51 protein-coding genes and 1 pseudogene (1 of these 52 running past the window's edge) are annotated in these 53,821 nt (G+C 42.2%); 19 read left to right on the forward strand and 33 right to left on the reverse strand.

Annotated elements, in window-relative coordinates; translation table 11 throughout:
• The 3 genes from CF596_RS03055 to tkt all read right to left on the reverse strand — a co-directional run.
• Nucleotides 1-170, reverse strand: partial view of a GNAT family N-acetyltransferase gene (locus CF596_RS03055; RefSeq protein ID WP_096901195.1) — the beginning only. Its footprint begins 316 nt before the window's first position; 170 of the gene's 486 nt are visible here — the first part of the coding sequence; its start codon is at nucleotides 168-170; its stop codon lies beyond the left edge, outside the window.
• Nucleotides 171-349: 179 nt separating this feature from the next.
• Nucleotides 350-565 carry a hypothetical protein gene (locus tag CF596_RS03060; protein ID WP_004976879.1) on the reverse strand — a complete coding sequence of 72 codons (216 nt, stop codon included), beginning with the start codon at nucleotides 563-565 and terminating at the stop codon, nucleotides 350-352.
• Between the two features lie 152 nt (nucleotides 566-717).
• A complete protein-coding gene (tkt, locus tag CF596_RS03065; RefSeq protein WP_004976881.1) occupies nucleotides 718-2,706 on the reverse strand; it encodes a transketolase in 1,989 nt (662 codons plus the stop codon).
• A gap of 749 nt (nucleotides 2,707-3,455) precedes the next feature.
• On the opposite strand from tkt, the gene metK reads away from it, so the two are divergent.
• Together metK and CF596_RS03075 are read left to right on the forward strand one after the other, a co-directional pair.
• A complete protein-coding gene (gene metK / locus CF596_RS03070; RefSeq protein ID WP_004976883.1) occupies nucleotides 3,456-4,622 on the forward strand; it encodes a methionine adenosyltransferase in 1,167 nt (388 codons plus the stop codon).
• Nucleotides 4,623-4,780: 158 nt separating this feature from the next.
• Nucleotides 4,781-5,092: a monooxygenase gene (locus CF596_RS03075; RefSeq protein WP_096901196.1), complete on the forward strand. Its 312-nt coding sequence runs from the start codon at nucleotides 4,781-4,783 to the stop codon at nucleotides 5,090-5,092.
• A 152-nt stretch (nucleotides 5,093-5,244) separates the two neighbouring features.
• On the opposite strand, the gene CF596_RS03080 is transcribed toward CF596_RS03075, so the two are convergent.
• Nucleotides 5,245-5,478 carry a hypothetical protein gene (locus tag CF596_RS03080; RefSeq protein WP_004976885.1) on the reverse strand — a complete coding sequence of 78 codons (234 nt, stop codon included), beginning with the start codon at nucleotides 5,476-5,478 and terminating at the stop codon, nucleotides 5,245-5,247.
• Nucleotides 5,479-5,789: 311 nt separating this feature from the next.
• Between CF596_RS03080 and CF596_RS03085 the strand changes: the two genes are divergently transcribed.
• Nucleotides 5,790-5,999 carry a hypothetical protein gene (locus CF596_RS03085; RefSeq protein ID WP_004976887.1) on the forward strand — a complete coding sequence of 70 codons (210 nt, stop codon included), beginning with the start codon at nucleotides 5,790-5,792 and terminating at the stop codon, nucleotides 5,997-5,999.
• A 20-nt stretch (nucleotides 6,000-6,019) separates the two neighbouring features.
• Here the strand turns inward: CF596_RS03085 and CF596_RS03090 are convergent, their stop codons facing one another.
• From CF596_RS03090 to CF596_RS03100, 3 genes are all read right to left on the reverse strand, one after another.
• Nucleotides 6,020-6,655 (reverse strand): LysE family transporter, encoded by a 636-nt coding sequence (locus CF596_RS03090; protein ID WP_096901197.1) that lies wholly within the window; start codon nucleotides 6,653-6,655, stop codon nucleotides 6,020-6,022.
• 159 nt (nucleotides 6,656-6,814) lie between these two features.
• Nucleotides 6,815-7,390, reverse strand: coding sequence for an FxsA family protein (locus CF596_RS03095; RefSeq protein WP_004976892.1), 576 nt, complete (start codon nucleotides 7,388-7,390; stop codon nucleotides 6,815-6,817).
• 168 nt (nucleotides 7,391-7,558) lie between these two features.
• Entirely contained in the window at nucleotides 7,559-7,942 is a 384-nt protein-coding gene (locus tag CF596_RS03100; protein ID WP_096901198.1) for a YkvA family protein, read from the reverse strand.
• A gap of 200 nt (nucleotides 7,943-8,142) precedes the next feature.
• Between CF596_RS03100 and ruvC the strand changes: the two genes are divergently transcribed.
• Nucleotides 8,143-8,688 carry a crossover junction endodeoxyribonuclease RuvC gene (gene ruvC, locus CF596_RS03105; RefSeq protein ID WP_004976895.1) on the forward strand — a complete coding sequence of 182 codons (546 nt, stop codon included), beginning with the start codon at nucleotides 8,143-8,145 and terminating at the stop codon, nucleotides 8,686-8,688.
• A 24-nt stretch (nucleotides 8,689-8,712) separates the two neighbouring features.
• Here ruvC and CF596_RS03110 read toward each other — a convergent pair whose 3' ends face one another.
• Complete coding sequence (locus CF596_RS03110) at nucleotides 8,713-10,233, reverse strand: NAD(P)H-hydrate dehydratase (RefSeq protein ID WP_096901199.1); 1,521 nt, start codon at nucleotides 10,231-10,233, stop codon at nucleotides 8,713-8,715.
• Between the two features lie 21 nt (nucleotides 10,234-10,254).
• On the opposite strand from CF596_RS03110, the gene queG reads away from it, so the two are divergent.
• Nucleotides 10,255-11,355, forward strand: coding sequence for a tRNA epoxyqueuosine(34) reductase QueG (queG, locus tag CF596_RS03115; protein WP_096901200.1), 1,101 nt, complete (start codon nucleotides 10,255-10,257; stop codon nucleotides 11,353-11,355).
• Between the two features lie 288 nt (nucleotides 11,356-11,643).
• Entirely contained in the window at nucleotides 11,644-12,636 is a 993-nt protein-coding gene (gene bioB / locus CF596_RS03120) for a biotin synthase BioB (RefSeq protein WP_096901201.1), read from the forward strand.
• Between the two features lie 85 nt (nucleotides 12,637-12,721).
• Here the strand turns inward: bioB and CF596_RS03125 are convergent, their stop codons facing one another.
• The 6 genes from CF596_RS03125 to CF596_RS03150 form a co-directional block, all read right to left on the reverse strand.
• Nucleotides 12,722-12,931, reverse strand: coding sequence for a hypothetical protein (locus CF596_RS03125; RefSeq protein ID WP_004976903.1), 210 nt, complete (start codon nucleotides 12,929-12,931; stop codon nucleotides 12,722-12,724).
• Nucleotides 12,932-13,596: 665 nt separating this feature from the next.
• Nucleotides 13,597-14,340: an adenosylcobinamide-GDP ribazoletransferase gene (locus CF596_RS03130; protein ID WP_004976907.1), complete on the reverse strand. Its 744-nt coding sequence runs from the start codon at nucleotides 14,338-14,340 to the stop codon at nucleotides 13,597-13,599.
• Nucleotides 14,337-14,942 carry a histidine phosphatase family protein gene (locus CF596_RS03135; protein WP_096901202.1) on the reverse strand — a complete coding sequence of 202 codons (606 nt, stop codon included), beginning with the start codon at nucleotides 14,940-14,942 and terminating at the stop codon, nucleotides 14,337-14,339. The genes CF596_RS03130 and CF596_RS03135 overlap by 4 nt, the downstream gene beginning before the upstream one ends.
• Nucleotides 14,939-15,997, reverse strand: coding sequence for a nicotinate-nucleotide--dimethylbenzimidazole phosphoribosyltransferase (cobT, locus tag CF596_RS03140; RefSeq protein ID WP_004976913.1), 1,059 nt, complete (start codon nucleotides 15,995-15,997; stop codon nucleotides 14,939-14,941). Before cobT ends, CF596_RS03135 begins: the two co-directional genes overlap by 4 nt.
• Nucleotides 15,994-16,515 (reverse strand): bifunctional adenosylcobinamide kinase/adenosylcobinamide-phosphate guanylyltransferase, encoded by a 522-nt coding sequence (cobU, locus tag CF596_RS03145; protein WP_096901203.1) that lies wholly within the window; start codon nucleotides 16,513-16,515, stop codon nucleotides 15,994-15,996. Before cobU ends, cobT begins: the two co-directional genes overlap by 4 nt.
• Nucleotides 16,512-17,138: a 2'-5' RNA ligase family protein gene (locus CF596_RS03150; protein ID WP_096901204.1), complete on the reverse strand. Its 627-nt coding sequence runs from the start codon at nucleotides 17,136-17,138 to the stop codon at nucleotides 16,512-16,514. The genes cobU and CF596_RS03150 overlap by 4 nt, the downstream gene beginning before the upstream one ends.
• Nucleotides 17,139-17,417: 279 nt before the next feature.
• Here CF596_RS03150 and tehB point away from each other — a divergent pair, with 279 nt between their 5' ends.
• Both tehB and CF596_RS03160 read left to right on the forward strand, forming a co-directional pair.
• Nucleotides 17,418-18,284, forward strand: coding sequence for an SAM-dependent methyltransferase TehB (gene tehB, locus CF596_RS03155; RefSeq protein WP_096901205.1), 867 nt, complete (start codon nucleotides 17,418-17,420; stop codon nucleotides 18,282-18,284).
• Nucleotides 18,285-18,419: 135 nt separating this feature from the next.
• Nucleotides 18,420-18,851 (forward strand): PPC domain-containing protein, encoded by a 432-nt coding sequence (locus CF596_RS03160; protein ID WP_004976922.1) that lies wholly within the window; start codon nucleotides 18,420-18,422, stop codon nucleotides 18,849-18,851.
• A gap of 238 nt (nucleotides 18,852-19,089) precedes the next feature.
• Here CF596_RS03160 and CF596_RS03165 read toward each other — a convergent pair whose 3' ends face one another.
• Together CF596_RS03165 and CF596_RS03170 are read right to left on the reverse strand one after the other, a co-directional pair.
• Nucleotides 19,090-19,704 carry a MarC family protein gene (locus tag CF596_RS03165; RefSeq protein WP_004976930.1) on the reverse strand — a complete coding sequence of 205 codons (615 nt, stop codon included), beginning with the start codon at nucleotides 19,702-19,704 and terminating at the stop codon, nucleotides 19,090-19,092.
• Nucleotides 19,705-19,716: 12 nt separating this feature from the next.
• The gene (locus CF596_RS03170) at nucleotides 19,717-21,777 is read right to left on the reverse strand and encodes a choline transporter (protein ID WP_004976932.1); all 2,061 of its coding nucleotides are present in this window, start codon (nucleotides 21,775-21,777) and stop codon (nucleotides 19,717-19,719) included.
• A gap of 554 nt (nucleotides 21,778-22,331) precedes the next feature.
• Here CF596_RS03170 and betI point away from each other — a divergent pair.
• From betI to betA, 3 genes are all read left to right on the forward strand, one after another.
• Nucleotides 22,332-22,958: a transcriptional regulator BetI gene (betI, locus tag CF596_RS03175; protein WP_004976938.1), complete on the forward strand. Its 627-nt coding sequence runs from the start codon at nucleotides 22,332-22,334 to the stop codon at nucleotides 22,956-22,958.
• Nucleotides 22,951-24,423: a betaine-aldehyde dehydrogenase gene (betB, locus tag CF596_RS03180; protein WP_096901206.1), complete on the forward strand. Its 1,473-nt coding sequence runs from the start codon at nucleotides 22,951-22,953 to the stop codon at nucleotides 24,421-24,423. The genes betI and betB overlap by 8 nt, the downstream gene beginning before the upstream one ends.
• 107 nt (nucleotides 24,424-24,530) lie before the next feature.
• Nucleotides 24,531-26,198: a choline dehydrogenase gene (betA, locus tag CF596_RS03185; RefSeq protein ID WP_096901207.1), complete on the forward strand. Its 1,668-nt coding sequence runs from the start codon at nucleotides 24,531-24,533 to the stop codon at nucleotides 26,196-26,198.
• Nucleotides 26,199-26,260: 62 nt separating this feature from the next.
• On the opposite strand, the gene CF596_RS03190 is transcribed toward betA, so the two are convergent.
• The 5 genes from CF596_RS03190 to CF596_RS03210 form a co-directional block, all read right to left on the reverse strand.
• Complete coding sequence (locus CF596_RS03190; RefSeq protein WP_096901208.1) at nucleotides 26,261-29,407, reverse strand: CusA/CzcA family heavy metal efflux RND transporter; 3,147 nt, start codon at nucleotides 29,405-29,407, stop codon at nucleotides 26,261-26,263.
• The gene (locus CF596_RS03195) at nucleotides 29,397-30,632 is read right to left on the reverse strand and encodes an efflux RND transporter periplasmic adaptor subunit (RefSeq protein ID WP_096901209.1); all 1,236 of its coding nucleotides are present in this window, start codon (nucleotides 30,630-30,632) and stop codon (nucleotides 29,397-29,399) included. The genes CF596_RS03190 and CF596_RS03195 overlap by 11 nt, the downstream gene beginning before the upstream one ends.
• Nucleotide 30,633: 1 nt before the next feature.
• Nucleotides 30,634-31,956 (reverse strand): TolC family protein, encoded by a 1,323-nt coding sequence (locus CF596_RS03200; protein ID WP_096901210.1) that lies wholly within the window; start codon nucleotides 31,954-31,956, stop codon nucleotides 30,634-30,636.
• 47 nt (nucleotides 31,957-32,003) lie between these two features.
• Nucleotides 32,004-32,423 (reverse strand): cation efflux protein, CzcI-like, encoded by a 420-nt coding sequence (locus CF596_RS03205; protein ID WP_096901211.1) that lies wholly within the window; start codon nucleotides 32,421-32,423, stop codon nucleotides 32,004-32,006.
• Between the two features lie 64 nt (nucleotides 32,424-32,487).
• Nucleotides 32,488-33,396: a cation diffusion facilitator family transporter gene (locus CF596_RS03210; RefSeq protein ID WP_096901212.1), complete on the reverse strand. Its 909-nt coding sequence runs from the start codon at nucleotides 33,394-33,396 to the stop codon at nucleotides 32,488-32,490.
• Between the two features lie 536 nt (nucleotides 33,397-33,932).
• Between CF596_RS03210 and ribA the strand changes: the two are divergent.
• Nucleotides 33,933-34,534, forward strand: a pseudogene (gene ribA, locus CF596_RS03215) (GTP cyclohydrolase II).
• Nucleotides 34,535-34,670: 136 nt separating this feature from the next.
• On the opposite strand, the gene trpA reads toward ribA, so the two are convergent.
• Together trpA and trpB are read right to left on the reverse strand one after the other, a co-directional pair.
• The gene (gene trpA / locus CF596_RS03220; RefSeq protein WP_096901213.1) at nucleotides 34,671-35,456 is read right to left on the reverse strand and encodes a tryptophan synthase subunit alpha; all 786 of its coding nucleotides are present in this window, start codon (nucleotides 35,454-35,456) and stop codon (nucleotides 34,671-34,673) included.
• Entirely contained in the window at nucleotides 35,453-36,664 is a 1,212-nt protein-coding gene (gene trpB, locus CF596_RS03225; protein ID WP_096901214.1) for a tryptophan synthase subunit beta, read from the reverse strand. The genes trpA and trpB overlap by 4 nt, the downstream gene beginning before the upstream one ends.
• Before the next feature lie 102 nt (nucleotides 36,665-36,766).
• Between trpB and CF596_RS03230 the strand changes: the two genes are divergently transcribed.
• The 4 genes from CF596_RS03230 (at nucleotide 36,767) to CF596_RS03245 (ending at nucleotide 39,519) form a co-directional block, all read left to right on the forward strand.
• Nucleotides 36,767-37,648: a LysR family transcriptional regulator gene (locus CF596_RS03230; protein ID WP_096901215.1), complete on the forward strand. Its 882-nt coding sequence runs from the start codon at nucleotides 36,767-36,769 to the stop codon at nucleotides 37,646-37,648.
• A gap of 118 nt (nucleotides 37,649-37,766) precedes the next feature.
• A complete protein-coding gene (locus tag CF596_RS03235; protein ID WP_171065058.1) occupies nucleotides 37,767-38,339 on the forward strand; it encodes a nuclear transport factor 2 family protein in 573 nt (190 codons plus the stop codon).
• Nucleotides 38,315-38,815, forward strand: coding sequence for a chalcone isomerase family protein (locus tag CF596_RS03240; protein WP_005177287.1), 501 nt, complete (start codon nucleotides 38,315-38,317; stop codon nucleotides 38,813-38,815). Before CF596_RS03235 ends, CF596_RS03240 begins: the two co-directional genes overlap by 25 nt.
• 11 nt (nucleotides 38,816-38,826) lie before the next feature.
• Nucleotides 38,827-39,519, forward strand: coding sequence for a response regulator transcription factor (locus CF596_RS03245; protein ID WP_005177281.1), 693 nt, complete (start codon nucleotides 38,827-38,829; stop codon nucleotides 39,517-39,519).
• Here CF596_RS03245 and CF596_RS03250 read toward each other — a convergent pair.
• The 9 genes from CF596_RS03250 to nudC form a co-directional block, all read right to left on the reverse strand.
• The gene (locus tag CF596_RS03250; protein ID WP_096901226.1) at nucleotides 39,516-40,838 is read right to left on the reverse strand and encodes a HAMP domain-containing sensor histidine kinase; all 1,323 of its coding nucleotides are present in this window, start codon (nucleotides 40,836-40,838) and stop codon (nucleotides 39,516-39,518) included. The genes CF596_RS03245 and CF596_RS03250 overlap by 4 nt on opposite strands.
• A 35-nt stretch (nucleotides 40,839-40,873) precedes the next feature.
• Nucleotides 40,874-41,923: a cyclopropane-fatty-acyl-phospholipid synthase family protein gene (locus CF596_RS03255; RefSeq protein ID WP_096901216.1), complete on the reverse strand. Its 1,050-nt coding sequence runs from the start codon at nucleotides 41,921-41,923 to the stop codon at nucleotides 40,874-40,876.
• Between the two features lie 8 nt (nucleotides 41,924-41,931).
• The gene (locus tag CF596_RS03260; RefSeq protein WP_096901217.1) at nucleotides 41,932-42,711 is read right to left on the reverse strand and encodes a DUF1295 domain-containing protein; all 780 of its coding nucleotides are present in this window, start codon (nucleotides 42,709-42,711) and stop codon (nucleotides 41,932-41,934) included.
• A gap of 24 nt (nucleotides 42,712-42,735) precedes the next feature.
• On the reverse strand, nucleotides 42,736-43,941 hold the full coding sequence (locus CF596_RS03265; protein WP_096901218.1) for a cyclopropane-fatty-acyl-phospholipid synthase family protein: 1,206 nt from the start codon (nucleotides 43,939-43,941) through the stop codon (nucleotides 42,736-42,738).
• Nucleotides 43,938-44,726, reverse strand: coding sequence for a DUF1365 domain-containing protein (locus CF596_RS03270; protein ID WP_096901219.1), 789 nt, complete (start codon nucleotides 44,724-44,726; stop codon nucleotides 43,938-43,940). Before CF596_RS03270 ends, CF596_RS03265 begins: the two co-directional genes overlap by 4 nt.
• A gap of 9 nt (nucleotides 44,727-44,735) precedes the next feature.
• Entirely contained in the window at nucleotides 44,736-46,019 is a 1,284-nt protein-coding gene (locus CF596_RS03275; RefSeq protein WP_096901220.1) for an FAD-dependent oxidoreductase, read from the reverse strand.
• Nucleotides 46,016-47,002 carry an acyl-CoA desaturase gene (locus CF596_RS03280; protein ID WP_096901221.1) on the reverse strand — a complete coding sequence of 329 codons (987 nt, stop codon included), beginning with the start codon at nucleotides 47,000-47,002 and terminating at the stop codon, nucleotides 46,016-46,018. Before CF596_RS03280 ends, CF596_RS03275 begins: the two co-directional genes overlap by 4 nt.
• Before the next feature lie 138 nt (nucleotides 47,003-47,140).
• Nucleotides 47,141-47,689: a lipocalin family protein gene (locus CF596_RS03285; protein ID WP_096901222.1), complete on the reverse strand. Its 549-nt coding sequence runs from the start codon at nucleotides 47,687-47,689 to the stop codon at nucleotides 47,141-47,143.
• Nucleotides 47,690-47,916: 227 nt separating this feature from the next.
• Entirely contained in the window at nucleotides 47,917-48,690 is a 774-nt protein-coding gene (nudC, locus tag CF596_RS03290; RefSeq protein WP_171324809.1) for an NAD(+) diphosphatase, read from the reverse strand.
• Between the two features lie 383 nt (nucleotides 48,691-49,073).
• Between nudC and CF596_RS03295 the strand changes: the two genes are divergently transcribed.
• Together CF596_RS03295 and CF596_RS03300 are read left to right on the forward strand one after the other, a co-directional pair.
• Nucleotides 49,074-50,597, forward strand: coding sequence for a cryptochrome/photolyase family protein (locus tag CF596_RS03295; RefSeq protein WP_096901223.1), 1,524 nt, complete (start codon nucleotides 49,074-49,076; stop codon nucleotides 50,595-50,597).
• A 3-nt stretch (nucleotides 50,598-50,600) separates the two neighbouring features.
• Nucleotides 50,601-50,753, forward strand: coding sequence for a DUF2256 domain-containing protein (locus CF596_RS03300; RefSeq protein WP_076755130.1), 153 nt, complete (start codon nucleotides 50,601-50,603; stop codon nucleotides 50,751-50,753).
• Here the strand turns inward: CF596_RS03300 and CF596_RS03305 are convergent.
• Nucleotides 50,750-51,004 (reverse strand): TIGR03643 family protein, encoded by a 255-nt coding sequence (locus tag CF596_RS03305; protein ID WP_096901224.1) that lies wholly within the window; start codon nucleotides 51,002-51,004, stop codon nucleotides 50,750-50,752. The genes CF596_RS03300 and CF596_RS03305 overlap by 4 nt on opposite strands.
• Nucleotides 51,005-51,539: 535 nt before the next feature.
• Here CF596_RS03305 and CF596_RS03310 point away from each other — a divergent pair.
• Nucleotides 51,540-53,507: a BCCT family transporter gene (locus CF596_RS03310; protein ID WP_096901225.1), complete on the forward strand. Its 1,968-nt coding sequence runs from the start codon at nucleotides 51,540-51,542 to the stop codon at nucleotides 53,505-53,507.
• Nucleotides 53,508-53,821: the final 314 nt, after the last annotated feature.

The following is a 53,821-nucleotide window of genomic DNA, read 5'->3' on the forward strand; positions in this document are numbered from 1 at the left end:
TGTGGATTAATTAGTTTTGACCACGTATTTTGCGTAACCTCATCACTTAATTGCACCTGATAAAATTGCTGATAACCCTGCCAAAGTGGTTGCCATTGCTCAAATTGGATTTCACTTAACGCGACAATGTCGATGTGCTTAAATTGATGATCTAATATAGTTGTCTGCATGCTTTGATATTGCCTGATTATTTTTGCATCGAATCATTTTATTGATTATGCATCATTCATATTATGCTTAGGCTATTTTATAAACTATTTTTCAGCAATAAAAAAAGCTTTACCCTACGCATAGAATAAAGCTATTTTTGACGATACACCATTTAATGCACCGCATTCATCGCAATAGATTAAAGCTTCTCAATCAAAATACGATCAACTTGCTTTAAGCCTGATTGCTTTTCATGGTTCTTACGGCGAATTTTGATTTGCTGATCTTCAGCCAAATCCTGTAACAACAACTCTACCGCCACCATAGCTTCAAGTGGTAAATCTTGTCCAATCCACTTTTGCTCACCCGCATCCATTAAAGTGACTTCATCATTAATTTGCTCGTACAAACTCATTTCTCATCTCACTCAATTACACAGAGGTTTATTCACAAACCTGACTTACACTGACAAAATTTGTTGGATCATCACATCGAATACCAAACAAATATGCAAAAATAAAAGACGTCCCTTTGCAGGAACGCCTTTAAAAACACTGGATTAAAAAATTAAGCTGTTAATTCTTTTACTGCAGCAACAACCGCTTCAGTGGTAATGCCAAAGTACTGATACAAGTCTTTTGCAGGTGCAGATTCACCATAAGTTGTCATACCAATAACTTTACCGTCTAAGCCGACAAACTTCCACCAGTAGTCTACATGCGCTGCTTCAACCGCAACACGTGCACGAATATGTGATGGCAATACCGCTTCACGATATGCTGCATCTTGCTTCACAAATTCTTCTGCACACGGCATAGACACAACACGTACACCTTCAAGCTGCGCGTATGCTTCCATTGCCAAGCCCACTTCTGAACCTGTTGCAATAATAATGGCTTTCAATTCACCTTTTTCTTCAGCCAAGACATAACCACCTTTTGCCACGTTCTCAATTTGCGCTTGAGTACGAGTTTGGAATGGCAAGTTTTGACGTGAGAAAATTAAAGCAGTTGGACCTTCGCTGCGTACTAATGCAGATTTCCAAGAAATAGCCGCTTCAACGGTATCTGCAGGACGCCATGTATTTAAGTTTGGCGTACCACGTAAAGATGCAATTTGTTCAATCGGTTGGTGTGTTGGACCATCTTCACCCAAACCAATCGAGTCGTGGGTATACACATGAATCACACGTTGCTTCATTAATGCAGACATACGCACGGCATTACGCGCATATTCCATAAACATTAAGAATGTTGCAACGTAAGGAATGAAACCACCGTGAAGTGCTACACCATTTGCAATAGCAGTCATACCAAACTCACGTACGCCATAATGCACGTAGTTCCCTGCTGCATTGTCCTGAACGCCTTGGCAACCCTTCCAAAGGGTTAAGTTTGAACCTGCCAAGTCTGCAGAACCACCCAATAATTCAGGCAATAATGGGCCAAATGCTTGCAAAGTATTTTGGCTGGCTTTACGCGTTGCAATAGTTTCAGCTTTAGCATTGGTTTCAGCAATAAACGCATCTGCCTGCGCGATGAATTCTGCAGGTAGTTCACCGCTTAAACGGCGTTTAAGTTCTGCAGCTTCCGTTGGATATTTTGCTGCATAGGCATCAAAAGTTGTATTCCATGCTGCTTCTGCTTCTGCACCTTTCGCTTTAGCATCCCAAGCGGCATATACATCTTCAGGAATAACAAATGCTTCATCTGTCCAGCCTAATGCTTGACGCGTCAAAGCGATTTCATCATGGCCTAATGGCGCACCGTGACAGTCTTCTTTACCTTGTTTGTTTGGCGAACCTAAACCAATAACAGTTTTACAAATAATAATAGTCGGTTTTTGCGTTTCAGCTTTTGCTTCAACCGTTGCAGCACGAATTGCATCGGCATCGTGACCATCAACTTTTAAGACTTGCCAGCCGTAAGATAAGAAACGTTGTTCGGTATCGTCAGAGAACCAGCCTTCTACTTCACCATCAATAGAAATGCCGTTGTCATCATAATAAACAACCAGCTTGCCTAAACCTAAAGTACCTGCCAATGAACATGCTTCGTGTGAAACACCTTCCATTAAGCAACCATCACCCAAGAAACAGTAAGTGAAATGGTCTACAACCTGAATATCTTCTTTATTAAATTGTGCAGCCAGTGTTTTTTCTGCTAAAGCAAAACCAACAGCATTTGCAATCCCCTGACCGAGTGGACCAGTGGTGGTTTCAATCCCTGGTGCATAACCCAATTCTGGGTGGCCAGGTGTTTTAGAGTGTAACTGACGGAACGCTTTTAAATCTTCGATTGAAAGATCATAACCTGTTAAATGCAACAACGCATATTGCAACATTGAACCATGACCATTAGACAATACAAAACGGTCGCGGTTTGCCCATTGTGGATTGGTTGGGTTGTGATTCAAAAATTCACGCCACACCACATCGGCAATATCTGCCATCCCCATCGGTGCACCTGGATGTCCTGAATTTGCTTTTTGCACAGCATCCATTGCCAATACACGAATTGCGTTTGCAATACGACGTTCGTTAAGCGGGGTCGTCATAGGTCAGAGTCCACAAAAAATCGTTAAATAGAAGAAGATGAATAGAATTCAAAACAGGCGCTATTCTCTCAAAAAAACGCCTGAGGGGTAAAGCCTATGCAACAATATTTCCGCATTAATTCCCATTCAGGGTATTTTTCGTGCAAATTCAAAGACGTTTTCACGTTTATAACAACAAGAAAATAGCTAATTGCCGTGTTAAGCTCTATTCTTGGCAAAATTCTAAAGCATAGATATTTCAATTTATAGACGCAGGATGGAATTGTGATGTCGCTCTTGCAGCAACTCCAATCAAATGCCTAGCAACAAGTTAAAACACAACAGTATTCTGTAGAAATAATAGACAGATTTTAACACATCTTGAATTTTATTCACTTTTCACACAATAAATTGAATCACAGCCATCGTCCAAAATTTTAAAACAGCTTTTGAAAATGCAGCTTGATGCAGATAAAGTCAATTCAAAGTCTTTAAATTACCCATCTACAATATTGTTTTTAAAAATGATTCACCACTTAAAAACAAGGTGCTCCTTAGTTTAAAATTATGACAGCATACTTTAGCCAACATGAATATTTTTGAGTCACAATATAGTCATACCGATACTTTATCTATTTTTTAGCTAAAGATATGCGATAAAAAGTCATTGAATTGAAATAAATTCAGCCAATTTAGTCGTAATGCGCTAGTCCTAAAGTCTAACTCGATGTAACATATTGCGTCTTTTGAATTTAACTGTGATAGGACTTATGCGCGAGTACGCTGTATTTACCTCGGAATCTGTAAGCGAAGGCCATCCAGATAAAATGGCTGACCAAATCAGTGATGCCATTTTGGATGCAATCTTAAAAGAAGACCCTTATGCGCGGGTTGCTTGTGAAACGCTTGTAAAAACGGGTGCGGTTGTACTGGCAGGTGAAATCACAACAACTGCAAATGTCGATTTTGAAGCCGTTGTTCGTCAAACCGTAAATGGCATTGGTTACCATCATTCTGACTTAGGTTTTGATGGTTCAACCTGTGCGGTCATTAACATGATTGGTAAACAATCACCTGAAATTGCACAAGGTGTAGACCGTCAAAAGCCTGAAGATCAAGGCGCAGGTGACCAAGGTTTGATGTTTGGTTACGCCAGCCGTGAAACTGATGTATTAATGCCTGCCCCAATTTCTTACGCACACCGCTTAATGGAAAAGCAAGCTGAATTACGTCGCAGTGGTGCTTTGCCGTGGTTACGCCCAGATGCAAAAAGTCAGGTGACTTTTGCTTATGAAAATGGTGTGCCTGTACGTTTGGACGCGGTGGTGTTATCTACTCAGCACGATCCTGAAATTTCGCAAATTCAGCTTAAAGAAGCGGTAATTGAAGAAATTGTGAAAAAAGTGATTCCTGCAGAAATGTTCCATGCAGACACCAAATTCCACATCAACCCAACAGGTATGTTTGTGATTGGCGGCCCTGTCGGTGACTGCGGTTTAACTGGTCGCAAAATCATTGTAGATACTTACGGCGGCATGGCGCGTCATGGTGGTGGTGCATTCTCTGGTAAAGACCCATCTAAAGTTGACCGTTCTGCTGCTTATGCAGGCCGTTATGTTGCCAAAAATATTGTGGCAGCTGGCTTGGCAGACAAATGTGAAATTCAGGTGTCTTATGCTATTGGTGTTGCAGAGCCAACATCAATTTCAATCAACACCTTCAACACTGCAAAAGTGGCAGATGAGTTGATTATTGCTTTAGTACGTGAACACTTCGATTTACGTCCATACGGCATTACCAACATGTTGAACCTGTTACAACCGATGTATAAGCAAACTGCAGCCTATGGTCACTTTGGTCGTCAAGGTTCTGACACTGCATTTACATGGGAAAAAACCGACAAAGTTGAGGCGTTAAAAGCTTCTGCAGGTCTGTAATGTAAAACTTTTCAGTTTTATCAAGCTCACTTCGGTGGGCTTTTTTATGCCTAAAATTTAGCTGTCAAACCACAATATACAAAATACGAATATGTTATAGTGAATCATTCCTGAGATTTTTTAAATACTCATCTAAGATAATGATGTAGGAGTTTATTATGGCGGTTATTCTTCAAGTCGATTTCCCTTCTGAAGGCCCATTTGGCGAAAGCATGAGCCAAGCGTACCGTGAACTTGCAGAAAGCATTAACCTAGAAACTGGCATGCTTTGGAAAATTTGGACTGAGAACGGTCAAACACAGGAAGCAGGTGGAATCTATCTGTTTGATCATGCGGCCAATGCTGAACGCTATTTAAAAATGCACACTGCACGTTTAGAAAGTTTTGGCGTGAAGGATATTCGTGGCAAGATTTTTGAGGTGAATGCTGCACTGTCTGCAATCAACCAAGCTGACTTCTTAAGTCGCTAATCTTTTTAAATTGCTCATCCATATTGAAGAATAAAATGGTGAGTCTCTTCAATATTGAAAAAACAGTTGAATAAAATCCTGAGCCATTTAATGATTCAGGATTTTTTGAAATCTTGTATAGACGAAATAAGCGTTAAGCTTGGATGCAGCACTTATTGCGTACGAATCACCTCAAGCACCGATTGTTGCACGGGCACTTCTTGATGATCTTGCAAATAAACATGCACGACTTTAAACACAACGGCTGCTGCCAAGCATGCCAAAATACAGAATAACCAGAAACCATAAGGACTACGAATATTGTGTGAACCACAAGTACCACATTCTTTTTCTGATGATTCCACCACCCGATTGCAACATGCGCAACGATACTGATGATACAGCATAGGTATTCTCCTACTTCACTGTAATTCTTGTTTTTATTGTTACACCATCTACCCTGATGCAGTGTAATTTTGTTTAAGCAACTGTGACACTTTGTAGCTTACACCCTTTGGATGATTGAGCAGACACAATCGCTTGTAAATTAGAATGTCAAAGTTCGGCTATTCGCGCAAATCGTATTTTTGAATAAACAGTCACTTTATCCATCTAAAATAGGTATGTCGTGGTAAAATTCTACATGTTCGATCATCTAAAACTTAGGTTCAAACTTAGCTTTCAGTACATATTTTTTTATTACACGGAGTAAGTTAAAGTGGTACAACTCATTAAAAAAGGCGGCTTGCGTGAACGTGCCAACCGTAGCCGTAAATATCAAGGTTCGGAAAATACCGAAGCAACTTTGCGATCAAACCGTACTTATCAACCCAATCATTTAGATAAAACTGAAAACACGACTAAAACCGAAATTCCGAATAAAAAATCGTCAAACTTGGCTTTTGACGACATCAAAGCGTCTGATTAATTGACATTAAAACTTATGTTTTAAAACATACGTAGTGCATCTAACCACAACCACACAGCAAACAATAAAAATAATCCGCCCGAGACCATATCAATATAACTGCCTGAACGCTGATATAACTTTTTCATTTTTGGTGTCGAAAGTAGCAACATAAATAATGTAAATGTCACAAAAGTTTGGATTGGAATAATCACTGCCAATTGGGCTTTTAAAGATGCACTTGCCGATGAACTCAACGCCAAAGCAAATACACTACTAAAATAAATTAAGGTTTTCGGATTAGATAAATTGGTGAATAGACCCAATAAAAAGTAGTTTTTTGCGGCTGGAATTTGCACTTGAGTATCATCAAACTGTTTACGCTGCTGCCAACTATGCCAACCACCCGACAACATGCCCCATCCCATTTTGGCAAGAAATAAACCGCCAATCAGCATTAAGACTTGCTGAATCCAAGGAAACTGCTGCACCAAAACCGTAAAACCCAATAGGGTCAGCACTACCCACACCACAATCCCCGATGAAATGCCCGCAATAATCTGCAAGGTATTACGACGGGTATTGCTGGCTGCACTTTTGGCAATTAATAAAACATCTGGGCCTGGGCTAAGCTGTGCCACAAAATGCAGCGCACAAATGGTGAATAACAAAGACATAAATACATTAGGAGAATTGAAAGTCCGATTATACCTTGTGCAGCAAGAGAATAAATAAGGCTTTAAAATAGGCCTCTCAATATTTGAATATTTACCCAAAAACACACATAAAAAAAACCGAATCAGCACGATTCGGTTTGATCTCAAGCATCACCTATATTATTTAGGTGGATTGACATCTTTCATTTCAATTTTTTTCGCATCGGGGGTAATTTCACGTGCTTCACCGTCAATAATACTGGAATCACGACCACCGCCCTGCTGATTTTGCATGTCTTGCATTTGGCGCATTAAATCTGCAAACGGGTTTTGACCTGCTCCGCCCATGCCATTCATATCGCCCATCATGCCACCCATCATTTGATCCATCATGGCTTGCTGACGTTTCATCATGGCTTTCATCATTGCCGCTTTAAAGGCATTTTGTACGGCAGGAATCATCACCAGCAATGCCAAAACATCGCTAATTAATCCTGGAATCATCAATAAAAAACCCGCAAAAATTTTAGGTAAATTATTGCTCAGCGCAGGATCGGCACTCATCTGCCCCATTTGCATTTGCTGCATTTGTGGCATCACGCCTGCAGAATATTTACGAATCAGGTTCAAACCAATGAAGAAAGCAGCGACAAACCAAAAGAACACGTACCACATGCTCCCCACTAGGTCGCCCACACCAATCCAGACGAAGACTTCAAGAACTAAGCCAATTAGAACAATAAGAAATAATTTCATGAAAATTAATCTAATCTCAACAAAATAAATAAAATGCAGTAACCAAGTGCTTCATCGGGATCAAGCTTTTTTGATTCGCTGTTGTTTCAATATGGGCATTATTGTATTTTTAAAGGTTAAGTCTGTCATTAATATTTTCATCATCACCCAATAACAGACTTAATACGTCTATATATTTAAACGATAAAGATAAAAATATGCGGCATAAGCCAATAATAACCACAACGCAATAAAAACTGATGCTGCAATATAACTGCTCGGTTTTTGACTGATCGCATCGGCTTGTAAACGACAGCGCTGCATTACCTCTGCAGGTACTAAACGCAATACCAACATGATGCCCAATGGCACTAAAATCAAATCATCCAAATAACCCAAAACAGGTATAAAGTCTGGAATTAAATCAATGGGAGAAATAGCATAAGCAGCGACCAACAATGCCAAAAGCTTTGCCATAAACGGTGTTTCAGGATCACGTGCTGCAAACCACACCGCATAAACATCTCGTTTAATTTGCTTCGCCCACTGTTTTAGCCTATTAATCCACTTCATTGCCGCTCTCATTTGCTACCGTATATAAAATATACGCCTCAAAACTTAAAATAAAATGAAGTCCAAAATTGAAAATATGGCAAAGGATACATGCCAATTGTTTAAACGGCAGCTTACTGACCGAATGTTTTGAAATTACTCCACACAAAAGAGATTTAAACTCCTATAATTCAACTTGATGTAATTTTTTAAGGCTTGGCATGTCACTTATTATTGGAATCGACCCTGGTTCTCGTCTAACGGGCTACGGCATTATTGAACGTGATGGCGCTAAATTACGTTTTGTAGATGCAGGAACCATTCGCACCGAAACCAGTGAAATGCCCGAACGCTTAAAACGGATTTTTGCAGGGATTGAACGGATTGTGAAATTTCACGGCCCGACTGAAGCAGCAGTTGAACAAGTGTTTATGGCGCAAAACCCAGACTCTGCCTTAAAATTGGGACAGGCTCGCGGGGCAGCGATTGCCGCTTTGGTAAATTTAGATTTACAAGTGGCGGAATATACCGCTCGTCAAATTAAACAATCTGTCGTGGGTTATGGCGCTGCCGATAAAGAACAAGTACAAATGATGGTCATGAAATTATTAAATCTATCCATCAAACCACAACAAGATGCTGCCGATGCTTTGGCTGCTGCAATTTGCCATGCTCATGCATCGGGCAGTATGACCAAATTGGCTGTGCTCAATGCCTTGGGTGGTATGGCACGCGGACGTAGTCGTTCAAGCTCCAGACGTCGCTAAATCAGCATCGCCATCGCTTATATTTTACCGATTCACAACCTGATAAATCGCTTGGCTCATGTGCTGTGCCTGTAAACCGCGCATGCCCTGCTGTGCCAATACATCCCCCGCCAAGGCATGTAACATGACAATTTCATGCAATTGAATTTTATGATGAAACTGGGCTTTTAAACTGGCAATCATGCCTGCCAACACATCGCCCATACCACCTGTACCCATACCAGGATTGCCTGCGGTACAAATCCACAATGAACTTGCTTGCGGTTCTATAGATGCAGCTTGCAAAGTCAAACTACCTGAACCTTTTAACACCCAATCGCCTGCATAGCGTTGCTGCAATTGCTGAATCGCGGCAATACGGTCTGCTTCAATGGCTGCAACCGTAGTATTGAGCAAGGTCGCAGCCTCACCTGAATGTGGTGTGGCATAACTGTTCGGTTTTAGTTGGGCTGGATGATGCGATGAATGCGCTTGTTTCGCCAAAAACCACAAGGCATCGGCATCGTAAACTACTTCTACCTCGGACTGATTTAGTGCGGCAAACCAGTCTGCATAATGCTGTTCTGCCCAAGCATCTCGTCCTAGTCCCATCCCTAAACTCACGGCATCGACCTGTGAAATTAAGTGCTGAATTTCTGCGCCTGTCAGTGCGTCTATATCCCGCAACATTAAATTCGGCGCACGGCTTAATATCGCCACATGATGTTTGGCATGACAGACCACAGTCACTTTCCCTGCACCTGCGCTTGATGCGGCTTCTGCAGCCATCATCACCGCACCACCCATTTGCGCATGTCCGCCCACAATCAACACATGCCCATAACTGCCTTTGTGTCCAAAAGCCTGCCGTGCGGGTAATTGAATCAAATGTGGTGTGAGTTGGGCCAACGCTTTGAGTTCTGCATCGGCTGGAATCAAATCCAGCACATCGACCAGTCCAGTATATTCCTGTGCCTGCCCTGTAAATAACCCTGCTTTCAAACCCAAAGCTGTAAAGGTGTAATCGGCTTTAATTGCACATGGCAATGGCTGCCCCGTGTTGGCATTTAAACCGCTTGGAATATCAACCGCAATTTTTAAACCCGCTTGTTGATTCATTGCGTGAATAAGCGACTGCCACTCATCATTTAAAGGACGATCTAAACCAATACCAAATAATGCATCAATATAGCAGTCATAACTTTGTTGAAATGCAAAACCTTGAATTATATTGACTTGTTCTGTCTGAGCTTCTAAAAAAGCCTGATGTAAATCTGCCGATGAACCGCGTGTTGCGGCATAAATATCGACTTGAAAACCTGCTTGTTTTAAATATTTTGCAGTTAAATAGCCATCGCCTGCGTTATTGCCTTGTCCACAACACACAGCAATTTTTTGTATTGTAGATGGCTGTTTTGCAAAAATTTTGCGAATTTGTAAATGCAGTGTCCACGCCACTTGCTGCATTAAACCGTAAGAACTATTTTGACGGGCAAACCAGCGCTGCTCCCACGCTTGAATACTTTGACTATGATAAACAGGGCTATGGTACACTTGCTGCGGCATTTTCTTCCCTTCTATTTTGTTATGGCAACATCCACCACTTCAGCACATATTTCTCTGCATCAAGACGATCCAGCCGCCTTGAAAGCGTGGATTAAAGCTCAAGCTTTGGCGCTTGGTTTTGCTGATTGTGTCATTGCCAAACCAGATGCTCAAGCAGAATTAGCACGTTTTCAGGAATATTTAAAACGTGGCTATCATGGCGATATGAAGTTTCTAGAAGAAAATTTAGACAAGCGCGCTAATCCCACACTGTTAGTCCCGAATACAAAAAGTATTATTTGTGTGCGGATGAATTATTTGGTGGAAACACCACGTCCACGACACATTCCCGATGCACCTAACTCTGCAATTATTGCCCGTTATGCACGTGGGCGCGATTATCACAAAGTCATGCGCGGACGCCTAAAAACTCTTGCCACCCGTATTCGTGAAAAAGTGGGGAATTTTGAATCACGCCCCTTTGCGGACTCAGCCCCGATTTTTGAAAAGTCACTGGCAGAAAGTGCTGGTATGGGTTGGACAGGTAAACATACCTTACTGATTCATAAAAAATCTGGATCTTTTTTTGTATTGGGCGAGTTGTTTACTTCACTAGATTTGCCTTTTGATCCGCCTGCAACCTCGCATTGCGGTTCTTGCACAGCCTGCATCGACATTTGTCCAACGCAGGCCATTGTTGAACCTTATATGTTGGATGCGCGTAAATGTATTGCTTATTTGACCATTGAATATCAGGGTATCATTCCTGAAGAATTACGTCGTGGTATTGGTAATCGGGTGTTTGGTTGTGATGATTGCCAACTGATTTGTCCGTGGAATAGCTTTGCACAAGTCACTACGGTGGAGGATTTTCACCCTCGACATGCCTTAGATCAGGTCAGCTTGCTAGATTTATGGCAATGGGATGAAAGCACGTTTTTAGCCAAAACTGAAGGTAGTCCATTGCGTCGTACAGGCTATCAAAGTTTTATGCGTAATATTGCAATCGGGCTTGGAAATGCCCCATTTTCAGCACAGATTTTGCAAACTTTGCAGCAAACGCGAGCACAGCATGATGAGATTGTGCAAATCCATATTGATTGGGCCATTCAGGAACAATTGCTTAAACAGCCTAAAATTTAAACAAAAACTACCACCCAAATGGTACGATATTTTGGCTGCAGGTTACTTGCCAATTTATGCAGTTAACTGAATTTTAGTGACCAATTCATTGCAAAATAAAAATGCTTAAAAATAAATTTTGCAGCGAAATAGTATTAAAATTGCTTAAGTTTGCAACCAAATCGACTGCATATTTTTGTTTCCATACTGTCGAATATTAGCCATGAAATTGGGAGATTATGCCTTTCTGATTCCAACTATTTGTGTATGATACAGACTATGAATAATAGGGATGATGGACTTTTACTTATGTCAGTACGCAATGATTGGACTCGGGAAGAAATTCAGCAGTTATATGAACAGCCTTTTCTGGATTTAGTCTTTGAAGCACAACGTGTGCATCGCCAACATTTTGCTGCCAATACTGTACAAGTCAGTACCTTATTGTCGATTAAAACAGGTAAATGCCCTGAGGACTGCAAATATTGCTCGCAGTCTGCGCATTATGATTCACAGCTTGAAGCTGAAAAACGTATTGCAGTTGATAAAGTCATTCAGGAAGCCAAAGAAGCATTAGCCTCAGGCTCTTCACGTTTTTGTATGGGCGCTGCTTGGCGTAATCCGCATGAACGTGATATGCCGTATGTTTTAGAAATGGTGCGTGAAGTCAAAGCTCTAGGCTTAGAAACTTGCATGACTTTAGGGATGTTGAATCAATCTCAGGCAGAACGCTTAAAAGATGCAGGTTTGGATTATTACAACCACAACCTAGACACATCGCGTGAATATTATCCGAATGTCATTAGTACTCGTAGCTTTGATAACCGCTTAAATACTTTGGATATTGTGCGTCAAACAGGTATGAAAGTGTGTAGTGGCGGTATTGTCGGTTTAGGTGAAGACACCCAAGACCGTATTGGTTTATTGCATGAATTGGCGACTTTACCGTTACACCCTGAATCTGTGCCAATCAATATGTTAGTTCCGATTGAAGGTACACCATTGGCTGAAGTAGAAAAACTGGATGTGATTGAGTGGATTCGTACCATTGCAGTTGCACGTATTATCATGCCAAACAGCTATATTCGTTTATCTGCAGGGCGTGAATCGTTATCCGATTCAGATCAGGCGTTGGCATTTATGGCAGGTGCGAACTCGTTATTCTCAGGTGAAAAGCTTTTAACCACACCAAACGCAGGCGAAGGCAAAGACAAACAATTGTTCCAAAAATTAGGCTTAGTGCCTGAACGTGCCAAGCCAACCGTTTCGGAATTGTCGGTAGATGCGATGGCAATGGCTTAAAGTTTTAGCATCCATCCAAATGTACAAAGTCCCGCAAAGGGACTTTGTTTTTTATGCAGCAAAATAAGTTTATGCGGCAATGCTTTTAAGAGGTGATTAAAATTCCGTAACTGGCATTTAAATACTGCCCTGTTTTAATAATATCTACCCCGTTGGCATGTTCTACCGTCAGTTGTTGCTGAATCGCATCATAATAAAACCGATCATAACAGTCCTGATGATGCAGCAACCACGTCAAAGTATCTGCTAGATTGTCATCTACAATATACGTTTTTTCTTGAAAGTTTTTAGCCATAAATACGGTCAGTTCAATATTTCTAGGTACTGGATTTTAAGCGGAATACCTTGTGGGATAAAGTGTGCGGAGGATAGAAAATTTAATTGTGCACTTGTATAAATCAAACTTCGTACAGCATGAGAAGTCTCCCCACCAAAAGAGGTGGGAATGATATATGTAGTTTTGAAGATGGATAAGTGCAGTCTAATCTATACATGCAGGCAAGACTAAGCAAAATATTCAGGCTATTAGCCTAAAATAAAAAAGTGAGTCATAAAGACTCACTTGGCTTTAATACAGATTCAATACTTAAAATTATTGTGTCTTAGAATCCCCACACTTACGACACTCTAAATGCGCCCCGATTTCTTCCATTGCGTCATATTCATAAATATGGATACAGAAAATTTGCTTTAACAGTTTGATCATAAATGACATTCCTTTTGATTTTTATACATCACGTTTGTGATCTCATCCTGAGATACAAATGCCATCAAGGCTGATTGACATAAACTACTATTATCATATTTAAAAAAAATAGCAAATCTAATTTAGGAACTTTCCGACAAATGACAAATTCATCTGCATACTTGCTGAAATTGAGTGCATAAATAGCTGTAAATTCATTCGCTTATATTATTTCAATTTTCAGCGCACTTGAAACAAGAAAAACTGCTCAAAAGCTAATTTATTAAAAACCAAAGAATCGCAATAGCCAATAACATCATGCTTTCTGTTATTTCAATACTCGCACCAACGGTATCGCCCGTAATTCCACCTAAACGCTGCATAAATTTATATCGCAAATACAAGGTGCTAAGGATAAAAGTCAGAACGGTCACCAAACCCACCCATCCCCAAAGCACTCCTGCAAGCAAGGTCAATGCGATCACAATTTTTGTGCCTGTTTTAGGCAAATGTGCCTGAATAGCAGTGCCTAAACCATTGGCACGTAAATAAGGCGTGCTTAAAAATAAAACCAAAGCGCTTAATCGTCCCAATACGGGTACAAACAGCAAAAATGCCAAATACTGTTGTTCGAGCAATACATACAACGCAGACCATTTTAATAAACAGCAGATCAGTAAGCTCAATACTCCAATCGGGCCGCTGCTTGGGTCTTTCATGATGTTTAAGCTACGTTCAGGATCACCAAAACCGCCGACCCATGCATCGGCAGTATCAGCCAGTCCATCTAAATGTAAACCACCTGTCAGCCAAATCCAGAGCACTAAAATTAAGCTGCTACTCAGAACCAAAGGCAAGAATTGCAATAAATGCGCCATCCCCCACAGCGCAGCTCCAATTAGTAAGCCAACGAGCGGATAAAACAGCAGTGATTGTGCATTTTGCGCTGCAGTTGGCATCTGTTTTAAAGAAACAGGAAAAGTGCTCAGGAATTGCAAGGCAATCCAAAAAGGTGTCATGTTTGCCCCTGCATGTGAATCTTGCCATTAGGATGTAACTGGAATGAACTCAATTGCCCCAACGCTGCAGACATTTTTAAAATATCGTCTAAAGATTTTTTCTGCGCCAATACTTTGAGCAATTTAATTACCCCGCCATGCGTGACCAATAACACACGTTTAGGTTGTTGCTCGAGTTGTTGTAAATATTGGTTGAGATCGGACAGACCTTGCAAAACGCGCTGCTGAAAATTTAGCAAAGATTCTGCTTGTGGCGGACTAAATTGGGTCGGTGTCATCCAAAATTTAGCTAAATCTTCAGGGTATTGTTCATATAAGGTTTGAGTGGAAATAGCTTCCCATGCACCAAAATGCATTTCCTGAAATTGTGCATCAATATACAGTGGCAATTGCTGTGCTTGCGCAAAGGTCTGAGCAACCTGCAGACAACGCTGTAAAGGTGAACTTGCCACAACATCCCATCGCTGTCCTGTAGCTATTGCCGTGTTTAAAGTCTGCTGCATGTCTTGCCAACCTTTTAAAGTCAAAGCATCATCGGTTGATCCACGCAAAGTATGACCCAATTCTGTTTCGCCATGTCTTAATAGGTCTAGCATGATCATAAAGATACTTTCTCACCAATAACCGCAGCTTCGGCAAAAGTCGCCATTTGATTATGCAAGGCACAGGCCAGTTGGATAATGCCCAATGCCGCGCCCGCACCGCTGCCCTCACCTAAGCGTAAATTTAGATGCAGCAAGGCTTGTGCACCTAATGCTTCTAATAAGCGACGATGTCCATATTCAGCCGATTGATGCCCAAACAACATCCATTCTCGGACTTGAGGATTTAAACGCACTGCAACTAATGCAGCAGCACTGCTGATAAAACCATCCACCACCATCGGCAAGCCCAACTGCGCACAGCGAATATACGCGCCCACCATTGCAGCGACCTCCAATCCACCAACTGCACATAAGGCTTTAAAAGCATCATCTTGCACATAGTTCTGATGTAGAGCTAAAGCAGCATCAATCACCTGTTTTTTATGTTGCAATTGTGCAGTGTCAATTCCTGTGCCTATGCCAGTCAAGGCTTCAGCAGGTTCTTGTAATAAAAAGCAAGACAAGGCTGATGCCGAACAGGTATTTCCAATACCCATTTCACCTGCGACATAAATCGAGGCCTGCTGTGCGATGGCATCTTCCACACTTTGACGTCCAAGTGCCATCGCATCTGCACACGCTTGTTCAGTCATGGCGCGGGTTTTAGCAAAATTCGCTGTGCCTGCACGAATACAATGCCGCTCTACTCCTGCATATTCATACGCTTCCCCGACCGAGCCGCAATCCACCACTTGTAAATGCGCCTGATATTGTCGGGCGATGACGCTGATACATGCCCCACCTGTGGCAAAATTTTGTAGCATTTGCCGAGTCACGGCTTGGGGATAGGCGGAAATATTTTCTTCCATCACGCCATGATCGCCTGCGAAAATACATATCCACGGACGTTCAATATTCGGCTGCGTTGTTCCTTGCAAAGCCGCCAGTTGAATCGCAATATTTTCCAATGCTGCCAATGAACCTGTTGGTTTGGTCAATTGAAGTTGTCGTGCAATTGCCTGTTGTTTCATCTGTTCATTTGGCTTTTGACACGCTGCAAACCACCAAGTCATTTCTTCTCTCCTTTTAAAAGCATTGGAAAACCTGCGACACAGAACTGCACTTTGTCTGCAATTTGTCCCAATTGCTGATGTAATCGCCCTGTTTCATCGACAAATTTTCGGGTTATTTCGCCCATCGGTACAACGCCCAAACCTGTTTCATTGCTCACTAAAATAATATCGGCTTGCAACTGAGGCAAAACTTCGAGCAATGCTGAAATTTGTTGTTCGGCAAAGCTTTCTGCAGATTGCATCAACAAATTACTCATCCACAAGGTCAGACAATCTACTAAAATCACAGCATTCGGATGATCCAGCATCTTTAACTGCTCCGCCAAATACAAAGGCTCTTCGCACAATTGCCAAGTCTGCGGACGCTGTTGTTGATGATGCTGAATCCGCGCCTGCATTTCTGCATCGCCCGCTTGTGCAGTTGCTACATAAATGACGGATTTGCCAAGTTGCTGCGCGGTTTGCTCAGCCATACGGCTTTTACCCGAACGCGCACCGCCCAAAATAAGTTGAATCACATGTGCTCCAAAGGAAATTGATGCGTGCTAAATAGCTGACCTTGTAAAGTGTGTGCCTGATAATAACCAAAATTTAAATGATGGATATCTAAATCGAAATATTGCACGGGGAGATTTTGAATACGCTGCAAAATCAAATTGGTTGAACACGCTGTTTGATATAAACCCAAAGTAATATGTGGATGATACTGTAAAGCTGCGATTTCAGCCCCGCCTACGCTAAGTGCCTGACGTATACGCGCCAGTTGCTGTGATTGATCTTGCACTTCTACAAATAAAGCACTATCAAAACTATTGATGCCGCCCACTTTCAGTTGAAAAGGCTCTAGTTGCAACTGCTGTAAGGCTTGAACTTGTTGTTGAAATTGTGACTCGAGAAAGTCATCTTCCCAATGCTTTTTTGCTGCATAAAACCCACAAATATATAAGGTGATATGAAACTGGCGAGTGTTTGGGCGAAATAATACATCTGAAAATTGCTGTTTTAATTGTTGTAAATAACATTCTAAAGCTGGATGTTGAACAGCTAAATACCAAAGCACATAACGCTCACGCCCACGATGCCATTCAGGATAATCATGCTGCTGTGTTGGAATAACGTACTGATTGGCTTGAATAAACACGGGATAATTCAATGAATTAAAACAGCTTATGGTAAAACATTCACAACTGAATAGACATGAAAATCATGCAATTTGAGGTGAATATTTTTCAGTTTGGTATTTTAACCATCTACATCATTTAAATAATTTTGATTTTAATGAGATGGATAAAATTCAGAAGATGGCTGAAACAGGTCTGCAATGTTATGCTGAAATGAAGATGATATTTTCTAATCTACACAAGACACTACATTACTGTGAAGCTTTACCCCATCAGAATCGGTATAACTGGAGTTTATGATGCAACAAGAATTGATCTGTTATAAACAACTTCCTATTTGGAATCATGACTCAATTCCACAAGGGTTTAAAAAACAACACAATACCCAAGTTGGCACATGGGCGAAGTTGACTATTTTAAAAGGCGAATTGCATTTTTCGATGCTGCATGAATCTGGTGAAGTACAATCTGAGCATATTTTTTCCGTGGAAAATCAACCACCATTTATTGAACCGCAAGCGTGGCATAAAATTGTATCTGCCAGTGATGATATTGAGTGCCAGCTTAGTTTTTATTGTTTGCCTCAAGATTATTTTGTTAAAAAATATAAATTAAGCCCAACACATTCTGAAATTTTAATGGCACTTCCACAGTTAACCGTGGGTAAAGCTTTGGATGTTGGCTGTGGTACAGGCCGAAATGCGCTGTATTTGAGCCAAAACGGTTTTCAGGTGGATGCTTGGGATGTGAATCCGAGTAGTATCCAAAAATTAAATGAAATTATTGCTACAGAACAGATTTCATCTATTCAAACTACTGTGCGGGATTTCAATCAGGATGCCACTATTACTGGTGAATATGACTTCATCAACTGTATCGTAGTAATGATGTTTTTGGCGCCTGAAACTATCCCTCCTCTTATTCAGCATATGCAGCAAGCGACCAAACCTCAAGGCTTTAACTTAATTGTTTGCGCGATGAATACTGAAGATTACCCTGTGCAACAGGACTTCCCTTTTAGTTTTAAAGCGGGTGAGTTAAGTGCTTATTATGCTGATTGGGATATTGTGAAATACAATGAAAATGTCGGTGAATTGCACCGTAAAGATGCAGATGGTAATCGAATTAAACAGCGTTTTGCGACATTGTTGGCGAGGAAAAAGTAGAATCACAAAAGAAATTTGAAACAGATGATCTTTTTTAGCTGCTCGCAAACGAGGAGTTGTTTGTCCTAGATACTGCCTAGGATCAAGGGTTCATATGTTATTCTGTAGTGAGGTATACAATTATTAAGGTAACTTATGAAAATAGCGAATACGAAATTACTAGCTGGTGCTTGTATGGCCCTAACTTTAACTATGCTTAGCCCTGCCGTACTTGCAAATGATAACAATGATATACGAAAGATTGTAGTAGTTAACTTTGCAAAAAAAGCTTACTCTGCAAATTATTACGGAAGGATAGATGGATACAAGTATGATTCCTACAAATTTTATGCTAAAAAAGGGCAAAAGTTAAAAGTGAAGTTGACTGGAGGAAATGTTGAAACTTACTTATGGGGTAATCAATTAAAAGACTCCATCAGTCTTGGAGAATATTCTCCAGAGCTTGATGATAATGGTATTTATATTTTACCTGCGTCAGGTGAGTATGAAATTAGAGTATTTCAACCTAGATCACAAGCAAGAAAAGATAAAAAACCTCAATACTGGATGAGTATTAACATCAAATAAAGAATTGCTAGATTCGTTTAAGTTTTAATACAAGGGTTCAAAACTAAGGGTTCAAAACTATTGCCAGTTAAACTGGGGCGTGATTTTTACGTGTATGGAGACTGTAAATAAAACTGTATTTACACAGAATTATTTACACCCTCATCAAATTCTTAAGAAATTTGCATCCTAATCAGAATCATATTTCTGACAATAAAAAAACTGTATGAATTGCATTCGGTTTTTTTCTGTGATGAACTTACATCTCTGCAATCACACCTAAAATCCCCGTAATAATCATTTCAATCGCAATAGTACCAATCAGTAACGCAGATAATCGACCTACAATATCCACATAACGGTCTATATATTTGGCATGCTTATACCTGAGATGATCATGCGCAAACTTCATCAAAATCATTAAACTACAGGTTAGCGCCAAGGTGAGGAAAATTACCAGCGCAGCCCCACTAATGGGCAAAGTCATGCCTGTTACCACGGCGGCACTAATCGTCCCCGGTCCAATCATAAAAGGCATAGCAATGGTACCTGCCAAATGTTCAGGTGCTCCCCGCATCTCACCGATGGTGTCTGCACCTTGAAACACATAGCGATAACCAATCACCAAGAAAATAAGCCCACCAAAGATTTGAAATGCCTCAAACCGCACATTCAAATATTTGCTGAAAATAGCTTCACCACCCCATGCAAACAGCATAAATACCGCATAAGCAATTAAACAGCCTTGAATCAGGGCTTTATTAAACACTTTTGCTTCTGAATTACGAATCATGCCAATCATGTAAATGCTCATCAAAAATGGATTAAGCAATGAAAAGAACAACGCAAAAGCATGTAAATATGAGATATACATGGTGTCCCCTGATTAACTTTGTGGGTCTGGAAATAACGGACGATTTCCAGGACTGATTCGGTTTATATGTAAGAAGGTCATATGTCGTTCGTATCTGTCTAGAATGTCATTAATAACTTGCTCTTTGGTGTAACCAACCAAATCATTACCTTGTGAACCTTCATAAAGATAGGTTTCCAAACGAAAATAAAACCGTTTACCCAACTTACCACGTTCACTAAATGTGGGTGCGATATAACGTACTGGCCAGATTTGATAAACAAAGTTCTGTTCTTCTTCCAGATGAATAATCAAATCTAAATGATATAAAGTTGGATCTTGCTCTAATGCACTTTCCTGCACGTCAATATTCACGCCTCTTTTTTGCATTTCTTCTGCGACGGCCAGCACGGCGGGGCGGCATATTTCATCCAGCATGCGTTTGGTATCGCTGGTTCCAGGATGATGCATAACCCGTGACAAGCGTTTTTTCCAGTTCAGAATATCTACATTACCCACCACAGGTGCTGCATTCAAACTGCTACTGGCTTGTCGATAATCTTCAAGTCTTAAAGATTTATATAAACCTGCCATCACCAAGAACATAACAAAACTAAAAGGCAACCCCATGATAATAGTTGCATTTTGCAAAGCAGTAATCCCATTGGTCATCAACATGGCCAAGGTCAGCAAGCCAATGGCAATAGCCCAAAATACACTGAGCCAGCGTGGTGCATCATGGTCGACATTGGTAAATTGTGTGGTGAAATTCCCTAAGACCAATGCACCTGAGTCGGCTGAAGTCACATAAAATAACAACCCTGTAATGGTTGCGATGCCTGCAATAAAAGGAAAATACGGATATTGAGCCAACAAGTCGTAGAAACCGTGTGCTGGATTGGCAATGACGGTTTGAGCCAATGCCAGATTTCCATCAAAAATCACATTGTATAATGCACTATTTCCGAAAATTGACAGCCACGTTAGGGTAAAAATTAACGGAATGATTAAGGTACCACTGACAAACTCACGAATGGTACGCCCACGAGAAATACGTGCAAGAAAGAGTCCCACAAAAGGTGACCAAGCCACCCACCAAGCCCAGAAGAATAGCGTCCAACTGTTCATCCATTCTTTGGGTTGCTGAAAGGCAAAACTTTCCAAGGTCATACTTGGGAAACGGCTAATGTAATCGCCAATATTTTGCACAAAAGTATTGAGTAAAAATTCTGTATTGCCGAGGAATAAAATAAACAGCATCAAACCCACGGATACATAAATATTCACTTCCGAGAGTATGCGCAGACCTTTATTTACACCTGAAGTCACCGAAATAATGGTCATCACTACAGCAACACCAATTAGGGATGCCTGCATCCACAGATTTTCAGGTAAATCGAACAGTACATGTAAACCGTAATTCAGTTGCACGACACCAATACCGCAGGTGGTCGCAATACCGAAAATCGTCCCGATCACCGCGGCAGTATCCACACTATGTCCAATCGGACCATGAATTTTTTGACCAAAAATCGGATAAAGCGCGGAACGGATGGTGAGTGGCAAATTGTAGCGATAGCTGAAATATCCCAATGCCATGCCTATCAAGGCGTACATGCACCATCCTGTCAGGCCATAATGGAATAAAGTCCAGACCATACTCTGGCGTGCAGCTTCAAAGGTCTGTCCTTCACCTACTGGTGGATGCATATAATGGGATAAAGGTTCAGCGACCGAGAAGAACATCAAATCGATACCAATCCCTGCTGAAAACAGCATGGCAGACCAACTGAGTAAACTAAATTCGGGTTTAGAATGTTTGGGGCCAAGCTTAATATCACCATAGCGTGAACAGGCAATAAAAATCACAAACACCATATACAGTGTGGCAGCCAGTAAATAGTACCAACTGAAGGTGGAACTGACCCATGCCAAAACTGCATTCAGCGTTTGATTGGCGAAGTCATTGAACAAAATGGTGGTAATTGAAAAAATTAAAATAATGAGAGCTGAAATATAAAAGACCACACCATTTAAACGGTCTTTTGGTGCTAATGTTTGATCATCAACTGCTCTTGGATTATCTGTTGCCATACAATCCTCAAGGAAGTAAATATAAGTTGAAAATCAATTTTTAAACTTCTCGCTGTCGAGAGCTTAAAAATCGATAAGTGCTATACGACAGTACTTTTGTCTCCGACAAAAATGCTATCTTCGTGTAACCGAATGTTTAGCCAGAATATAAAGATATGTGGCAGTGTAACAAATTCCCTAAATTTGCCCTGCTTACACAACCAATTCCAACATGAGAACGACATAAATAAACTGTTCTTCTCCTTAAACTCAATTTTTGTAGAAGCTTTTAGGTGTTGTATCCGATGTTTCAAGCAAGAACATAAAAAAATGCGCGTACTCTGCCACAGGTTCACCAAAACCAACTACAAATCTATCCATATGATAAATAAGCATTAATACTTAAAAAATTGAGAACAAACTTTGCAAAGCTGCATTCAATTTAAACAACATGATACTTTTAATTGATTGAACGTTCAATCAATTAAAAGTATTATAAAAAAATGCTATGATGTTTTCCATGTCAATAATTGAATCTAACACCTTTAAATCTAAGGTAAATTTTCTGGATTATCATGAATAAACGTAGAGTTAAACCTGAGCATGAACGTCGTGAAGAAATCATTCGCGCAGCCTATGAGGTCATTTACGAGGTGGGTTTATCCAATACCACTATTGCTCAGATTGCAAAAAAAGCCCAACTTTCTACAGGCATTGTGAGTCATTATTTTGGTGATAAGCAGGGTTTGATTGAAAGCTGTATGCGACAAATGCTCTTTGTCTTACGTGAAACTGCGGCAACCTATAAAGCCAAAGTTAGTCAGCCCACACCAGAAAATTTACTTAAGGCAATTATTGATGCCAACTTTGACATCAGTCAGGTGAATCAAACAGCGATGCGTGTCTGGTTAGATTTTTGGTCCGCCAGCATGCACATGCCCGATTTAGGTCGCTTGCAGCGAATAAATGACCAACGTCTTTATTCAAATTTAAAATTTCATTTACTGCAGATGATGCCTAAAGACAAAGCCAGCCATATCGCCAAAGGGCTTGCTGCTTTGATTGATGGTCTTTGGTTACGCGGCAGTTTAAGTGGTCATCAAGCATTTGATCGTGACTTGGCACGTTCTATTGCATACGACTATGTCGATATGCAACTTCGCTTAATACAACAGATACGGCAGGAACAGCAAAATGAATGATGCACAATTACATCAATTGTATATCCATGGACAGTATGTCAATGCCACTAGTGGTAAAACCTTCGATACGATTAACCCTGCTACAGGTCAAATCCTTGCGAGCGTGCAGCAAGCAAGTCAAGCCGATGTAGATGCGGCGGTTAAAAGTGCCCAACAAGGGCAACAAGTTTGGGCCGCCATGACGGCTGTTGAACGGGCACGTATTCTGCTGCGTGCCGTGGATATTTTACGTAAACGTAATGATGAGCTTGCCCGTCTAGAAACGCTCGATACGGGTAAAGCATACAGCGAAACCTCTAGTGTCGATATTGTAACTGGCGCGGATGTTCTCGAATATTATGCAGGTCTTGCAACTGCGATTCAGGGCGAACAAGTACCCCTGCGTGAAAGTAGTTTTTTCTATACCCGTCGCGAACCCTTAGGCGTTGTCGCGGGTATAGGCGCATGGAACTACCCCATTCAAATTGCGCTGTGGAAATCTGCACCTGCCTTAGCTGCGGGGAATGCCATGATTTTCAAACCCAGTGAAATTACGCCACTGACGGCCTTTAAGTTGGCTGAAATTTATACCGAAGCGGGTTTGCCTGCTGGGGTCTTTAACGTGGTTCAAGGGCTTGGACAAGAAGTCGGTCAATGGCTGACTGAACATCCAGAAATTGCCAAAATTTCCTTTACAGGTGGCGTGGAAACAGGCAAAAAAGTCATGTCCAGTGCAGCTGCATCCAGTTTAAAAGAAATTACCATGGAACTCGGCGGCAAGTCTCCGTTGATCATTTGCTCTGATGCCCCTCTTGACCGCGCTGCGGACATTGCAGTGATGGCAAATTTCTTTAGTTCGGGTCAGGTGTGCACCAACGGTACGCGTGTCTTTATTCCGCGCCACCTAAAAGTCGAGTTTGAACAGGCTGTACTCGAACGTGTTAAACGTATTCGTGTAGGTGACCCAATGTTGGCAGAAACCAATTTTGGTCCGCTCACCAGTTTCCCGCATATGGAAAAAGTCTTGTCTTATATTGAATTGGGCAAACAGCAAGGTGCGACACTTTTAATTGGGGGTGAACGAGCGACCTCTGCGGAACTGGCTCAGGGCGCTTATGTCATGCCAACTGTTTTTTCAGACTGTCATGACGACATGCGAATTGTACAAGATGAAATATTTGGACCTGTGATGAGTATTTTGACTTATGACAGCATCGAAGAAGTCATTCAACGTGCTAACCAGACCCCTTATGGTCTAGCAGCGGGGGTTGTAACACAAGATATCTCGCAGGCACATCGCATTATTCACCAACTTGAAGCGGGCATTTGCTGGGTTAACACTTGGGGCGAATCCCCTGCAGAAATGCCTGTCGGGGGCTATAAGCAATCGGGTGTGGGACGTGAAAATGGTTTATCTACTTTGCAACATTATACCCGCATTAAATCCATTCAAGTCGAATTGGGCGATTATCACAGTATTTTCTAAACGCTAAATACTGACCTTTATTCTTTATTTTTCTGTTTTTACATCCTCAACTCAACATGTTGCCACGCTCTAATCGGGCGTGGTACTGCCATAGAAAAAGGATCATTATGCATTCTACACACTACGATTATATTATTATTGGTGCAGGCTCTGCGGGTAATGTTCTTGCCGCTCGTTTAACCGAAGATGCCGATGTCTCTGTTTTATTACTAGAAGCAGGCGGACCTGACTACCGACTCGATTTTCGTACCCAAATGCCTGCTGCACTGGCTTATCCACTGCAAGGGCGACGTTATAACTGGGCTTATTTAACTGACCCCGAACCGCATATGAATAACCGCCGCATGGAATGTGGACGCGGCAAAGGTTTGGGTGGATCTTCACTGATTAATGGCATGTGCTATATCCGTGGCAATGCGATGGACTTAGAACAGTGGTCAACTTTAAAAGGTTTGGAAAACTGGAGCTATGCCGATTGTTTGCCGTACTACCGCAAAGCAGAAAGTCGTGATATTGGCGCCAACGACTATCATGGTGATGATGGACCTGTAAGTGTTGCGACACCGAAAGCCAATAATAATGAGCTGTTTCATGCCATGGTAGAAGCTGGCGTACAAGCAGGTTATCCACGTACAGATGATTTAAATGGCTATCAACAAGAAGGTTTTGGCCCTATGGATCGAACCGTCACGCCCAATGGTCGACGCGCCAGTACAGCCCGCGGATATCTGGATATGGCAAAGCAGCGCCCCAACTTGACCATCATGACGCATGCCACCACCCATAAAATTCTGTTTAGTGGCAAACAAGCAATTGGGGTGGAATACCTGCAAGGTGCAAATCGGCAACAGTTACATCAGGTCTATGCGAATAAAGAAGTTTTGCTCTGTGCAGGCGCAATTGCATCTCCGCAAATTTTACAACGTTCAGGTGTAGGCTCTAGCGAGTTACTGCGTGATCTAGATATTGAACTTGTCCATGATTTACCTGGTGTCGGAGAAAATTTACAAGACCATCTGGAAATGTATCTGCAATATAAATGCATAAAACCTGTTTCGCTCTACCCCGCCTTGAAATGGTATAACCAGCCTGCCATTGGTGCCGAATGGTTATTCAATGGAACTGGGATTGGCGCCAGCAACCAATTTGAAGCAGGGGGGTTTATTCGCTCTTCCGATGAATTTTCTTGGCCCAATATTCAGTTTCATTTCCTGCCTGTTGCGATTAACTACAATGGTAGCAACGCAGTCAAAGAACATGGCTTTCAAGCCCACGTCGGTTCTATGCGTTCACCCTCGCGTGGACGCATCAAATTAAAATCTAAAGATCCATTTGAACATCCAAGCATTCTGTTTAACTATATGTCTACAGAGCAAGATTGGCGCGAATTCCGCGATGCTATTCGGATTACACGTGAAATCATGCAACAACCCGCATTAGATCCTTATCGCGGTGAAGAAATTAGTCCGGGTAAACATTTAAGCAGTGATGCAGAATTGGATGACTTCGTACGCAATCATGCTGAAACGGCCTACCACCCTTCTTGTAGTTGCAAAATGGGCGAAGATGAAATGGCCGTGGTCGATGGTCAAGGGCGTGTACATGGTCTGCACAATTTACGTGTGGTTGATGCCTCAATTATGCCGTTAATTATCACAGGGAATTTGAATGCTACGACCATTATGATGGCTGAGAAAATTGCCGATCAAATTCGTGGACTACCAGCATTAGCTCGTTCTGATGCAGGTTTTTATCAAGCCCGTTCATCTGCATAATTTTCTCACACTCAAGCATGAGGAGAGTATTTTACCTCCTCATACTTCATCTGATTAAGGAATTAAACTTCCGTTTCTTTTTTTGCATTCATCCAACGATACAACACTGGTAATAGCACCAAGGTCAATAACGTCGAAGAAATAATTCCACCAATCACCACGGTCGCCAGTGGACGTTGAACCTCTGCCCCTGTGCCTGTGGCAAGCGCCATGGGAACAAAACCTAAGGACGCCACACAAGCGGTCATTAAAACAGGCCTTAATCGCAAAATCGCTCCCTGCCAAACGGCTTCATGCAGGCGATATTGCCCTCTTAGCTCTTTAATAAAGGTCAGCATGACCAAACCATTTAAGACGGCAACGCCAGACAAGGCAATGAAACCAATACCCGCCGACATTGACAAGGGAATGTCTCTTAACCACAAGAAAAGCACTCCGCCAGTTAGAGCAAATGGAACACCCGTGAACACCAACAAGCTTTCTTTGATGTTATGGAAAACGGCCATCAGCAAAATAAAGATTGTCAGTAACGCCAGTGGAATCACAATCTGCATTCGAGCCTGCGCCGAGGCCAGATTTTCAAACTGACCACCATATTCAATCCAGTAACCACTTGGTAGAGGATACTGCTTAAGCTGACTTTGTACTTCTGTGACAAAAGAGCCCAAATCACGCCCTTCCACATTCGCCGTGACAATCACACGCCGTTTGCCGTTTTCACGGCTGACTTGGTTGATGCCATCCATCATTTTTACAGTGGCAATATCGGTAAGTAAAATACTGCCACCATTTGGAAGCTGTATTGGCAGTTGCGCAATCCCACTGAGACTACGATCTTGCTCACTGAGCCGAATCACAAAGTCAAAACGGCGGTCACCCTGTAAAATTTCACCGACATTTTGTCCGCCAATGCTTGCTGACACATAGTCTTGTATAGTTTTGACACTTAAGCCATATTGAGCTGCTAAACTTTTATCAATTTCCACATTGAGCAAAGGTAAACCCGACGTTTGTTCAACTTTAACGGCGGTACTGCCTGAAACCTGTTGAATCAATTTACTGATTTTTTCAGCTTCCGCATTTAATACTTGCATGTCATCGCCAAAGATTTTGACACCGACATCACTACGTACACCCGATATTAACTCATTGAAACGCAGTTCAATTGGCTGAGAAAACTCACTGTTGTTACCGGGCAATGTCGCTAAATACGCCTGCATACGGCTACGCAGTTCATCCAATGTTTCTTTCGGGTTTGGCCATGCATCACGGGGTTTTAACATGATATAACCATCTGAAATATTTGGAGGCATTACATCGGTCGCCACTTCAGCCGTGCCTGTTCGCGCAAAAATAGCGTGTATTTCAGGGAATTTTTTCAGAAGTAGCTTTTCCGTATTTTCCTGAATACGAAGTGATTCTTCTAAGCCTGTGCTTGGAGAGCGCAGTTGCTGTACAGCAAAGTCACCTTCACTCAGTTGCGGTGCAAACTCACTGCCGATACGTGTTGCAAGTAATCCTGTCAACATCAACAAGCACAGTGCAAAGGTTAAAACCACTGCTTTATACTGATAGGCATAGTCCAATACCTGCTGATAACGATTTTTTAGCCACAGCATCCAACGGCTTTCAGTTTCTTTGATGTCACCTTTAACAAAAAGTGCGACAGCCGCAGGTACAAAGCTGATCGACAAAATAATGGCTGCAACAAGCGCAAGTACAACCGTCAAAGCCATTGGGTGGAACATTTTTGCTTCTACACCAGTCAGTGCAAAAATTGGGAAGTACACCACTAAAATAATCAGTTGACCAAAAATGAGCGGGCGACGGGCTTGGCGCGCTGCCAAAAACACTTCTTTAAAACGTTCCGACTGAGTCAACGGTCGTTTGAGTAACTGCTGCGCATGGGCTAAACGGCGAATACAGTTTTCAACAATTACCACTGCGCCATCGACAATAATACCGAAATCCAATGCACCCAAACTCATTAGGTTGGCACTGATGTTCTGCTGTGCCATACCCTTTAAAGTAAACAGCATAGACAGTGGAATCACACAGGCTGTAATTAACGCCGCACGAATATTACCTAAGAATAAAAAGAGGATCACAATCACCAAGATTGCGCCTTCAACCAAGTTCTTTTGCACTGTTTTAATGGCTTTTTCTACCAACGTGGTGCGGTCATAAACTGTTTCGATTCTAACGCCTTGCGGTAAACTACTTTGCACCTCCTGAATTTTGGCATCTACAGCTTTAGACACCGTTCGACTATTTTCTCCCATCATCATCATAGCGATGCCGAGTACAGTTTCTTCGCCGTTATAGGTTGCGCCTCCTGTTCTGAGGTCATGATCAATTGAAACCTGCGCAATATCTGCGACACGAATAGGGTTCCCTTTTGGGCTGGCAACCGCTGTATTTTCAATGTCTGCAAGACTGTTGAGTGTCCCTGGAACACGCACTGTGAGTTGCTGACCATTTTCCTCAATAAAACCTGCCCCACGGTTTTCATTATTTTCCTGTAAAGCGGTTTGCAGTTGGCTCAAGGAAATATTCAACTGCTGCATACGGTTAAAGTCGGGAGCAACCACATAGGTTTTGTTAAACCCGCCAATACTGTTGACCTCTGCAACTCCCGCAACACGTTGCAGTTGTGGGCGAACAATCCAATCTTGGATCTCCCGCAAGTCCATCGCGCTATAAGCTATACCATCCGCTTTTTTAGCATTCGGTTCGGCTTTAATCACCCACTGATAAATTTCACCCAAACCCGTTGAAACTGGTGACATGGTTGGGGAAACATCGCTAGGTAAGTCCGCTTTGACCTCTTGCACCCGCTGATTAATCTGCTGACGTGCCCAATAGATGTCTGTACCATCCTCAAATACAATAGTGACTTGGGACAAACCATAACGTGAAATCGAGCGAGTCAACTGTAAATCTGGAATACCCGCCATTGCAGTTTCAATTGGATAGGTAATCCGCTGCTCAACCTCTAGTGCTGTAAAACCATTGGCTTGGGTATTAATTTGTACTTGCGTATTGGTAATATCAGGCACTGCATCGATCGGCAGTTTTTGATAGCTATAAACTCCGACCGCAATCCATGTACAGACAAAGAGCATGACCCAAATTGCATTTTGAATAGAGAACTGAATAATTCGTTCAAACAAACCCTCAGGCTTGGGTAAATCATGATTAGTGTGCATGATCAGCCTCGCCTTTTTCTAGTTCAGACTTAAGCACAAAGCTGCCTTGACTGACATAGCGTTGTCCTGCTGTTAGGCCTGAAATCACTTCCACCCATTGAGCGTCGTTTGAAGCTTGTCCAAGTTGAACGGGCTGCGCTTTCAAATGCACTTGTCCTTTTTGTTCCGCGTCGACTACAAATACCGAAGTTTGACCTTCAATGTTTTGAATAGCACTTTTATGGACGCGAAGTGCTGTTTTGGAACTGGTATTGTCTAAAAAGATATTCACCAAAACATTTGGACGTAGTTCAGCCGCTTGGCTGTTTAATTTAGCACGTACCACCAAACGTCCTGTTTGTGCATCGGCTTGAGAATTTAAGCTTTGGATGACGGCTTCATATTTTTGATCAGAAGCATTCGGCTTAAATGTCAGACTCTGATTGGCTTGTAACTGACCTGAGTACTGAGCAGGCAGATTAAACTCAAGCCATAACTCTTTAAATTGTTCAATCACAAAAAGCTGATCGGCCAATTGTACGTTTTCACCCACTACGATATCTTTTTGGCTAATCACACCTGAAATGGGTGCTTTAATGACAAAACGACCATTTACCCCACCTGTTGCACCTAGGGCGTTTAAGCGGCTTTGCACCGATTGCACAGTAATCTGCGCTTGTCGGTAAGCATTTTCTGCCCGTTGATAATCTTGCTTGGCAGAAATGCCCTGTGACCATAACTGCTGTTCACGTTGATAATCTTGACGTGCTAAATCCAAACTGGCTTGAGCCATCCGCAAATTGGCTTGTAGATCGATCAGCTCGGGTACAGACAGCACAGCCAAAATTTGTCCTTTTTGTACGTTTTGACCCAGTTCAACATTCACCTGTTCCACATGCCCACCAAAGTTTGGCGAAATATGAGCTTGCTGATCGGTATTAACCACAAGCTTTCCGGGTAGAACGGTGACTTGAGATACCACGCCTTGTTGAGCTGAAGCGATTTGAATGCCTTGCTCTGTTAGTTGCTGCGCTGTCAGTTGAATTTCACCTTCCTCGGCATGTCCTTTTTCTGCCTCGGGCTCATCCGTAGGTTCAGATTCTTCATGTTCGGCATGCGCATGTTCATCGGTGGTTTTATCTTTGGAGCTAAACCAGATCCCAACAGCGATGAGGAATGTAATAAGGAGCAAAAGCCCAATCATCAATGGCTGTGATATTTTTCCAAATTGGTTTTTTAGTTGCATATTATTGTGCTCCGCCAAGGATGAGGTCTTGTATTTGTGCGATCGAATTTTTACTGATTTGGCTAAAAGCATCTGAACTACTGATCTGTTCATAGCTGGTACCGAGGCTGAGTGCTTCTGCGCTCAATGCGGTCTGCCAAGCTTGACGTAATAACTGCAACTGCCCAAGGCGTATGCTTTGCAGTTGTGAGTTGGCTTGTTGAATGTCGGTAATGGACAACTTTCCCGCTTTAAAACCTTGCAGTGTGCGGACTTGCACTTGTTCTGCCAAAGTGGTTTGTTGACTGATCGCACTGAACTGCAGTTTTAGTCCTTTAAGCTCATGCATGGCATTGGCGATATCTAAAATCTGCTGTTTTAACTCGCGCTGTTGCTGCTGATTTAACAAGCTTTGCTGGCGCTGGGCCATCGGAATGCTGTATTGCTGGCGGTTAAAAATATTCAGCGGAATATCCACACCGACACCTAATGTGGTATCGCTACTTTCATTCGGTGCTTGGCTTCGTTTCATGCCGACATTTAAGGTCGGATTAGGACGCGCCTGCACTTTTAAACTTTCAATATTTAAATTGGATTGTTGAATGTTCAGTGCATACAGCTTTTCCAACCAACCTTCAGCAATATAGCGCTGTACTGTGGCATCACTTTGATCTGGCCATGGCATGGTGGTCGCATTGAGTTGAATATCGGCTTTGGTTTCGCCCCATAGGTTTGAGAGTTGACGCTGTGCTACTTGTTCTGCCAATACCGCTTGTTGGTATAAGCGCTGCATATCCAAACTTTCGATTTGCGCACGTTCATAGTCAACCAAAGAAATACTGCCCGCCTGATAACGTTTTTTGGCACTGTCTAAATTGTTTTGACTCACTTTGAGTTGTGCTGCGTACAGCGATTTTTCAACTTGTGCCAAAGCCAATTGAGACCATGCAAATTTCACCACCAATTGGCTTTGTGCTGTCCACAGTTGTTGCTGTAACTGCACTTGTTGGTGCGCTGTTTCTGCGAGTTTTTGATTGAGCTTACGCTGTCCAAACACATCTAAGGGCTGACTGATGGCAATACTGAGCTCTTGATCGGTATTTGAACCAAAACCATCTTGATTGATATTTAAGTTAGGATTTTGCCATAGGCCACTGTTTTTGATGTTCAGCTCTGAAATGCTTTGACGCTGTTGCCCAATTTCACTTTGGTTTTGATAGCGCTCTACTTTTGCTAAAGCTTCATCCAAAGTCTTGATCGGTTCGGCAAAACTCCATTGCATCGCGGCTGTTGTTATGCCCACAGCAAGAGCTTGGCGTATAAACGCCTTAAATTGATTCGACATGCTTTTTCCCACTAATTTTTAGAAGAAGTGGTGGGAAATGTTTTAGGCTACCCCACCATTAGCGGGGAAAGTTCAGGAGGAGGATGTTGCCCCAATAAATCAGGGGCTTGATAGGCATTGTGCCAAAAAAACTGCGGACACTCACGAAGTTCAAAAGCGAGTGGCAGTTGATAGTTTTTTTCTTTCGGAATAATCAAATGTGCCATTGTGGGTAAATGATCTTGATGGTCTTCACCCAATTGAAACTGATCATTTGCCGTTTGAGTATGGTCATTAATACTGATTTGTTGGTGTGCCTTATCATCAGACACACACAAGGTGGTTTGATGGTGGCCAAAATGAAAACTTTGTTGAGTCACGACTTGAGCTTTTTGTTCTTCATGGACGCAAAAAGCTGCCGCCACGTTCCATAGACTTTGGAACATGAATAAAGCAACTAAGACGCTAATCCACGTGGTAGAACGCATAATGTCGTACTGAAATAAAGTGACGCTATTGTAAAGCCTAGACTAAGTCTAAGGTCAAGTCTTTTTAATGACTATGTTCGTGTTGGTGTGGATGGCATTCATCTTCTTCAATCTGTAAAGTCACTTGCGTAATTCCATGCTCATGCCCCAATAACTCTACAGCTTGGTGGTATAAAGCTCTTTGATCTACATCTGGTGCAATCAAATGCGCTGTTAAATGCACATTTTTAGAAGTAATCGCCCAAACTTTAAGCTGATGAATGCCTTGTACACCCTCTAAAGCCAGCAAGTCATTACGTAAAGATTCAATATCAATTTCACTTGGCACACCTTCGAGCAAAATATTGATACTTTGTTTCAGAAGCACCCAAGTTCGAGGTAAGACCCAAAAGCCAATCAACACAGCTATAATGGTATCTACCCACATCCAACCTGTGAAATAAATCACCAGTGCGCCAATGATCACACCCACAGAGCCTAAGGCATCACTGAGCACCTCAAGATAAGCCCCTTTCACATTTAAGCTGTCTTGGCTGCTCGACACCAAAATTTTCATTGAAATCAGATTGATGATTAAACCCAAAGCCGCAACGATCAGCATGCCCAAGCTTTGAATTTCAGGTGGTTGGCTAAAGCGCTGATAAGCTTCATATAAAATGTAAATTGCCACTATAAACAACATCATGGCATTGAACAATGCTGCCAAGATTTCAAACCGTTGATAACCAAAAGTACGTTTATCATCGGCAGGTTTTTGACCAATTTTAATAGCTGCTAAAGCAATGGCTAAAGCAGCGGCATCAGTAAACATGTGCGCCGCATCGGACAGTAAGGCCAAACTTTGTGTGATAAATCCTGCAACCACTTCCACAATTAAGAAGGTAAACGTCAGGGCAAGTGCAATGGTTAATTTCTTGGCATTTTTTGCAGTCACTTCAACATGACTGTGATCATGGTTATGAGAACCACTCATGTAGTGCTCCTTATCATTTTATTTAACGGAATGCTTCAGCATTGAAATCGAAGCTTTTTTTAATTTAAAAATTACTCGATTCAGCATACTCGGTTAAAACGATAAAATCATCTTTCATGTGAATACGTCTTTATGTGCGGCGTTTTTTTCCAGTTAAAAAGTTCATCGCCTGCGTATAGCCCTGTTGGTGTAATACGCTGTACCAGATCGATAATTTTGGCATCTGTTCGGCTTTGTTAAACAAAGATTTGATAACTATATGATTTTAAAATTTTTGATTATTTTTGATCCAAAATTAAATTTATTTAAATCAGATGCTTACATATTTAAGCAACAGAGCCTCGGCTAACTAATTTTTTTTTAGCTTGGTTAGTTATTTTGTCAACTTAATATTTCACAAAAAATTCACTATTAAATACATACTCTTTACTTGGAAGTAAAATGCTGAAATTTATGACTGAAAAAAATTAGCCAATGCTTTCAAGTTAGATTAAGTAAATTGTACCAAATATAAATTTATATAGGTGTATTCTTCAATGGCTATAGAGTTTGTTTCAAAATCAAAACTACCGACTGCATTTGGTGATTTTGAAATTATAGCGTTTCAAGACCAAAGTACTGGTGAAGAACATATCGCTCTTGCCAAAGGCATGGGTACTATTTCTAATCAACCTGTACTCGTTAGAATTCATTCAGAGTGCTTAACAGGTGACGCTTTTGGATCACTCAAATGTGATTGCGGCCCCCAATTACATTCAACCATGAAAATGATTAATGATGCAGGACAAGTGTGATCTTATACTTGCGCCAAGAAGGTCGCGGCATAGGACTAACCAATAAAATTCGAGCTTACGCCCTTCAAGACCAAGGACATGATACTCTTGACGCCAATTTATTATTAAATTTACCAGCAGATGCTCGTAAATATGATATGTGTACCATTATGCTAGATTATTTAAAAATAAAGAATGTAAAACTCATTACAAATAATCCCCTTAAAATTAAATCTTTAACTGATTTAGGAATTAATGTTGTTGAACGTATTCCTTTAAAAGTTGGTTTAAATATCTTTAACAAAGCTTATCTTGAAACGAAGCAAAAACGCATGTCACATCTATATGATAATAGTGATTTTTAAAAAGCGATCACTTTTAGAAAAAAATTCACGTATAAAGTTCCTTCTCCCTCTCGGGAGAAGACTAAGATAAAATACTGTTTTATATTTAATTATGTTTTTAAAGAATACGCAAATACCTATCAAAGAAGCTGGCTTATTATTTATTTTCTCTCAGGATTTGTGAAAAAACTGTGACTTTTTCTAAAGTTGCGTTCATTCCTTTATTAAAAAAAGTGTCTACGAGCGCTGAACCGATAACAATAAGATCTACTTTATTGGCTAAGGCTTTAACATGACTTTCATTTTTGATCCCAAAGCCAATTGCAACTGGGATATTAAAAATAGGCTTGATTTCAGCAATCTTTTTCTCAAGATTAGCCAAATTTAAGTCTCCTCCTGTTAAGCCATTTTCTGCAACATGATATAAAAATCCTGTCGCGCGTGCTGAAATTTGCTCTAACCTTTCAACTGGTGTCGTCGGCGCGGTCATTGCAATTAAATGCATATTTTTTTCATTTAACTGCACCTCAAATTTTTCTCGATATCCATATGAAGCATCTAAAATCAATATTCCATCTATAAGATTTTCTGTTTCGGCGATAAGTTTCTCAAAACCATATTGTATCATCGGATTTAAATAAGTCATGAAAATTATTGGTGTCTGGTCATCATGCAGCCTGATTACTTTTACCAACTCAATGGTCTGTTTTACCGTTTGACCTGCACCTAAAGCCCTAAGATGCGCTGCTTGAATGATTTCCCCATCTGCCACTGGATCAGAAAATGGAATGCCAACTTCAATAATGTCAGCCCCAGCTTGACCTAATTGGCTCAACAGACGACAACTTTCTGCGAAATTAGGATCTCCAGCAGTAAAATAACAGACCAGACCACTTCGATTTTCCAGTTTCAATTGCTCTAATTTTTGATCTAGACGGTTCATGCTGTAGCTCCTGCAAGATATTTTTTGACCGTGTTTAAGTCTTTGTCACCTCTGCCACTTAAATTGACAATAATGATCTGTTCTGGCTGCATTTCTTGAGCAAGTTGAATCGCATACGCAATTGCATGAGAACTCTCAAGCGCAGGAATAATACCCTCCTGTTGGCTTAAAAGCTGAAATGCATTTACGGCTTCTTGATCGGTTATAGCCGTATATGTCACACGTCCTGTTTCAAACAGAATGCCATGCTCAGGACCAATACCTGGATAATCTAAGCCGGCTGATATAGAGTGCCCCTCTAAAATCTGCCCATCTAAATCTTGTAATAAATAGGTTAAATTGCCATGTAGCACACCGACTTGACCTTTGCAAATAGAGGCGGCATGTTCACCAGTATGTGTTCCTTTTCCACCTGCCTCAACGCCAAACATTTTGACATTCAGGTCTTCTAGAAAGGGATGCATCAACCCTAATGCATTTGATCCACCACCAACGCAAGCAACCAAAGCATCCGGCAATTTATTTTCTTTGAGCAGTATTTGGTTTCTGGCTTCTAGACCAATAATTTTCTGAAATTCTCTGACCATCGTCGGATATGGATGAGGGCCTGCACCCGTACCCAACAGGTAATAGGTTGTATCCACATGATGAATCCAGTCACGTAATGCTTCGTTCATGGCATCTTTTAAAGTCGCACGACCCTTTTGAACACTTCTGACTTCAGCACCGAGTAATTTCATGCGCTCAACATTCATTTGTTGGCGCTGAATATCTGTTTCTCCCATAAAAATGGTACATTTCATCTTAAACAGCGCGCAAACCGTTGCTGTTGCAACACCATGTTGCCCAGCACCAGTTTCTGCAATGATTCTGGTTTTCCCCATAAATTTGGCTAATAAGATTTGGCCTACACAATTATTGATCTTATGCGCACCCGTATGGTTCAAATCTTCTCGCTTGAAATATATTCGAGCGCCGCCTGCATAAGCTGTTAGGTTTTTTGCATAAAAAAGAGGACTAGGACGACCAACAAAGTCCGTTAAAATCTGCTGATATTCAGCCCAAAATTCAGGTTTGTGCCGAACATTATTAAAGGCTTGCTCTAATTCTTGAAGTGCTGGCATTAAGCTCTCTGGCATGTAACATCCGCCAAATTTACCAAAAAATCCTAAGTCATTAGGACCATTACCTGTATAAGGGGTTGTCATCTCATATCTCTTTTACTATCAAAACTTGTTCGATCTTAAAATATTTTCATTTTGATGATAATTGATATATTTTGAGCTTATGGTGTTAGAAAATTTTACAACATGAAACGCAGAACATTACCTCCTCTTAATGCTTTAAAAGCTTTCGAAGCTGTCGCCAGAAATAAAAGTTTCAGCTTAGCTGCCGAAGAATTATGTGTCACCCATAGTGCGATTAGCCATCAAATAAAGCAGTTAGAAGAATGGTTGGATAAAAAATTGTTTATTCGACATTCCTCCACCATCTCTCTGACGGCGGATGCCGAAGAATTATCGCTCGTTTGTATGCAGCTTTTTAATCGTTTAGAACAATGCGTCTTTGAGTTAACAAATAAAACTTCAGAAGTAGAAGTTGTCATAGGCGCTTCTCATAGTTTTATGGCAAATTGGCTGATTCCTCGATTAGAAAAGCTCGAAGTCATTTATCCCAATATCCATATCAAATTAATGACATGTAATGACTTAAAATTGTTAGAAAAAGAGAAGGTTGACATATTGATCAATAGCGTCAGTGAGCATCATCTACTTCCCAACTTTTTGAATAAATATCTGTTATTTCCCGATAACATGGGTCCTATTTGTAATCGTGAAATAAATCTTCTTCATTCCGTAAATGATCTTTTAAACTATCCATTACTTCATACCCACTCAAATAAAAGTGCATGGCATACATGGTTTGATCAGTTTCAAATAAGCTTTTGCCCAAAATCCAATGACCGTTATTTTGATAGTCTGAATTTAATGATAGAAGCTGCCGTGTCTGGGTTAGGAATTGCCATAGCACCTCAAATTCTAGTAGAAAAAGAAATGTTAAATGGAAAGATCATTGCCCCTTTTGGTTTTATCTATTGTGACTATAATTTTTATGCAATGGTCAGAAAAAATAATGAAAATCGTGATGTTATGAATATTATTAATTGGTTAATGGCCGAAGAAAAAAGTTAAACATTTAATCTTTGATTTGAAAAATTCTATTCAATTGCTCATCTATAACGTCTATTTCACATTCTATTCACGCTGTGCTGCCTAAGGTATAAACATACACTTCATACGGACACTGATGATGAGACTTGTAAAAACACTAATTGCTACAGCCTTATCCTTGCCGCTTCTGTTGTTAGCCGGATGTAAAAGTATTCCCAGTTATTCAGCCGATTACGCCCAATCCAGAAATGGTATTCAGGGGATAGCGCTGGATCAGGCTAAAGCTCAGGATATCGGCCTCCGCTTTACCTCAGCCTTTAATACCTTGGGCACACCTGAATTCGTTGAAAATGCTGGAGCACTGTATGCCGACCAGCTGTTTATTAACGATACGCTATCGCAATTTTCATCCCGTCAAAATCTACTCGAGCACTTTCAAGGCATGAACAAACGGGTCAGCAAGGTCAGCGTCAAGCTGTTAAACGCTTCTTATCATCAGGACTCTGCCTATGTGCACTGGCATATGGCCTATGATTTTAAATTGTTCGGCACGACCCGCAGTATGGACTCTTACGGTATCAGTGAAATCAAGATCAACGAAAACAACAAGATTATTTTCCAGCAGGATTTCTGGGACCCTGCGAATGGCCTGTACCGTTCCCTGCCTTATGTTGGAGGGGTCTACTCATGGCTACTGCCTTTCAAAAAATAGCGATTAGTACAGCGTTAGTGATGGGATGTAGCTTCTGTCCATGGGCACAGGCACAAAGCCTGAATCAATGCGGCAATGGTCCGCTGATGGTGGGTCAAAAACAGGTCGGTATGGCCAGTTATTTTGCCCAAAACTGTAGCCAGTCCTGGGAAAAACAAAATATACAGATGGACTTTTCCTATACACAGAATATTCCGGAATGGGCATTTAAGCGTGCGGCCACACATTTACTGAAACGTAATGTTAAAGACGCAAAAATACATGCTCTATTCAACCCAATCACCGATTTGTATCGTCCGGTCAGATCAGGCGACCTCTACCGTTTAAAATACAACCATGCTACACAGACCCTGAGCTTATCTTTGAACCAGCAAAGTTTAGGGCAGCTTAAACATCCTCTGGCACAACAATATTTTAATATATGGCTGGGTCCCCAGCCATTTAGTGCTAAATTAAAACAGCAATTATTAAATTAGTATCTGCCGCTATGTCGAAACATTTTATCCTGATGGTTGAAGACCATTATGAACTGGCCTCTACCCTATGCGAGTTTCTGGAAGAACATGGCTTTGTGGTCGATCATGCCCGCAATCTGAGTGCTGCTAGACAATTACTGAAACAGCAACGCTACCATATCTTGCTACTAGACATTAATTTGCCTGATGGTTCTGGTTATGAATTGTGCGAGTGGTTACGCAATGAAGAGGGGTTGGACTTACCTGTCTTGATGCTTACCGCTCGGGATACCTTGGATGACAAACTCAAAGGCTTTAATTCTGGCACGGATGATTATCTGGTCAAGCCCTTTGACTTTAACGAGCTGGTGGTTAGGGTCAAGGCCCTGATCAAACGCTCACTGGGTGAAGTATCTAGCAGTCGCCTGCAAATTCATGACCTAATTTTGGACCCGGCAACACAGCAGCTAACTCGAGCTGGGCAGAACATTGAATTGCCTCCGATTCAGTTTAAACTTTTGAAGCTATTGATGCGTCATTCTCCTAAAGTACTGACCAAACAGGAAATTATGATGCAGCTTTGGGGTGACGAAGAGCCAGAAAGTGATGCTCTGCGCAGTCATATCTATAATTTACGCAAAATGGTCGATAAACCCTTTGAACAAAAGCTGATTCACACCATATCTGGGATTGGTTTAAAGATTGCTTTCGAAGATGAAGCCTAATTTAGGTACACAACGACAATAAGTCCAGTGGTGATTGTTAGATGAACATTCTGATGAGTGTCAAGATAATATTGCCTGTCAAACAGCTCCACACGCCAACCTAGCTGTTTGCATAACTTTTGCACCAATTGCAATCCAATACCATGCCCTTTGATTTCCAGTTGTAGCTGCTGACCAGACAGTTCCTGAACTTTAGAATTGTTAGGTAAAGGCATGCCAACCCCATTGTCAGCAATCAGCACTTTATTTTTTTCCAGAATCACATCAATTTCTGTGCCCTGTGAATAGTTCAGCGCATTACGCAGAATATTGCCAAACACCATTTTGGTCATCGACGGGTAAAGTTTACGTCGCTGTTCTTCTAGATCTTTTTGAAAATTTATCCGCATTCCTTTGTTATAGCTAACACTATCCAGATCCTGAACTAAATTTTCCAGACATTCAGAAAGCATAGTCAGTTCAGTAGTTAAAGTATCGGTAGTGTTGCGTGCGATAGCCAGTAGTGTGTCCACTAATAGTTGCATGTCTTCAATGGTGTTGTTCAAGCGAGTAAATGATTTGTTGTCGCCATAGCGTGCCTGACACAGCTGCACATTGCCTTTTAGAATGGTCAGTGGCGTGCGTAGTTCATGGCTGACATCCCCGGTAAATTCACGCTCACGCTGAATAAACTCGCTTAATACCTGATGATATTTTTCCAGTGCCTGCTTGAGGTATTCAGCTTCCAGATTAGAGTCGGTGCGGATGTCCTGAAACGGGGAAGCCTGATTTTTCTGATGTTCCCAGTCGATATATTCCAGCGCATTGGCCAGACGGGTAATCGGGGAAAAATAGCGCCGGGCCCGACGGTTCCACCACCACAGCACACTATATAGCACAAACAGGCTGACCATCAGTGGTGCCAGACCAAACAACCAGACCAGTTTATTGACATTGCTTTCGCCAAAAACCAACAGCACATGCTGCCCGTCTTTTTCACCATAAACGGTCATGCGTTCCTTGCCATCGACAAAATGCCGATTCACCCCTTGCTCAAGCTGCATAGTCTTAAATTGGGGAGGTGGCACAGTGTTCCAGCGGTAACCATACAGATTTTTGGTGTCGGGCAATTCTGCGGCAGGATTACGTTCTAATCGTTGCCAGTAGTGTGACATTTCCTGTTCTAGCGCTGTTCTGAGCAAAGACCCTTTAATCACCCAAGCACTGAAGCCAATCCCAATCACCACGGACAGGGCAATGAATCCGATTTGCAGCCAGTAGTATCGGTTAAACACCTCACCCAGAGGATGATCACGTTTATCCCTAAACAGCTTTAACATTGATGCATTCCCCGCTGGCCCATCCCATTGTTCAGTTATACGGCTTTCTTCTTCAACAGAAAGTGTCCAATCACCCACTCGCGTCCATGGTCATAACCAAATAGCTCGGCACAGGCCATAAAGAAAATCCGCCAGCGCTGCCACCAGATTGCGGCATCCGCGCCATAAGTTTGTTCAAATAAGGGCTTTAGCTCGGCCTGTTTAGCATCCATATTTTCTAGCCAAGCATTTGCGGTACGTTCATACTGCGTACCCGCCCATTGCCAGTGCTGTTCTAGCTGTAAATGCTGCAGAAAATGTAGGAAAGTTGAGGCTGCTGGCATCAAACCACCACTAAAGAAATATTGCGACATCCAGTCAAACTCATTTTTGACTTCAAACGGGTAATGCAAGAAACGATGACAGAAAATATGACACCACAATAAGCCATCTGGTTTGAGCCAAATACTGATATTTTCAAATAGTTTTTGATAGTTACGCACGTGCTCAAACATCTCCACTGACACCACACGGTCAAAAGAGGCAGGTTCAAGTTGCAACACATTGACATCACAAGTGATCACATTAAGGTTATCCAGTTTTTTTAAACGGGCTTGTTCCTGAATATACTCGCGCTGCGTTGAAGAATTTGACACGACTGTAATACGGGCCGTTGGATAATGCTCGGCCATATATAGACTTAAAGACCCCCAACCGCATCCAATTTCCAAAATATCCTGCCCGTCTTTCAGTTGTGCTCGCTGGCAATAGCATGCAAGGGCAGCTTCTTCGGCTTGGTCTAGCGTCATATCGGCATGTTTAAATAGACTAGCGCTATATTTCAAACGCTTACCGAGTACTGCCTGAAAAAATGCGGTCGGCAGTTCATAATGCTGCTCATTGGCTTTGTCTGTCTCAATAGCAATTTCGCTGTTTTTCAGCATGGTCAGCACATCCATATAGCGCTGCGCTGCCAATGCGGGGTTAAACCGACCTTCTTGTGCCAAACGTTTTTTGCTTAAAGTACGAATGCCTGCACGAATCACTGGGTCTGGCACCTTGCCATTTTCGATCAGTTCTAAGGTTTTTTGAATCATAAAGTCCATGTATTTACCTACTCTTTGGGTGGCCACGGAATAAACATTGAAGTTCGTCGTTGATAGTCTTTATAGTTGTCGCCACGGTGGGCGAGCGCCTGTTTTTCACTAAATGGAATACCTGTAAAGTAGTACAAGAATAGCCACATCAGCAGTGGATATATCCATAATTCATAGCATCCTGCTGCCAAACCGAGCACTGGATAGGCAAACCAATGCAGCCATTCAAAAAAATAATTCGGATGGCGCGAATATTTCCACAAGCCCTGATCCATGGTTTTACCTTGATTCTGTGGATCTAGCTTAAAACGGTAAAGTTGCTGATCGGCAGTGCTTTCACCTATCAAAGCAGATAGCATGATCATGCCCGCCACAATCACAGTGACCAAAGTCCAGTCATTCCATTGCTCGGTCGAGATACTTAACAACTTCAGCATTGGGTAAGAAAACAGTAGCGCCAAACCTGCCTGAAATATAAAAAACACCAGAAAACCAAGATGCTGATAGTCCCCCATCGCGCGGCGCATGTTGGCATAACGCGTGTCTTCTTGGGTTTCATTGGCATAGCGCCGTAACAGATGCCACGTCAGCCGTGAAAACCAGATCCCACTCGCCAGTCCCAGAAATAACCGAACCAACAGTGGTGCACTGTGAATCGCCCAAGCGGCAATAATCACGTTTAGGGCAATACTGAAACTCCAAGCGACATCGACTAGCCCTGCTCTGCGGTTATAGGTCACCAATACCCAGCTACAGAGCATGATGAAGACATTGAGCAAAATTAAATCTAGCAGCATGTCGCCCTCCTGTTTTATTTCTGCTTAGTAAGCACTGGCTTCAAACAGCAAATGAACATCGCTGATCACACCTTCGCGGAAGCCACCTTCGCAATAACACAGATAAAAATCCCACATGCGGATAAAGCGCTCATCAAAACCAAGTTGCAGCACCTGATCACGTTGCTCCAGAAAACGCTGACGCCAGCAGTGCAAGGTCTGGGCATAGCTTTGACCAATATCTTCCAGATGTTTGAGACGAAGTTTTTGCTCAGAAGCCGTTTGCGTCATCACACTGATACATGGAATAAAACTACCAGGGAAAATATAACGCTTGATGTAATCCACCGTATTTAAAGCTTTAACATAGCGTGCATCTTCAATGGTAATCGCCTGTATCAACGCTAGACCATTCGGCTTAAGGAGCTCGCGGCATTTTTGGAAATAAGTTGGTAAATATTGCTCACCCACTGCTTCAATCATTTCAATCGACACAAGCTTGTCGTATTTGCCCTCGAGTAAACGGTAGTCCTGAAGCTGTACAGATACCCGATGAGACAGCCCTGCTTCAGCAACTCGGGCGCGTGCTTCATCGTACTGAGCTTTGGAAATGGTAATGGTGGTCACCTTACAGCCATAATGCTGAGCCGCATAAATGGCAAAGCCTCCCCAGCCGCTGCCAATTTCAACCAAATGGTCCATCGGTTGCAATTGAAGTTTTTGGCAGATCAGTTCTTTTTTATAATCTGAAGCTTGTTCCAAGCTCATACAGGGTTCTTTAAACACCGCACTGGAATACATCATGCTGGAATCTAAGAACAATTTAAAAAAATCATTGCTCAAGTCATAATGCTCAGCAATATTCTGACGACTACCATCAATCGAATTCTTGCGGGATCTATACCAAGCCTTGAGTACCAACTGGCTAGCTTTTGCCACTACGTTTTGATTCATCCGATCAAGCACATCACGATTACGTGCTAGAATACGAATTACGTTAACCAGATCTTCACTGCTCCAGTAACCACGAATAAATCCTTCTGCTGCCCCCAGTACACCATTACGGAACAGCAAATCGATAAGGCGTTCGTCATGAACTTGAATTACAGCATGTAAGTCACTGTAGTTTTCCCCGACCAGACCATTCCAGATACCTTTAAATATTAACTGACCATGACGCAATTTCAGCAAATGCCGTAATACCACTGGCAGTTCGGTGTGCTCTCCCATTAACAGTGTTTTCATAGTCATATCTTTCCTTTTTCTTTTTTAGGATGGCGGTAAAACGGAATTTTCTTTTTCCATAAACGAAAGGCATGCAGATAAATTCCGCTGACCATCCTGAAGGGTTCAAGAACTTTCAGTACAGCATAGCGATGCTGCTGTGAAGGAACTGTGATGGCCTCTAGGGAAAATTTCAGGGTGGCATCGAATTGCAGCACGGCCTGCTCAAACAGCTGCATATAAATCACGTTCTGCCGATCCGAAAAACTGAAGCGCCAGCGATAATCCAGCCCCATCGGCATGAACGGCGACACATGAAAGGCCTTTTTAAAGTCAAACTGGTGACTCTGGTACGGCGCATATTCGTCTGCATTGTTCCGGCAGTCGTGAATGTAGACCTGTCGTTCATTCCACGGTGTGTTGGTGATTTCACTCAACACAAAGAGCAACTGGTCGGTGGCACCAAAGACCAGATAAAATACTACGGAATTGAAACGGAAACCCAGTGTGCGCGGTAAAGCCAGCACCCGGATAGACGCGGCATGCGGAAGCAGGTAGTTTTCCCGCTTGATCAGCAGGCGTGCAATCTTCTGCCGAATCGAGCCACATTCCATAGTCAGAAAATCTCGCTCATCTAGGGTCAGGAAATTCCAGCGTTTAGATGACCACAGCCAGGATTTTCGGGTAAACGTCGCGAGTTGATCTGGATCAAACCATAGATAGCTCAGCTGGGTTTTAAAAGCATGGGCTTGGGGCAAATAACGTCGATGCCGGATTTCAGCAGTGGCGATCGCAAGTGGATACATCTGCATCATGCGCTCCTAGTCTGCCTGTTCGGCCTGTTTTAATAACTGATCGATTACCCATGATGCGCTACGTGCCCCATCCTCATGAAAGCCCCAGCCCCAGTAAGCGCCGCAATATGAGGTGCGGTTTTGGCCGTTGACCTCGGCCCAGCGTTGCTGTGCTTCAATCGCTGGGGCATCAAACACTGGATGACGGTAATGTCGTTCTATCCAGACTTTTTTCGGATTCAGGGCAAAATTAGGATTCAGGGTGGCAAAGACCTGGGTTTTGCAGTTCAGGTTCTGCAACTGGTTCATCCAGTAGCTAAAGCCATAATGTGTGCCACTGTGTTGAAATGGCGTCTGTTCAGTGACCTGAGTCGGCGTGACGTGTACATGCCAGCTGGCCCACTGGCGACGGGATTTGGGCATGATAGAGGTATCGAAATGTACCACCATGCGGTTATCCTGATAGCGGAACTTGCCTAGCACGTCCAGCTCCTGCGCGGTCGGGTCTTTCAGCAGTTTCAGGCTGTCATCGGCGTGGCTGGCGAAAATCACCCAGTCAAAAAGCTCGCTGCCCTGTTGGGTTTCAATCAGCACATCATTGGCACTGCGAGACACCTGATGCACAGCAGTTTTACGAAGCGTGATATTGCACTGGGCCTGAATGGCACGGACGTAGCGAGCTGATCCACCCTTGACCGTCAGCCATAAAGGACGGTCTTTGAGCTGCAACATGCGATGATGCTGGAAAAAGCTCACCACAAACTTATACGGAATCTGTCCGGCCTGTTCCACTGGGCAGGACCACAGCGCCCCGCACATCGGATAGAGATGTTCCTGACGGAAGGCTTCGGAATAGCCATGCCGATCCAGATACTCATCTATACTGAGCTGTGCATCGACATGCTCGACATCCAGATCTTTATTGACGGCATAGAAGCGGAACAGATCCGACAACATCGCGCGAAAATCTGCATTAAAAAAGTTTTGAGGTCGGAACAATAACGAGAATTTTTTTGAAGGATTGTACTGTAAGCCAGTGACCTGATTATTCACCGAAAAGCCCATGTCACTGCTTTGCGATTGAATGCCAAGTTCTTTTAGCATGGCGCAGAACAGCGGATAGTTATGCTCATTAAAGACAATAAAGCCACTGTCCACCGCAACCTGTTCACCATCGATATTCAGCTGATGGGTATCGGTATGACCACCAAAGTAGTTATTCTTTTCAAAGACTGTGACTTCATGCGCTTTGCTGAGTTTCCAGGCAGCATACAGACCAGAAATACCTGAACCAATAATTGCAATTTTCATGGTGATTCCTTTGAATGAATAGTCGGAGTGCCGGTCTTGGCAGCTTTTTTCTGTTTTCGAGCCCGGGCAATTTTACTGACGTCATAGACACGTGCCGGAATGGGCTTGAGTCCCCAGACCAGCCCGAACAAAGACATGAGTTTCAGCAGGTAATAGGTCACATCAATCTGCCACCAGTAAAAACCCTGCCGGGTACTGCCGGCATAATAATGGTGATTGTTGTGCCAGCCTTCGCCCAAGGTAATGATCGACAGGAATAAATTGTTGCGGCTGTGATCATCCGTGTCAAAATCTCGGCTGCCATAATGATGCGCCAGTGAATTGATACACAAGGTGGCATGGATCAGTAACACGGTAGACACGACAAAGCCCCACACTAGCAATTGCAGGCCTGATGTACCAAGTTGCGGCCAGGTGATGGCCACCCACTCCCCGAGTGCATAAATTCCTCCCGCGGTCAGCAGCACCACAATTAAACTGAAGCGGTCCAGCCAGATCAGTTCCGGATATTTCAGCCAGTCCTTGATCACTTCTTTACGCGTGGCAAAATTATATTCATTTAAAAACCAGCCGACATGGCTGTACCAAAAACCATGTGTTGAGGAGTGTGGATCTTGTAATGTATCGGTATAGCGGTGGTGATAACGGTGATGGGCCGCCCACCATAGCGGACCACGCTGTGCACTCATAGTTCCAATTAACACAAACAGGAATTGCACCGGACGCGAAGTCTGAAAAGTTTTATGTGACAGATAGCGATGAAAAAAGGCCGTAATGGAAAACATGCGGATTAGGTAGAATGCGAGCATAAAACCCAGTGCAAACCACGATACCCCCACCCAGAATACTGCCAGACAGGCCAGATGCAGTAGAATAAAGGGTAAAATTCTGAACCACTGAATTTTACTATTTTCAGCGGTCAGCGTTTCAGGCGATGTGTGTATGGACCAGCTGTCTATCCATCGCATCAGGCTTTTCAACATGGACTCATCCTACTTTTAAGCGGTTGTCTTTATTCTATTTGATGAGTCTAATCAGTCAGATATGAATTTTATGTGAAGTGAAATAAAAAAAAAGCCGAACTGTAGAGAGACTAATGAGTTCGGCAAAAGGGTAACAGATTAATGCGGCAATTTGATCAGTTTTGTAACGTCGTAACCATAATATTTTGCTGTATCCTGATAGGACTCATAGGTGGCTTCATCCAGTTGCGGTTCGCGCGATAAAATCCACAGGTATTTGGTACTCGGTCCACCGACCAGCGCCACTTTATATTCCGGATCCACGCGTAATACCCAGTAATGCCCTTTGGTAAACGGAATCCATCTTAAACCTGGCGGCAAAAAGCTGACCTTCAGTTTGCTGTTGCCCTGATTTTGCGGATAGGCTACCCCTTCAGAGCTGATCATTTCACCATTTTCAATCCAGCAGCTATTTAAGACGCCCATGGTCTGATCGGCATTGACAGTGTATTGTGCCGAGATATCCGAGACACATTTACGCTGAAAATACATCGGTAAATGCGCAATTTCATACCATTTACCCGCATACTGCCGGATATCCACCTGATCGACTGCCTGAGGGGCAACCGTTTCAGCTCGGGCAGTAAAGCTTAAGCTGATGATGGCCAGCGCTGTAACTGCGAAAACCGACTTGAATAGCATCTTCATTTTTAAGCCTTGTTTGATTTCAGGATTAGCATAACCCAGCTGGATGTGAACAAAGCGTGAAGATTAGATGCTGCGATTCAGTTTTTGTTGAGATGCCATTCGTTTATCCGCTAAAAAATAATTAAGTCTTCAACATTAGAAAATTCAGGTTCTCGGGAATTACACCGATCGAAAATAAACCTCCTGATTCTTTTCTTAATTTAAGCAGTCAAACCAGACTAGTTAATTCAAAGCCATTCTTTGCTGTCATCGGCAACAGGTGTGCCATGCATCACATGCTGAATCATGGCATAGGCGATACTGCCCTTGAACGGAATCTCGGGTAACTGATCAAACTTAAAAAACTGCGCATCGCTGAGTTCATTTTCCTGAATCTGAATCTCGCCTGCATGATATTCTGCCCTGAAGGCCATCATCAAATTGCTGGGAAACGGCCACGGCTGACTGGCTAGATATTGAATATTTTTGATTTGTAGTCCCACTTCTTCCATCGTCTCACGGCGTACCGCCTCCTCCAGGGTTTCGCCCACTTCGACAAATCCGGCAATCAGGCTGTACATCTGGGTTTTGTTACGAGCATTTTTTGCCAGCAGAATTTCATCTGTACCTCGGGTAATGATAGTGATCACACAAGGATTCACACGCGGATACTGGTTATAACCACAGGATGGGCAGACCATAGCATAGTGACTGACGTGCTGCTGGGTCGGGTGGCCACATTTACTGCAAAAGCGGTGATTACGGCGCCACTCTAGCAACTGCACAGCGCGACTGGCTTGTTCAAACTGTGGCCTGCTCCAGACCTGCACCAATTGCCGGATCGGGACTAGTTGATAGCCTTCAGGTACTAATTCATTTTCTTTTAGATCCCGTGCAATAACCTGGCCATTTTCCGACAGATCCAAGTCGTGCTGCAGTCTTGCTACCAGCGGCAACTGAAAATGCTCATCCACCATTAATTGCTGCTGTCTAAAAATATACGCTTTTGAATGCATGCTCATGACATCCACTGATTAAAAAAAATCCCATACATGGGGGTGTATGGGACAAAACTAAGGAAGCTTACATAGAGTAACTTCTCTTTAGATACTAAGCGCACGCTGCCTGAATTACAACCATAATAATTTGTATCTTTTTGATTAAAATCACATAATTTTCACAACATTTATGTATTCAGGAATAATGCGAAGCGAGTTTCATTAACTGGCTGTAGCATTATAGAGATGGACACTCTGTTATTGTAGCAATCATGATTCCTTTGCAATGTCACCAGATCATCTGGTCGGGCTGAATTAACTGAACATGCGGACTGATCTGTATTTTCACAAAAAATTGAACTGGCTGGCTATAGACTAGGCTATCTTTGATCGGGTCTGGAAAGGCTATGCGTTTCGGTTTAATTCTGGGTGACCAACTTCATCATCAGCTTGCTACGCTTAAAGCGCTAGACCGTACCCGGGATGTGATCCTGATGGCCGAAGTGGTTGAGGAAGCGACTTATGTCGCCCATCATCCGCAGAAAATTGCCCTGATTTTTAGCGCGATGCGGCATTTTGCCAAAGAGCTCAAAGCGAAAGGCTGGCGTGTACGTTACCATGCCTTTCAGTCCAGCAGTCCGATTCGTAGCCTGCTGGATTTCGTACAGGCACAGCAACTGCTCTTCCCCGTCACAGAATTGGTAATGACCCGATGCGGGGAATACCGCCTGCAGCAGCAGATTGAACAGCACTGGAGCCAGCAGCTGCAACTGCCGGTACAATGTCTGGATGACGATCGTTTTTTCTGTAGCCCGGAACAGTTCCGGCACTGGGCCAGCCGTTACCAGACGTTGCGCATGGAATATTTTTACCGGGAAATGCGTAAACAGACCGGTTATTTGATGCAGAGACAGCAGCCACTTGGACAACAGTGGAACTATGACAGCGCCAATCGCAAGGCATGGTCAGGCACTCCACCATTGCCTCCAACACTTCATTTTGAACGCGATCAGATTGATCTGGATGTAATGCAACTGGTTGAGCGCGAGTTTCCACTTCACGCTGGCAGCCTTGACAACTTCCGCTGGGCCACCACACGTAGCAATGCTCTGCTTGCACTGGAGCATTTCATTACCCACAGTTTGCCGCATTTCGGAGATTATCAGGATGCCATGGTTCAGGGTGCAGACATGCTGTTTCACAGCCTGCTCTCGCCTTATCTAAATTGTGGTCTGTTACTGCCCAAAGAAGTTTGTGATGCGGCAGAAGCTGCCTACCATGAAGGTCATGCACCACTGAATGCAGTGGAAGGTTTTATCAGGCAGATCCTCGGCTGGCGCGAATATGTCCGCGGAGTTTACTGGCTGTACATGCCGAAGTATGCCAGCCGCAATGCGCTGCAGTACTCAACCCCTTTGCCACAATTTTACTGGACTGGCCGCACTCAGATGAAGTGCATGGCTGAGTGTTTCCGTAATACTTTTCAGCATGCGTATGCACATCATATTCAGCGTTTGATGGTGACTGGAAATTTTGCCTTATTAACTGGTATAGACCCGCAGCAGATCAGTGAGTGGTATCTGGCAGTATATGCCGACGCCTATGAATGGGTAGAACTACCGAACACCTTGGGCATGGTGATGCATGCCGATGGCGGCTTGATGGCCAGCAAACCCTATGGGGCTTCGGGCAATTATATCCATAAGATGTCGGATTACTGCAAGCACTGTAGCTACAATGTCAAAACCCGTACCGAACCGGACAGCTGTCCTTTCAACAGCCTGTACTGGTATTTCATGATCCGGCATGAAGCGACATTCCGTACTCATCCACGTATGGGCATGATCTATCGACAGCTGGACAAGCTTAAAGATCGGCCGCAGATCATCAGCCATGCCCAGCAACTTCTTAGCCGGATTGATGAGTTATAAACCATGAAAAAACAGCATCTTCCTGAAAAAATCTGTATGCACTGTTTGCGTCCTTTTACTTGGCGCAAAAAATGGCAACGCTGCTGGGAGGAAGTCAGATACTGTTCTGAACGATGTAAACGTGAGTCCAGACAACGGTCAAAGTCAAACGCTTAGAAACGCTTGTATTGCCGTGAACAATAGGCCCGTATCACGTCGGGTGAACGCAGTTGCAGATGTTTGGTTTTTCGGCCGGTGACGCGTTCACGCCACATTTTAAAACTCGATGCTTTCATATTTTGCCGCATCAAGCTGATCACCGCCGCTTCATTTAAACCATACTCACATAAAATAGCTTCAAAAGGAGTTCGATCTTCCCAAGCCATTTCTATAATTCTGGATACGTCTTGTTCAGAAAATTGATTCATACTATTCTCGTTTTTAATCATCATGAAGCGTGAATAAGCTTTATCGACTTTAATTTAACTAAAAGAATAACAGTACAATCATGAATTTTTTGTGATTTTTTCTAGTTTACGAAGGCTTTGTTGCACAAAGATTTCATAATTATATGATTTTAAAGTTTTGATTGTTTTTTGATCCAAAATTAAATTTATTTAAATCAGATGCTTACATATTTATGCAACAAAGCCTCTGTGAGGCTAGTTGATTTTTCAGATTATGCTAGAGAATTATTAGCCTTATAAGCTATGAATAGCCATCGATTTACTAGCCACACTTTTCCTAACTAAAAATTTACCGTATATAAAATACTGAAATGCATTTTTACACCCTAGGTTTTACTAAAAGGTAAATCCAATGATATAATTAAAAATCAGTTGTTCTGCCGATAATTCTGTACCAAGCACACTCATCAAGGGATTGATTTCCTATCTTTTCACTCAATGTGAAATTTTTGCTTTTATCTACACGCACCAAACTACGACAAAATACGGGGGAATTATGCCTTCCAAAAAAGCATCTTGGTTTGATAACGTCAATCCAAATGTATTTTTTAGCACCGTGATTATTATTTCTGTTTTTTTAGCATTAGTGATATTTACACCATATGCTTTTAACTTGCTCACCAATCAGTTAAACCAATGGATCACAGCCTCATTTAGTTGGTTTTATGTACTTGCTGTCGCCATTTTTCTGATCGCGCTTACCTGTATCGCCTTGTCTAAAATGGGGCGTATTAAATTAGGTCCAGATCATAGCGAACCTGAATATAAAAATAGTTCTTGGTTTGCCATGTTATTTACCGCAGGAATGGGTATTGGCTTAATGTTCTTTGGTGTGGCCGAACCCGTTATGCACTATGTTAGCCCACCGACTGGAACACCCGAAACCATCCAATCTGCCCAACAGTCCATGCGTATTACTTTTTTCCACTGGGGATTGCATGCCTGGGCTATTTACGCTTTAGTGGGATTAAGTCTTGCTTATTTCTCTTTTAGACATAACTTACCTTTAAAGGTGCGTTCAGGCTTATATCCAATTATTGGCAAGCGAATTTATGGCCCTATTGGCGATGGAATTGATACTTTTGCAACTATAGGCACAATATTCGGTATCGCAACCACTTTAGGTTTTGGTGTAACTCAAATTAGCTCTGGGCTAAATTATCTATTTGATTTTGAAAATAGTATTCAAACCCAAGTTATCTTAATTATCTTAGTCAGTGCACTCGCATCATTTTCAGTTTTTCTTGGTCTTGATAAGGGCATTAAACGACTTTCTGAACTAAATATCATTTTGGCCGTAATACTGCTCGCATTTGTATTTTTCGCCAGTTCGAGTATTTATATTTTACAAACCACCATTCAGAACATTGGTCAATACGTTTCCAATTTATTTGCAATGACCTTTAATCTGTATGCTTATCAGCCTACAGGCTGGATTGGTGGATGGACCATCATGTATTGGGCTTGGTGGATTTCATGGTCGCCATTCGTTGGTATGTTTATCGCTCGTGTCTCCCGTGGACGCACCATCCGTGAATTTATTGTAGGGGTATTACTCATTCCCACAGGTTTCACTTTGGTATGGATGGGTTTTATGGGTAATGCCGCGCTATTTAGTATTCTTTTTGAAAATCAGGGAGGTTTAGTTGCTGCTGTAGAAAAAGACTCTTCTGTTGCCTTATTTGAGTTTTTAAAGCACTTGCCATTTTCTGGGGCTTCTAGCTTACTTGCAACGGTTTTAGTTTTTCTATTCTTTGTGACTTCTGCAGATTCTGGGTCTTTAATCACCGATTATTTAACAGCAAAAACAGAACATTCTCCTGCGTGGCAACGACTGTTTTGGACAGCAACTATTGCTGTGCTCTCTATTATTTTATTGATTGCAGGTGGCTTAGAAGCTTTGCAGTCTGCAGTTATTATGAGTGCCCTACCGTTCACTTTTATTATGCTGCTATTGTGCATCGGACTCATCAAAGCCTTACGTTTAGATGTGACTAAGATGCAAGCTTTACAAAGTGCTCGAATCACACCACGCGCTATACATAATCCAAGAAGCTGGCAACAGCGTTTAAGTTTAATTATGCATTCGCCTCACAGTGAATCCGAAGTCAAAGCCTATATTAAACAGGATGTACGTCAAGCATTTCAGAATTTAAAGCGTGAATTTCAACGTCGCCAACTGAATGTATCTATTGTCGAAAGTGATCAAGGCTTACTATTCAAAGTCAATCATCATGATGAAATTAATTTTATTTACCAAGTAGCTGTAAGTAAAACTCTCCCTCCAAGCTTTATGCTTCAAGATCAAAATGAAGATACTCAGCAGTCTTATATTGCTGAAGTGTTTTTACGGGAAGGTGGTAAAAACTACAATGTGATGGAATGGACACAAGAAGACTTACTTCAAGACATTTTGGAACAATATGAGCGGCATTTATATTTCTTAAATGTGGTTCGCAACTAAGTATTGGAGAATGTAAATTAAATTGTGTAATTGCCTGAATTTGCTATGCTCAAAACAATGAGTGTAACGAAATTGGTTTGATCCGAAGGACAACTAGCCCGATCTGTGAATGAATGCTCATATTTTTATTTTTTTGTGATTTAAGTTATATTTATTGCAGAAATTAGTGCGGTAGTTTATTTTTTAGCCCGATCTCCCCTGGTCGGGTTTTCTATACTTAAAAATAGCTAAGAACTTTGTAAGCGTCCGCTGAATCCCATACCTATTTTTTAATTCGATTTAGGTTTCCAGCAGTGCGGCAGCAATTCTTCAAT

Origin of the sequence: Acinetobacter sp. YT-02, from assembly GCF_002412355.1 — a bacterium.
Taxonomy (GTDB): Bacteria; Pseudomonadota; Gammaproteobacteria; order Pseudomonadales; family Moraxellaceae; genus Acinetobacter; species Acinetobacter towneri.

Excerpts from the sequence above, each read along its gene's own strand:
- CF596_RS03080 (WP_004976885.1), bottom strand. The coding sequence starts at position 5,478 with ATGCTGTATCATCAGTATCGTTGCGCATGTTGCAATCGGGTGGTGGAA.
- cobT (WP_004976913.1), bottom strand. The coding sequence starts at position 15,997 with ATGACTTGGTGGTTTGCAGCGTGTCAAAAGCCAAATGAACAGATGAAA.
- CF596_RS03255 (WP_096901216.1), bottom strand. The coding sequence starts at position 41,923 with ATGGACTTTATGATTCAAAAAACCTTAGAACTGATCGAAAATGGCAAG.
- CF596_RS03135 (WP_096901202.1), bottom strand. The coding sequence starts at position 14,942 with ATGATCATGCTAGACCTATTAAGACATGGCGAAACAGAATTGGGTCAT.
- CF596_RS03075 (WP_096901196.1), top strand. The coding sequence starts at position 4,781 with ATGGCGGTTATTCTTCAAGTCGATTTCCCTTCTGAAGGCCCATTTGGC.
- CF596_RS03250 (WP_096901226.1), bottom strand. The coding sequence starts at position 40,838 with ATGTTAAAGCTGTTTAGGGATAAACGTGATCATCCTCTGGGTGAGGTG.
- CF596_RS03195 (WP_096901209.1), bottom strand. The coding sequence starts at position 30,632 with ATGCAACTAAAAAACCAATTTGGAAAAATATCACAGCCATTGATGATT.
- CF596_RS03310 (WP_096901225.1), top strand. The coding sequence starts at position 51,540 with ATGCCTTCCAAAAAAGCATCTTGGTTTGATAACGTCAATCCAAATGTA.
- CF596_RS03100 (WP_096901198.1), bottom strand. The coding sequence starts at position 7,942 with ATGAAGTGGATTAATAGGCTAAAACAGTGGGCGAAGCAAATTAAACGA.
- CF596_RS03305 (WP_096901224.1), bottom strand. The coding sequence starts at position 51,004 with ATGAATCAATTTTCTGAACAAGACGTATCCAGAATTATAGAAATGGCT.
- tehB (WP_096901205.1), top strand. The coding sequence starts at position 17,418 with ATGCAACAAGAATTGATCTGTTATAAACAACTTCCTATTTGGAATCAT.
- nudC (WP_171324809.1), bottom strand. The coding sequence starts at position 48,690 with ATGAGCATGCATTCAAAAGCGTATATTTTTAGACAGCAGCAATTAATG.
- CF596_RS03300 (WP_076755130.1), top strand. The coding sequence starts at position 50,601 with ATGAAAAAACAGCATCTTCCTGAAAAAATCTGTATGCACTGTTTGCGT.
- bioB (WP_096901201.1), top strand. The coding sequence starts at position 11,644 with ATGTCAGTACGCAATGATTGGACTCGGGAAGAAATTCAGCAGTTATAT.
- CF596_RS03235 (WP_171065058.1), top strand. The coding sequence starts at position 37,767 with ATGAGACTTGTAAAAACACTAATTGCTACAGCCTTATCCTTGCCGCTT.
- metK (WP_004976883.1), top strand. The coding sequence starts at position 3,456 with ATGCGCGAGTACGCTGTATTTACCTCGGAATCTGTAAGCGAAGGCCAT.
- CF596_RS03110 (WP_096901199.1), bottom strand. The coding sequence starts at position 10,233 with ATGCCGCAGCAAGTGTACCATAGCCCTGTTTATCATAGTCAAAGTATT.
- CF596_RS03160 (WP_004976922.1), top strand. The coding sequence starts at position 18,420 with ATGAAAATAGCGAATACGAAATTACTAGCTGGTGCTTGTATGGCCCTA.
- CF596_RS03230 (WP_096901215.1), top strand. The coding sequence starts at position 36,767 with ATGAAACGCAGAACATTACCTCCTCTTAATGCTTTAAAAGCTTTCGAA.
- CF596_RS03130 (WP_004976907.1), bottom strand. The coding sequence starts at position 14,340 with ATGACACCTTTTTGGATTGCCTTGCAATTCCTGAGCACTTTTCCTGTT.
- tkt (WP_004976881.1), bottom strand. The coding sequence starts at position 2,706 with ATGACGACCCCGCTTAACGAACGTCGTATTGCAAACGCAATTCGTGTA.
- trpA (WP_096901213.1), bottom strand. The coding sequence starts at position 35,456 with ATGAACCGTCTAGATCAAAAATTAGAGCAATTGAAACTGGAAAATCGA.
- CF596_RS03090 (WP_096901197.1), bottom strand. The coding sequence starts at position 6,655 with ATGTCTTTGTTATTCACCATTTGTGCGCTGCATTTTGTGGCACAGCTT.
- betB (WP_096901206.1), top strand. The coding sequence starts at position 22,951 with ATGAATGATGCACAATTACATCAATTGTATATCCATGGACAGTATGTC.
- queG (WP_096901200.1), top strand. The coding sequence starts at position 10,255 with ATGGCAACATCCACCACTTCAGCACATATTTCTCTGCATCAAGACGAT.
- CF596_RS03200 (WP_096901210.1), bottom strand. The coding sequence starts at position 31,956 with ATGTCGAATCAATTTAAGGCGTTTATACGCCAAGCTCTTGCTGTGGGC.
- betI (WP_004976938.1), top strand. The coding sequence starts at position 22,332 with ATGAATAAACGTAGAGTTAAACCTGAGCATGAACGTCGTGAAGAAATC.
- CF596_RS03285 (WP_096901222.1), bottom strand. The coding sequence starts at position 47,689 with ATGAAGATGCTATTCAAGTCGGTTTTCGCAGTTACAGCGCTGGCCATC.
- trpB (WP_096901214.1), bottom strand. The coding sequence starts at position 36,664 with ATGACAACCCCTTATACAGGTAATGGTCCTAATGACTTAGGATTTTTT.
- CF596_RS03270 (WP_096901219.1), bottom strand. The coding sequence starts at position 44,726 with ATGCAGATGTATCCACTTGCGATCGCCACTGCTGAAATCCGGCATCGA.
- CF596_RS03060 (WP_004976879.1), bottom strand. The coding sequence starts at position 565 with ATGAGTTTGTACGAGCAAATTAATGATGAAGTCACTTTAATGGATGCG.
- CF596_RS03125 (WP_004976903.1), bottom strand. The coding sequence starts at position 12,931 with ATGGCTAAAAACTTTCAAGAAAAAACGTATATTGTAGATGACAATCTA.
- CF596_RS03095 (WP_004976892.1), bottom strand. The coding sequence starts at position 7,390 with ATGAAATTATTTCTTATTGTTCTAATTGGCTTAGTTCTTGAAGTCTTC.
- CF596_RS03265 (WP_096901218.1), bottom strand. The coding sequence starts at position 43,941 with ATGACTATGAAAACACTGTTAATGGGAGAGCACACCGAACTGCCAGTG.
- ruvC (WP_004976895.1), top strand. The coding sequence starts at position 8,143 with ATGTCACTTATTATTGGAATCGACCCTGGTTCTCGTCTAACGGGCTAC.
- CF596_RS03275 (WP_096901220.1), bottom strand. The coding sequence starts at position 46,019 with ATGAAAATTGCAATTATTGGTTCAGGTATTTCTGGTCTGTATGCTGCC.
- CF596_RS03280 (WP_096901221.1), bottom strand. The coding sequence starts at position 47,002 with ATGTTGAAAAGCCTGATGCGATGGATAGACAGCTGGTCCATACACACA.
- CF596_RS03210 (WP_096901212.1), bottom strand. The coding sequence starts at position 33,396 with ATGAGTGGTTCTCATAACCATGATCACAGTCATGTTGAAGTGACTGCA.
- CF596_RS03190 (WP_096901208.1), bottom strand. The coding sequence starts at position 29,407 with ATGCACACTAATCATGATTTACCCAAGCCTGAGGGTTTGTTTGAACGA.
- CF596_RS03165 (WP_004976930.1), bottom strand. The coding sequence starts at position 19,704 with ATGTATATCTCATATTTACATGCTTTTGCGTTGTTCTTTTCATTGCTT.
- betA (WP_096901207.1), top strand. The coding sequence starts at position 24,531 with ATGCATTCTACACACTACGATTATATTATTATTGGTGCAGGCTCTGCG.
- CF596_RS03205 (WP_096901211.1), bottom strand. The coding sequence starts at position 32,423 with ATGCGTTCTACCACGTGGATTAGCGTCTTAGTTGCTTTATTCATGTTC.
- CF596_RS03245 (WP_005177281.1), top strand. The coding sequence starts at position 38,827 with ATGTCGAAACATTTTATCCTGATGGTTGAAGACCATTATGAACTGGCC.
- CF596_RS03295 (WP_096901223.1), top strand. The coding sequence starts at position 49,074 with ATGCGTTTCGGTTTAATTCTGGGTGACCAACTTCATCATCAGCTTGCT.
- CF596_RS03240 (WP_005177287.1), top strand. The coding sequence starts at position 38,315 with ATGGCTACTGCCTTTCAAAAAATAGCGATTAGTACAGCGTTAGTGATG.
- CF596_RS03170 (WP_004976932.1), bottom strand. The coding sequence starts at position 21,777 with ATGGCAACAGATAATCCAAGAGCAGTTGATGATCAAACATTAGCACCA.
- CF596_RS03260 (WP_096901217.1), bottom strand. The coding sequence starts at position 42,711 with ATGCTGCTAGATTTAATTTTGCTCAATGTCTTCATCATGCTCTGTAGC.